Origin of the sequence: Mucilaginibacter sp. P25 (assembly GCF_050859465.1) — a bacterium.
Lineage (GTDB): Bacteria > Bacteroidota > Bacteroidia > Sphingobacteriales > Sphingobacteriaceae > Mucilaginibacter > Mucilaginibacter gossypii.
In genome coordinates this window covers 2527354-2585024 of sequence record NZ_CP193937.1, presented here as the reverse complement: position 1 = coordinate 2585024, position 57671 = coordinate 2527354, and the positions used below count along the sequence as shown (strand labels likewise).

Sequence of the window (57671 nt, the reverse complement as noted above, 5' to 3'; positions counted from 1 at the left end):
CGTGCAGCCGTTTAGGGCTTACCTGGATCTTGTTAATAGTTTCGCCATTTTCAACCGAAGTACCTATGTACCTGTAGTTATAATAAAACATGGCGTTATCAGCTACCGGCGATACCAGCGGGCGGTTGCTCAAGCCCCGCCAGGTTTCATAGTTCTGGTAAAAATTAACCGCCATATCCGATGCCCGGTTAAAGCTAAACGCCCGGTTACGGCCCGACACTTTTGACGACACCTGTTCCTCATGCACCTTATCGGGCCTTATAAAGCTATATTTTGACTCTGACTCAGAAAGGTAAACTATCCCGCGGCGATTTGAATCAAGGCCGGCTTCACTGGTAGCTTTTTGCACATCAAAACCCATAAAAGTTTTTGGGGCGGCCAATAGTTTTTGTAAGCCTTTGATGTAGATATCGCAGGTATAGGCTTTAACTTCGTTAAGATAGGTTTTCCGTTTTTTAATAGCCTTACGCATAATTGCATAAGCTGGATCTTCAGCCCCTGCATGCACAGTAACATCCTTAAGCTGGTAAGTTTCTGTTTGCAGGCTGATGTTGATAACCTGGTTAGCCGCAAGGTCAACAATTTTGCTTTGCTGGGCATAGCCAACTGCTTTATATTGAATTTCCCGCATGCCGGCATTTAAACGCAGCAAGTAAGTTCCTTCGCTGTTGGCAGATACTCCTATAGTAGTATTTTTTATAAAAACGGATGCAAAGGGGACGGGCTTACCTTCCTGGTTGGTTATTTTACCGCTAATGCTGAATTGCTGGGCATATGAAGAAAAATTGAATATTAAAAATAACGCAACTAAGGCTGGCTTCATTAAGCAGATGTTTATGCTAAGATGAAACTTATTAATTGATTGTTACAGCACTAAATTGTTAAATAATGTGAAAAGACACTCGGTTAGGATGCCTTTTTCTTTGATGTATCTTTGCTGCCAAGAGGCGGGTGTGGCTTATTTTTGATGTTCCAATCCTTAATATCAACCAGGCCTGGCTTTGTTTGATAATGCGATTTGCTTTTAGGGCACCTCACAATAAATTTACCTTTAACCTGTTCTATAACCGGCCTTTCGCCGCATTCCTTACAGAGTTCACAAAAGATATTTTCTTGTATAGGTATAAATTTTTCCATAGTAAATTACTCGAACATTAGTACGTTTAATTAATTATGGGGCCCTTTCGGTAATACAAATAACGTAATTTCTGAGCTCAAAAAATAAAATTCCTCACTAATAAACAAAAATAAACAACACAGGAATGCTTATTTTATCAGTGCAAGTAAATCTTCATCGCTGATAATAGGTATATTAAGTTTATTAGCTTTTTCTAACTTGGCAGGGCCCATATTTTCACCTGCGACCAGGTAATTAAGTTTAGCCGATATACTGCTCAATATCTTGCCACCGTTTTGTTCAATGATATCTTTCAGCTCATCACGCGAAAAGTTGCCAAATGTTCCCGATATAATAAAGTTCATTCCGGCAAGCTTTTCACTGGCCAGTACAACTTCTTTTTCTTCGGCAATAAATTGCAGGCCCTGCTCCCTTAGTTTTTGTATTTCCTGCCGATGGATTTCACCTGCAAAATATTCGATTATGCTTTGAGCTATCCGTTCGCCTATCTCTTCGGCAGCCGTAAGTTCTTCAACCGAAGCTTCCATTAATTTATCTATCGATTTAAAATGAAAAGCCAGCTTGCGGGCCACTGTTTCGCCTACATAACGGATGCCCAAACCAAACAGCACTTTTTCGAAAGGCATTTTTTTGGATGTTTCAATACCATCAAGCATATTATTGATCGATTTTTCGCCAAAACGGCCCAACTGTTTCAATTCGGCAGCATGGGTATGCAGCTCATAGATGTCGCTGATGTGGTTTATGAAGCCTCTGCTATATAAGGTTTCGATAGTTTCATCACCCAGCCCATCAATATTCATCGCTTTACGGCCAATGAAATGCTGCATCTTTCCAACAATCTGCGGCGGGCAGCCTTCATCATTGGGGCAATAAAACGCAGCTTCGCCTTCCTTGCGCTCAAGCGGAGTATCGCAGGCCGGACAGGTAACACGGTAAACAACAGGCACGGCGTCGGCCTTACGTTTTTCTGGGTTTACGCTAATGATCTTGGGGATAATTTCGCCGCCCTTTTCAACAAAAACTGTATCACCCTCATGCAGATCAAGTCGGATGATCTCATTGGCGTTGTGCAGCGTCGCGCGTTTTACCGTAGTACCTGCAAGCAGTACAGGCTTTAAATTGGCCACCGGGGTTACAGCACCGGTACGGCCTACCTGGTAAGTCACTTCAAGAAGCTCAGTCTCTACCCTTTCGGCCTTAAACTTGTAAGATATGGCCCAGCGCGGCGATTTGGCGGTAAAGCCAAGCTCCTGCTGCTGTGAGTAATTATTTACTTTAATAACAATGCCGTCAATATCATAGCTCAGGTTAAAACGTTCCTTATCCCATTTATTAATAAATTCCAAAACGCAATTAATATCCCCGCAAAGCTCACTATGCTCATTGGTATGGAAACCCCAGGTTTTAACAGCCTGCAGGCTTTCCCAATGGGTTTTAAATACAGTTTTTTCGGTATACAAAAAGTACAGGAAGCAATCAAGCGGGCGTTTGGCCACCTCTGCCGAATCCTGCATTTTTACTGTGCCTGAGGCAAAGTTACGGGGATTAGCATAAGGAACCTCCCCGCTTTCGATACGTTCATTATTCAACCTGTCAAAAGCTTTGCGGTGCATGAACACTTCACCGCGGATGTCAAAATAACCGGGGTAGCCTTCGCCGTGTAAACGTTTAGGTATGGTATGAATGGTTTTAATATTGGTGGTAACCTCGTCACCCTGTACACCATCGCCGCGGGTAACGGCCCGTACCAGTTTGCCGTCTTCATAAGTGAGGCTCATGCTCAAACCATCAAACTTAAGCTCACATACGTACTCAAAGTTATCACCAATGGCTTTGCGTATCCGCTGATCAAAATCAAATAGTTCCTGTTCATTATAGGTATTGCCCAACGATAACATCGGCCAGCGGTGCCTAACGGTTACAAATTCCTTGGTTATATCACCGCCTACTTTTTGTGTTGGCGAATCAGGGTCAGCAAACTCCGGGTATTCTTTTTCGAGTTTATTAAGCAACTCCAGTTTTTTATCAAAATCAAAATCAGAAATGGTTGGCATGGCCAGCACATAGTAGTTGTAATTGTGCTGTTTAAGTTCGGCGGTTAATACCTCTATTTGTTTTTTTGTTTCAGCTGATGACATAGGTACGAAGGTAATAATTTAGTTTATTTCATCCTTTTTACCGCGGTAAATACCAGCTTTAGGTAATAAAGTTTTTGTTGCCGGTAATAACAATAATTAGTATATGATATTTCATATAATACCTATAAAATAAATATGATAATTCTCTTTCATAAACGCGGCGCACATAGTAGATTTATCAAACAAAAACTACATCGAATGAAAACACTAAAAATCCTGATCCTGTCCGTATGGTTGATGCCTTTTTTGGCAACCGCGCAAACAAAACCACTAAAACATGCCCACAACCCTGCTGCAAACCATCACAAACTGCCGGTACGGGGTATTACTTATGATGACTTTAAAAGCTCGGTTGCTGATTTTGCCGACACCAGCAGTAAAAAAGCCCTTGCCGATTCGGCCTGGCTGCTATGGAAAACCGAGAAATGGGACGCCCTCGAAAAATTCTTTACCGCCAACAACCTTAACGGCGGCTGGCCTCCAAACCGTGGAGCGGTAAACCTGGTTATAATCACTCTAAAAAAGGGTGTGTTGATTGACCGCTATGGCGGTTATAGCGATTCTACCGGCACTTTTCAGGATAAAGGCACTTTTGTATCGCCAAAAGGTGTACCTTTCCCTATGCGTGCTTTGCCGGATAATACCCTTAGCAAACCATACAAAATTTATAAGGTTTTAAAAGCAATAGCCAAAGTTAGGCAAGGCAAGATTATTCCATGGTTTGGCAAACCAGGCTTGGGTATCCAGTATGAAGTACCAGCCACTGTTAACGACCTGAAAGCAGGCGGTTACATTGAAGAAGTAAAACAATAAAAAACGCGATATATTAAAATATGATCACAAAATATGAAGTAACAAAATCATTGTTGTTTGATGGAGACAGAAGCCGAGGTCATACATAAAACCTTTAAACTGCCTGCCGGTGATATAAAATTCGGTGATTTTGCCAATAACAATTTTGAAGATCTGCATAAGGTAATTACACCCGACGACTTTAAAACCATTGTAAAAACAGGCGGCTTTAATGCCGATTTTCTTAATTTATACAAGGGCAGCGAAAAGCTCAGGCTATATTATGCTAAAAAGGGGAACTCTATTGCTGTTTTTGCATATGGCGAGTTTCAGCCCACACGGTATAAGCTTTATTTTGAAGGCTTGTGGATGTTGTAATACCAGCTGTTTATACAACAAAAAAACCTGCTATAACTGGCAGGTTTTTTTGATTATTATCTTCTTTAATTAATGGTCAGTACTTGATGTTTCGCTGGTAACACTCATAGGGAATGTTAAACCGCCCGGAACCTGCGGGTTATCTTTTATTTCGACAGTACCGTCAATGTTTTGCTTTAATTTTGAACTGGAGATCCAGCCGGTAGCCTTGTCAACAACAACATCAGCCACCATAGTGCCTTTCATATTGTATTTCATGGGCATATTACTAACGGTTTTATAACCGGCAGTATTATCTGTTTCAAGTGTGGCATTTCCGTGTATCACGTAGCTCTGTGGAGTGATATCAACCAGTTGATAAACAGATATGACCTTCGCGCTCATAGCACCTTCCAGGTTATTTTTAATTGTCCATTTATCATTTTTTGCCACAACCGTTTCGGGCAGCACCGACATAGCCATTTCCAGGTTGCTTTTAAGCGCTCCTGATCCAAACGATTGGGTTAACTGCGTTTTCAACTGCTCTTTCTTTTCGGCCGGTACCTCCTTAAAGCCATCTATCATAGATGTGATCATATTCTCGGCGTTCTCTATCGACCTGATCCGGCCACTTCTGGTTAGCGTTGCGGTAAACGGTTTATTGGTTATGCCCGACATGATCCTGGCCATAATATTTGTGGTATCCTTATTATCAGAATCAAAGGCTACATTACCCGTGGGCAGCTGCATTTTCATACCCACTTTGGTATAATTAACCTCCATATAATAAAGAGAATCATTAACATTTAATACTTTGAATGACATTTTGCCGTCAATCGCCATATCGATATTATTAACCTGACCGTTTATAGTTTGCTTTACAACAGAGTGCGCCGTGGTAGACAAGTAATAACTATTGCCTTTAATTAGTTTTAAAGCCGGTTTTACCTTCTGCCCATAACCTGTTACCGCTCCTATAGCCAGTAAACTGGCCATCAAAATTTTCTTCATGATTGGTAATATGTAAGCGCTAAATATATTATAATATCTCTTACAAAAAACTCAAAATTCCTAACAATTAATTAAAAACAAATTCGTTAACTTTATACTGCGCTCGGCTCTTTAATTTTTCACACACCTAATTTAGCGGAAAGAGAGGTTTTTATGTTACAGCAGATAGCATTTATACCACAGCACCAGTTTCATGTGCTGATCAATTTTTCGGGAGAAGATGAACGTATTTTGGCAATTTTACCCAACGACGCAGGGAATTTCCGTGTGATTTACCAGGGTAAGACAATTGCCGAACTTAACCTGAATAAGGACGGCTGTACCTGCTATAAGGGTAAGCTAAAGAAAAACGTCATGGCCCAGCTCGAGCATCAGATAAAAAATCATTACGCGTAAGCTGTTAATAAAAAAGAATTTGATAGTTCATGGGAGATAAACCCATGGTTCATAGTCCATGAGTTTATACCCGTGGACTATCAATTAATTTCCGCTGTTTTTAGCCAGCATGGCTTCTCTGATAAATTTAACCGGTGCACTGCCGTAACTCAAGAACTTTTCGTTAAACTCTTTCAGTTTATATTTATCCCCCATTTTTTGTTTATAGGCATCCCTCAAATCTATAATTTCTTTATAGCCGGTATAATAACTTGTAAGCTGAACACTGGTTACGCTAACGCGTTTCCATTTGCCATCAGCTTCGGCCTGTTGTTGGAAAGCTTCGCGGGTTAATAGCTTAATTGCTTCATCTTTGGTCATACTGCCGCTGTGAACACTATAATCCAAAATGGTGTTACATACCGAACGCAGGTTCCATTTATACCACATCAGCATCATTTCCGGCTCGTTATTGCCAAAGCCGTTCTCCAGCATCATTTGCTCGGTGTATACGGCCCAGCCTTCGGCCATGGCACCGTTACCAAACACAGCTTTGATGATACTTGGGGCTTTATTGGAGTATACACCCTGAACATAGTGCCCGGGCACAGCTTCGTGAATGCTCAGGATCTGTAAAATATAATTATTGTATTCACGCAGGTAGCTTTCGGCCTTTTCCTTGCTCCAGCCTGCCAGGCTGCCTACGTTATAGTACGAATTACCATTTTTATCGTACGGGCCAGGGCCGCTCATAGATGCTCCTGCCACACCCGCCATATAACCAGGCTCTTTACGAATGATCAATGGTTTTGACGGATCGAGCGTTAACAGGTCTTTAGCTTTAACAAAGGCATTAAGCTTTGGTATGATTTGTTCAATTGATGACTGAAAATCTTCAGGCTTTACATGCTTTGATGATAGGGTATCTATCAGCTGGCTTATCATCAGCAGACTATCGGCAGGTGCAGCCTGTTTACCAAAGTATTTTGGCCAAAGCTGCTTGCTGATCTTAGTCATCTCACGGTGAATGTATTTTTTACGTTCAACGGCAGCATTGTAGATTTTCTCGGCAGTGTTGGTAGCTACAATTTCGTATTTAAACTTATCCTCATATAAATCCTTACCCAGCCTGAAACTTCTTGGGCGATCATTTTTAAGCGCTTTAAGCCAATCGGCATAGGCTTTAATGGCAACAACGCTCTGCGCAGCCCTGTCGGTCATTAGCTTTTGCTCAGCTTTGGGGATATTTGTTTTCTTAAGCGAATCGGCAAAGTCTTTTCCTATTACATCAAGCCCACCCAGATTTTGCTCAATAGCCAAACTGGTAAGTTCAGCTACCGGGTTTTTAATCTGCTTTTGGGCGTCTTTATAATACTGCGGAATAAACGACATACGCTGATAAAAATGACGCAGACGTTTAGGCAAAGGCTCATAGTGCTCGTTCAGGATGTAAGCGAACGTGCCGATAACGTTATATGACGATGGGTCCCACTCATATTGTTTTAACTGGCGCACCTGCCATTGCAGGTATTCAAGCTGATTTTGCAGAATCTTGTAATCTATTTTATTAGCTTCAGACAGGGTATTTACCTCAAAGCGACTCAATGAATCAACCTGGTATTTGGCAAAGGTCACCAGCTTATCGCGGCTTTGCTCATTTGGAAGCACCATCAGGCTGTCGTATTTATGATACCCTGCAGAGGTAGCCCAATCGGGGTTCAACTTCCAGAAGTTATCCAGAAACGTGTTCTCGTATTTAATAAAAGCTTCATCATCCTTCCCTAACAATGGGCCGGTGCCGCTGCCCCCATCTTTTTTACAGCCGATAAAGGCAACCATGAATAAAACAACGGCGAGTGCTAATTTTAAGAATATGTTTCTGACCACAACTGATGAGTTTTACAATGAAGCATAAACTTAAAACTTTTAAGCCAAATAAATCAAACCGGCGACGAGATTTGTTACTTTAACAAACATTTGGCCCCAGGCTCTCTAAAGGGGATGCGTAACTAACTATTATAATTTTGATTTACCTATGAATAACGAACACCAGGTTTTATTTGATGAGATCACTCATTTACTACGGGGCGGCAACGCACATGCTGATCTGAAAAAAGCGCTCGATGGTTTACCGCCCAATCTTCGTGGGGTTAAAGTTGATAAACTTCCTTATACTATATGGCAACTGGTTGAACATATCCGGATAGCCCAGTGGGATATGCTTGAATTTAGCAAAGACGGCAGCCACGAATCACCAAACTGGCCCGATGATTACTGGCCAAAAGAGCTTGCACCCAAAGATGATGCAGCATGGGATAATAGCCTTGAACAGATTGACAGTGATTTGGAAGAGCTAATAGAAATGGTGAAAAGCGAGGATATTTATAAAAAAATTCCGCATGGCGATGGGCAAACTATACTCCGGGAAGCGTTACAAGCAGCCGATCATAACGCTTACCACATTGCCGAGATCATCATGATCAGAAGGTTATTAGCGGCCTGGTAATTATTTTCATGTCATTGCAAGCGTAGCGCAATGACATGAATTTAGTGTTATTACCTTGTCGTCTTCAGCACAAAATTAGTTATAGCCGTTACAAACTCCGGTTTAAGCGGTAAATCAGGCTCATTATAAGTTGCCTTGTTCTTTTCCTTATCTGCCGGGGCTTCTTTCAGCACATGGTTCATGTTAGGGATAATATCAAGTATAGCATCCGACTTTGCTTTTTTCAGCTTTTCGGCGTCACCAACAGTTACCTGTAAATCGGTGGTTCCCTGGATGATCAATACCGGGGCTTTTACCTTCCTGATCTCGCGCTGAGGGTTATACCTGAACCACGACATCAGGTATTTTTGAATACTTGGCCTGGCTATAAAGTATAATGCAGGGTCGATATTATCGGTTGTTTTTCCCCGCTTCAGGCTATCCAGCATACGATTAAATCCATCTGATATAAAAGCAGGCTGCGATTTCATTTGCTCGGTAAGGATCTTATCGGCCGAATCGCCGGCACCGGCTACAGATATAAAGCCCTTTATCGGCTCATCAAGCGAAGCCATCATGCCAACTAACGAACCTTCGCTGTGTCCAAGAATAATTATACGTGAAAAACGCTCATCTGACAGAAAGCATGTTAAGCAAGGCGGCGGCATCTTCTACATAATCCTCAAACCTGATCTCGTTTTCCTTAATGGAAGTTGTGCTTTGCCCAACCAGGCGTTTATCGTAACGAAGTGATGCTATGCCTTTTTTCCCAGTTCATTAGCTATCATTTTATAAACATTGGCGTGAAGCCCCAATTTAGGACTGTTACCGTCCCTGTCGGTAGGGCCAGAGCCTGCAATGATCAATACCAACGGCACCTTTCCGTTAGCATCCTTAGGCATGGCCAATGTTCCGGATATTGAACCCAATAAAGTTTTAACAGTTACAGGCGACTCAACCAAAGAAGGATCGGTAGATATGCTTGTAGCCGCCGCCGTACTTGGCGCAGCAGTTGCAGCCGGCGCTTTGTACGGTGTCAATGACAGGCCTGTAAATTTATTATCGGCATTTAATGATATATTTAATAAAAAAACACTTTTCTGAAATGTAGCTTTATAATGCGCTATCGGGGTTTCATAGCTTTCAAAATCAGCCTGTAACAATGAGCCCAATTGTGTTTTTAACTGCACAGTTGTACTTTTGAAATCGGCTTGTGAAAGTGCCTTCTTCATTTCTGGCCCAAACAAGCTGTACACGCTATCCGGCTGGTTATTGTTATATAGTTGCTTAAACTTATTTAAAGCCACAGCATAGTTGGCCGGTGGCATTTGGGCAAACAATTTCCCTGCAAAACAGGTAATTAATATAAACAGATACAGTTTTTTCATGTTATAATGGTCAATATACAGTGCGATGATGTATTGAGGCCGAAAATAAAGAAAAAATCATGTTGTTTTGTTTATTTATGCCATTGCGCGCGTTTTGGCAAACAATATTTAGTTGTAATAATGTAAACCCTTTTACCCGGCATAATCCATACTAATGTTGCAACATTGTTTGATATTATATCGTTAAAATACCAATACAATACATATAGTTTTATATATATTGTATTATATTGCGATACATTTTATAATTTTTTAAACTATAGCAAACTTCTACATCTACTAATTAATGAGGGTTTTAACAGCAGGCTTTTTTTTGCATTCCTGACAGGAATGTATTGTAATTCGTTTGCTCAAACAAAACCTTCAACAATACAGGGTAAAGTTTTAATCGAAAATAACCAACCGGCCGATGCAGCCACCGCAGTATTGCTTGCTGCTGCCGATTCATCTGTATTAAAATCAAACATGGTAAATAAAAATGGCCAGTTTGAATTTCAGGGACTACAGCCTGATAGCTACCTCGTGCTTATCAGCAAAATAGGTTACGTAAAAGTTTATGCCGGCCCTTATAAAGTTACCGCAGGCCAAAAAATAACAGCCAACGATATTGTTTTAAAACTTTCGGATAACCAGCTAAAAGAAGTTAAGGTAGTTGCCCGAAAGCCATATATTGAGGTAAAACCCGGTAAAATTGTATTAAGTGTACAAAACAGCATCCTGGCCGAAGGAAATTCGGCCTTTGATATCTTGCGGCAATCGCCTGGGGTAAGGGTTAACAGCAACGAAACTTTAAGTATTAACGGCAGACAAGCAGCATTAATAACCATCGACGGTAAACCTACCAACCTTACCGGCGATGATCTTACCAGTTTGCTCCGCAGTATGCAAAGCAGCACTATTGACCAGGTTGAAATGATCAGTAGCCCGTCGGCCAAATACGATGCATCAGGCGGGGGCATCATCAACATCATTTTAAAAAGGGTAAAAACCTAGGCACCAACGGTACGGTTACTGCCATGGCGGGTTATGGAAAGTATTACAAAAGTACAGCAGGCATTGTTTTCAACAACCGCACCAGTAAACTCAATATTTTTGGAAATTACACTTACGATAATAATAAAGGCACACGCACTATTACAACCAACCGTAATATTACTTATAACGAAACCCTGAGTAATTACGATGTTGATTATAACAATATTCAAAAAACCACTAACCACAACTTTAAAATAGGGGCCGATTATACCATCAACCCAAAGCAAACTATAGGCTTTTTAGTAAGCGGAATTATCAGGAGTGATGATTTTACAAAGCACAACGACCTCTACATCAGCAATCAGCATCAGCTCGATTCAGTAATCAGGGCCCGTTCAAACCTCGACAGGGGCAGCAACTATTTAAACTACAATATCAATTATAACGCGGTGTTGGATAAAAGCGGCCGCAGTATCTCGGTAGATGGTAACTATTCAACCTACACCCGCCACTCTAATGAATTTATTACCAATAGCTTTTTTACCCCGGCGGGCAATACTTACCGCGATGATCTTGAGTTGGAAAACCTTTCGCCGTCAGATATTCACATCTGGACATCAAAAGTTGATTTTGTTAACCCATTAAATAAAACCTCACGATTGGAGACAGGCATTAAATATAACAACACCCGCAGCAATAATAATCTCATTTTTGGCCCCAAAATAAACAACATATATGAGGCCGACCCCAATTTCAGCAACAGGTTCCTTTACACCGAAGCAGTGAGCGCGGGGTATATCAATTATGTAAATAAAATAGGTAAGTGGGATATTACCGCAGGTGTACGTGCCGAAAACACTCATGCAACCGGCAAATCATGGGGATTAAATGAGCGGGTACCGATGATAAATACCAATAATTATTTTAACCTCTTTCCGCAGTTACAGATAAGCTATGAGGCCGATAAAAAAACATCATCGGTATTGGTTATAACCGTGGTATTCACAGACCGCTTTATGAAGATATCAATCCATTTTTGTACTATACCGACCTGTATGATTATCGTGCAGGCAACCCTCAGCTAAAGCCGGAATACACCAACACTATACAGATTTCCCATACTTATAATCAAACTTTTTCAACTGAGCTATATTATACGGTTACTAATAATGCTTATGATTTTCCAGTATATCAGCAAAATGATTCGACTAAGGTTAACATAACTCTCCGTAAAAACTTCGGGCAGATCTTTGTTTACGGGGCTTCATTCTATGCGCCTGTGCAATTTACCAGATGGTGGTCGGCCAGTTTTAATCTTGATGCTATTTATGTGCGTTACAAAGCGTACGCGCAAAACGGGGATTTTGACAGGGGTAAGCAGGACATTATTTTTGGCAGCACACAAAATTTCACCATCACCGGTACATTACTTGGTGAAATATCGGGCAGGTATGAAACCCCAACTATTTACGGCATCAATGAATTAAAAGCAAGCTATTCGGTAAACGCGGGTATCAGCAAGCAAATATTGGATAAGCGGGCCACTGTTAAATTAGCACTAAACGATGTATTTAATACCGACAGAGGGCGCAACCATGCCAGCTATCAAAACATTGATCTTTCGGAGGTAAACAAACGCGATACGCGCATTGTAAGGCTCAATTTTACCTATCGTTTTGGCAAAAGCACCATTAAATCGGCTAACAAACGCAATACGGGTAATGATGATGAGCGCCGCCGCACCGGAAATTAATAATGCGCATACCTAACCTTTAATTCAGGGTATTTGCCTTTTATATGGGTAACAAAGAAATGCCCAAGCGAATCGGAGTTAATAAACTTGTTATAGGCAGATAAAGGAAAACCAAAGTACTGCCACACACCGCCATTTTCCCGAAATTCGAGTTCAAGAATGCGGGCCTCAGGGTCATAGCCAACGCTGCTTAAAGCCGATGATTGTACTGTAAGTCGTTGCATTTATTATATATACTATATTAAATACAAAAAAGTTTTTAAAATATCAGCCCGCGTGACCGCTTATCATACTGGTTAAAATGATAAGCAGCACAAGTACAGTAATGGCTGTGTACAGGTAATCTTTTTCCATAACAAAGCCAATAGCCGAAAACACCACCCTGATAACCGGCGTAGCTATCAGCAAAATTATCCCGGCCTGAATAATGGCCCTGCCGCGTAAGGTAAATATCCCCTGTATAATACCACCCGGATTACTCACAAAATCGGGCACACCAACAAATTTGCTATAATCAACGTGGGTTTGTCCATGTCTGTACAGGTAAATAACCCCACCAATAAAAATAACGCTCATTGATACCAGCACTCCCGTGCGCAGTATCCAGCCTATTACGGCTTGCATATCGGTATCTTTGAATTTGTTCATTAGCTCAATTGTTCATTAGTTCATTGGTGGCTTAGTTCAAAAAGCATTCATTAAATCTGTCATTCTATACTTCAGAAAAGACCAATGAACGATTGAACTAATGAACCAGTGAACTATATAGTTCCTGTAATTCCTTTATATATCATTTGCGATGCCAAAAAAGTAACCACCACGGCAAAAACCACGCGTAGCCATCCCGATGAAGAGGTATGTACCAATATTTTTGATCCGCTTAAGGCACCTAATAAAACCCCTATAGCTACCGGCATCGAAAGCCCCGGATCAATGTACCCCCGTTGCAGGTAAACTACTGCACTTGCGGCTGCCGTAACCCCTATCATAAAGTTACTGGTAGTAGTTGATACCTTAAAAGGGATGCGCATAATGCCATCCATCGCCAAAACCTTCAGCGCTCCCGAACCTATGCCCAGCAAGCCTGATATTACGCCTGCAAAAAGCATCATGAAAAATCCACCGCCTACGTTCCTTACCGAATAGGTTACCTCCCCTGTTGGGCCGGGGAAACTGCCGTTTAATTTTAGCTTTTCGGCTAGTACACTTTTTTGCTGATGGATTTGCTGCGATTTTTTCCGTAACGACATTACTGCCGAAAGGATCAGGATCACTCCGAATAAAACTGCTATAAAATTAGTCGGGATATAAACCGCTATCAGTGCGCCAACCATGGCGCCAGCCGTTGTGGCAATCTCCAGAAACATCCCCAGCCTGATATTGGTGATTCCTTCTTTAACGTACGCTGCGGCAGAACCTGATGATGTAGCAATAACCGAGATCAGCGAAGCCCCGATGGCGTATTGAATATCCACCCCAAGTAAAATAGTGAGCAGCGGAATAATAACAACCCCGCCACCCAACCCGGTTAACGAGCCCAGCAAGCCCGCCAAATATGACCCAACAAGTATAATAAGTGTTAGTACTGTTACCGACATAGGGTAATTGATATTTACTGGCTAAAGTAAGGATTTTATCATTAGGTAAGGGAGCCGACAAATCATTGCTTATGTTAATGGTAGTTTTGTAATACAACTATTGAAAATATCCTGATGACAATGAAATGAATCCTCCCAATGAACTAATTTCTTAATTTCGCCCTATGGGTTACTCAAGTTTACAAGCCTGCATTACCGATCTCGAAAAAAATGGTCACTTGGTTCGTATCAAAGAACAGGTTGATCCCTATCTGCAAATGGCTGCAATACATTTACGTGTATTTGAAAATGAGGGGCCCGCTATATTATTTGAGAATGTAAAAGGCAGTAAATTCCCCGCAGTATCTAACCTGTTTGGTACACTCGACAGGTCGAAATTCATATTCAGGGACACGCTCGAAAAGATCAAGGTTCTGGTCGATATTAAAAACGATCCCATAAAGGCTATAAAAAATCCTTTTAAATATGCAGGTGTTGGCTTAACGGCGCTCTCGGCATTGCCTATGAAAAGCGGTGCAGGCGCGCCTATTAAATTTGGCAAATGCAACATCAGCGATATCCCGCAAATTGTAAACTGGCCTATGGATGGTGGCCCGTTTGTTACCATGCCCCAGGTATATACTGAGGATGCCGACAAACCGGGCATTATGAACGCCAACCTGGGCATGTACCGCATCCAGCTTGCCGGTAATGACTATGTACAAAACCAGGAGATTGGTTTACATTACCAGATACACCGGGGTATTGGTGTGCATCAAACCAAAGCCAATGCCAAAGGGCAACCCTTAAAAGTTAGCATTTTTGTAGGCGGACCGCCGGCACATCCGGTAGCTGCCGTAATGCCCCTGCCCGAAGGCTTATCAGAAATGACTTTTGCAGGCGCATTAGGGAACCGTCGCTTCCGATACTTTTATGATGCCGAAGGTTTCTGTATTTCGGCTGATGCTGATTTTGTGATCACTGGCACAGTTATGCCGCACGAAAATAAACCTGAAGGGCCCTTTGGCGATCATTTGGGCTATTACAGTTTGGTACATCCTTTCCCGCTGATGAAAGTACATAACGTTTATCACCGTAAAGATGCTGTATGGTCGTTTACTGTGGTTGGTCGCCCGCCGCAGGAGGATACCAGTTTTGGGGCACTAATCCACGAAATTACCGGTTCGGCTATTCCTAAAGAAATTCCGGGCTTGCATGCAGTTAATGCTGTTGATGCCGCCGGTGTGCATCCACTGCTCTTCGCTACCGGCAGCGAGCGCTATACCCCCTATCTTAAAGAGCGTAAGCCGCAGGAGATAGTTACTATCGCCAATCACATATTGGGCAAAGGCCAGCTAAGTCTTGCTAAATACCTATTCATTGCCGCGCAGGAAGATGACCCAAAACTTAATGTAAACGATATTGGTGGTTTCCTGAAGCATATTCTGCAAAGGATAGATCTTACCCGCGACCTGCATTTTTATACCAATACAACCATCGATACACTTGACTATAGCGGCGAAGGCTTAAACTCGGGTAGTAAATTAGCTGTTACCGTAGCCGGCGAAATCAAGCGTGAACTGTGGGCTGAGCTGCCCGATTGGTTTAGTCTCCCCCGCCCCATCAGCGCTTACAAAATGGCCATGCCTGGTGTGCTCATGGTTGAAGTGCCCAAACATGTAAATCACAAGGACATAGATAATATTATCAGCATTATAGAATACAGCCTGCAGGATGAAGACCTTACCGGCTTGCCCTTAATGGTACTTTGCGATGATGCCGGTTTCGCCGCACAAACCGTCAACAATTTCGTCTGGGTAACCTTTACCCGCAGCAACCCATCGCATGATATTTACGGTGTGGGCAGCTTTACCGAACACAAACACTGGGGTTGTAAAGGCCCACTGATTATTGATGCCAGGATAAAACCCCATCACGCCCCTGTGCTTGAACGGGTACCTGAGGTTGAAAAAACAGTGGACAAATTGGGCGAAAAAGGCGGATCGTTGTTTGGGGTTATTTGAGTCTGAACCGGGATTAAACAGATTCGGGGATTTATAGGATTTCCAATTCTGTTAATTCTTAAATCCTGCAAATTCTTATTCAGACAGCGTTAAGGATTGCAGCGGATACCGGCCATGTGGCTAAGGCCCGCGCAGTATGCGCGGAAAGCCTGGGCCGCAGGCAACGCCATTATTGATTTCGGATCTGGCATGTTCGATTTCGGATTTGAAAATATTATTGTCTTAAAAAGTCACAAGTGAGCCACGCACAATCAAGCGCGCAACACTTGCGCCAAAAGAAGAAAATACATATATCCTCGTTGCCGTGTCCCCACGGCAACTTTTGCCTTAGCCGAGTATTTAAAGAGAGGCTCCAATCTATTCAAATTAGATACTTCAATTACTCAAAATCTAACTTTAAACGCAACCAAGGCACTTTTTCAAAAAATAAACCTCTAATAAACTCTTAATCTACAATCACTAATCACTATATTAGCATCCTTTTAATTTTAATCATGGATATATTTTACGGAACAGGGGTAGCTATGGTAACCCCTTTTCATGCGGATGGTCAAATTGACTACAACGGGTTGAGAAACCTGATTGAACATTTGATTGATGGCGGGGTGGAATACCTGGTGTCGTTAGGTACAACCGGCGAAAGTGCCACATTGAGCGAGGCTGAACGAAAGCAGGTTTGGGCTTTCACAGCCGAAGTGGTAAATAAGCGCGTTGGCCTGGTGGCGGGTATTGGCGGTAATAATACTCATGAAGTTGTTGAGCAGATAAAATCGTTTGATACAGAAGGCTATGATGCTATACTTTCAGCAAGCCCGCATTATAACAAACCTACCCAGGAGGGCATTTATCAGCACTACAGGGCTATAGCACAAAATACTAAACTACCTATAATCCTGTATAACGTACCAAGCCGTACAGGCAGTACCATCAGCGCCGAAACAACTGTACGCCTGGCAAAGGAGTTTAAAAACATAATCGGCATCAAAGAAGCATCGGGCAATTTCGACCTGTTTAACCAGTTGATGCGCGACAAACCCGAGGATTTCCTGTTTATATCAGGCGATGATCCGGTTACTTTGTCCATGATGGCTTTAGGCGGGGTTGGTGCGATATCTGTTATTGGTAATGCTTTGCCGCGTCAATTATCTGACATGGTTAGGCTTTTGCTGAATAATGATTATAAAGGCGCGCACGAAGCACATTTTAACCTGATTGAGTTTACCCGATTAATGTTTGCCGAAGGCAGCCCTGCAGGTGTTAAAACTGCCCTAAAACAATTAGGCATCTGCGGCGATACAGTACGGCTACCATTGGTACAGGTAAGCGAAAAAACTGCAGATGCTATTGCCGTTGAGCTTAAAAAGCTGGCTCCGGTAGCAGTAAAAGCATAAAATACAAGAATCATCTACAAGCGTCATTGCTATGTACGAAGCAATCCCCTATTAGCAGGTATGCCCTGTAAAGTTTGCGATTGCTTCGTACCTAACAATGACGTTTTTTATATTCCCTGGAGGGCTTTTTTAGCCACATGTCGAAGCTTTCCATAAAATAAAAAACCCGGTCAATGGACCGGGTTTTTTATTGGAATAAGATGATAAAAATCTTACTAAGCCTCTTTATTCTTCGCCTCCTGAACTTCAAGGCGGATTGCCTGTGCCAGGTTTTTTAGATCCTGCATACCTTTACGTACACGTGTACCGGCAGCGCTGTTTCCTTTATTGTAGAATTTGTCGGCGTCGGCCTCTAAAGCTGCTACAAGCTCTTTTACTTCAGTAAATTTTTTCATTTAATTACTCCTTTTAAATTTTGAGGTTTATTGTTTTAATTAAAGCTAAGCTAAAATGTTTTTTGTTAATTAAAAACTTTTAAAGCCAAAAAATACGGCCTTGACAATGGTTTTTTTCCACATTTTTACCGTTTTTACTTTATTAGCTTTTGCTTATTTTTCATTAAAAAGTTCAAATCAAACTTATACTTTAAAATAAGTTTGATTAATAATCAAAATACAGAACATAAATTACTATAAATAATATTTACGGCAATCTATACACCCTAAACACAGTATTTAAATACTATTAAGTATTAATATATCCAGCGGGTTTAAAAAGTCTGCTGCAGTATATCAGGATAGTGCTGATGCACTTTTAGTATCAATTCGCCAAATAAAGTGTTAGCCCAGGCAAACCATTTGCGGGTAAAGTCCTTTGCATCGTCTTTATTAAAGGATTCGTGCATGAAACCGGTGCCTGCATGTGTGCTTTTCAGCCATTTGATACACTGTACAATCTCTGCTTTATCGGTTGATGTAATACCGCGCATAATGATTGCCATTGGCCAAATATAACCTATACCCACGTGCGGACCACCAATGCCTTCGGCAGCTGTGCCTTTAAAATAGTAAGGATTACTATCGCTCAACACAAACTTACGGGTGCTTTGGTACAGCGGGTCATCAACTTTTACAGAATCAAGATAAGGCAGGGCCAACAGACTCGGAACGTTCGAGTCATCCATGAAAAGTTGATTTCCATAACCATCAACTTCAAACGGAATAACCTGGCCAAATTGCGGGTGATTACCCACAGCGTATTGCTTAAGCGCTGCCTGAACCTCATTTGCTAATGCTTTGCAGGCATCAGCGGTGGCACTATCATGGCCTATAGTGCTGTACATTTCGGCCATCTGATTTAAGCTTGCTACCGCGAAATAGTTTGACGGGATCAGGAATGGATAAATGGTTGCATCATCCGACGGACGGAAGATGGAGCAGATCAAACCAACTGGTTTAACGGGATTCCCATAGCCTCTATTTGGTGCGGTATCACTTTGTGTTTCGGTTTTGCGCTGGAAAAAGTATGGGCCTTTACCATCCTTACGTTGCTGTTCTTTGAAAGTAGCCAGGATGATCTTACCTGCTTTTTGCCAGCTCTCGTCGAAAAAGCTACTGTCGCCACTTATTTTCCAATAATTGTAAGCCAGCCTTACAGGGTAGCAAAGTGAATCTATTTCCCATTTGCGCTCGTGCAATTCGGGTTTCATGGTAGTGCGATCGCTGTCCCATTCGCTGCCGGTTGGGCCCTCGTTAAAGGCATTTGCATACGGGTCAATGATCACGCACTTAGCCTGGCGGCTCAATACACCCTGGATTAATTTTTTTAATGCCGGGTCATTTTTAATGAGTGGTAGATACGGCCAAACCTGTGCCGATGAATCACGCATCCACATAGCGTTGATATCGCCCGTGATTACGAAGGTATCAGGCTTACCATCTTTTTCAGAATAGTTTACGGTAGTATCTAAAGTGTTTGGATAGCAGTTTTCAAAAAGCCAGGCAACTTCAGGGTCTTTGATGTCGGCCTTAACCTTTTTAATGATGGCTTCAACAGCCTTGCTGGTGAACTTACGGTCGGCCAGTTTTGGGCGCTGGCTTTCAAAGGCAGGAGCCACAGCCGAAGCAAATACAGGAGTTACACCTAAACCGATACCGGCAGCTGCAACGCTGTTAATTTTTATAAAATGTCGTCTGGTTAATTTCATGGTTTTGATATGGTAGGCGTAAAAATAGAAAAGGGTTTTTGTTAAACAAAAAAGCTTGCTAAAATAATTTAGAAACGTTTTATCAAGGATTTTTAAGGGGTGGTAATCTTCAACGTAGAGATGCATCACATACGTCTGCCCAAGGGGCAAAAGCTCCTCCCCATTTATTCACCATAGCGGCATTTCAAACGGGAGATGCATGTGATGCCTCTACATCAAATGCAAAAAAACAAAAAAAGCCCCGGATCTCTCCGAGGCTTCTAAGTATTATCAAATGCGTTTAAGCAATTTCCAGTTTATTCTCTTTGTAATAACCGGCCTTTAATTTTTCACCGATAGCGCTGTACGCATCAAGAGTACGTTGTACATCCTCCAAACTATGAGCCGCTGTTGGGATCAGCCTTAGTACAATTAAGCCTTTAGGGATAACCGGGTACACTACTATTGAGCAAAAGATACCATAATTCTCGCGCAAGTCTCGGGTTAAGGCTGTGGCCTCAAAAAGATCACCCTTTAGAAATACCGGGGTAACCATAGTGTTTGAAGCACCCAGATCAAAGCCACGCTCTTTTAAACCTGCTTGCAAGGTATTTGCAATCAACCATAATTTCTCGCGAAGTTCTGGTTGAGTCTTTAACATTTCAAAGCGTTTTTTCAAACCTAATACCATAGGCATTGGCAACGCCTTGGCAAAAGTTTGCGAACGCATGTTGTAGCGCAGGTAGTGGATAATATCCTGATCGGCAGCTACAAAAGCGCCAATACCCGCCATTGATTTGGCAAAGGTGGCAAAGTACACATCCACCTCGTCCATACAATCCTGCTCTTCATGTGTACCCGCACCGGTTTTACCCATGGTACCAAAACCGTGTGCGTCATCAACCAGTAAACGGAAGTTAAATTTCTTTTTAAGGTCGGCAACTGCTTTAAGTTTGCCTTGCGCACCCGACATACCAAAAACACCTTCGGTAATTAACAGGATACCGCCGCCGGTTTGTTCGGTTAGGCGAGTTGCACGTTCAAGCTGTTTTTCGCAGCTTTCAATATCGTTGTGCTGGTAAACAAAGCGTTTACCCATATGTAAACGTACACCATCAATAATACAGGCGTGCGATTCGGCATCGTAAACAATAACGTCATTCCGGTCAACCAGCGCATCAATTATAGATACCATTCCCTGGTAACCGTAATTTAGCAAAAAGGCCGATTGCTTGCCAACAAAGGCAGCCAGGTTGTTCTCCAGCTCTTCGTGATGAATTGAGTTCCCCGACATCATTCTTGCGCCCATAGGGTAAGCCATACCGTAATCAGCAGCAGCTTGCGCGTCGGCCTGCCTTACTTCGGGATGATTAGCCAAGCCAAGGTAGTTATTCAGGCTCCAAACTAAATGCTCTTTTCCCTTAAACTCCATGTGCGGGCCTATCTCACCTTCCAGCTTAGGAAAAGAAAAATAACCATGCGACCACTTTTGATGCTGACCTATCGGCCCACCCAAGCTTTTTGTTATTTTATCAAATAAATCCAAAATGAATTGTTTTTATAAATTTAGTTGCAAATATAGCCGTTAAAACACCTTTAAACAATAGCTATAACTTTTTAGAATAGCTTATAACCAACGGAAGAGAAACAAGAAACCAAGAGGTAAGAATCAAGAGAAGAAATATTCTTTGGCCTAAATATAAAACGGCTGTCATTTCGACGAACAGAGTGATGGCCTGTGTGATCAGGTGAGGAGAAATCTTATACGCCCTGCAATTACTACATACCACGCGCCACTGCATAGCATACAAGATTTCTCTTTCGCCCCAACGCCCTCTGCCCCCCTTGCTCTATCGAAATGACATTTTTTATTTACTATAATAACAAAAAGGGAGATCAACGCTCAGATTTAATTCTTTTGTTGATCTCCCATTCAATTATTGTGGTTTTTATTCTTTCTTGCCTCTTGACTCTAAAAATCCTGACTCTTAGTCCGCGTTTCCGTGCAGGTATGAATTGTTATTCCTTATCTCTACGTTACCTTCGCTATCCTGCATCAGGGAAAAACGTGAGATCTGGCTTTCGTCAGATGCAGGCGTATCCTGCAATGCTATCTCTTTACGTTTGTAAGCAGGTACATTTTCCAATTCCTGGATATTACCTGTACGCAGTTTCATGCTCAGGTCTTTCAGTCTCATAATGCGCTCGCGCGATTTTTTTAACTGCTCTTCTATCGATTCGTTGGTTTTGTTATCATCAGCCCCAACAGGTTGCGGTGCAGGAGTTGGCTCTGGTTCAGGCTCGGGCATACGTGGCTGTTCCCTTACAGGCTGCTCGTAGCTAACCGGTTCACTCATTTTAAAAGTAAACCCGGCAGTATCTGGCTCGTTATCAACCTCTGGCTCTTCATTCATTAGGCTATGCCTTACAACAGCAGGTTCTTCCTGGCGACTGCCGGCAAACATATCAAACAACCCAGCTTGCTTTGCATCTTCTTTAGGTGCTTTAGCATAAGGCTCGGCAGGAGCATCAACCTTAACTGGTTTAATAAATTCGTTAACCGGCCTTGCCTGCTGAGGCTCTTCAGGAACCAGCATAGAAACTATTTTCTTGTTGCTATTTTCCTTTTCGCGCTCATCTTTGGTTTGGAAACCGGTAGCAATGATAGTTACTGATAATTGCTCGCCCAGGTTTTCGTCGATACAGTTACCCCAGATGAGGTCGGCAGCTAAGCCGGCTTCTTCCTGGATATAATCAGTAATTACGCTGATCTCATCCATGGTAACCTCTTTAAGGCCCGAGCTGATGTTCAGCAAAATATATCTTGCGCCTTCAATTTCATTATCTTTCAACAACGGCGATGCCAACGCGCCTTCAACGGCTTTAAGAGCACGGTTTTCCCCATCGGCGCTAAAGCTGCCCATGATTGATACACCGCTATCCTTCATTACCGTGCGCACATCCTTAAAGTCCACGTTTATATAACCCGGCAAGGTAATGATCTCTGCAATGCCTTTAGCAGCCGTAGTCAATATATTATCAGCCTGTGCAAATGCAGAGCTCATGGTAAGGTTACCAAAGATCTGACGAAGCCTGTCGTTCGAGATCACCAGGAACGAATCGACATACTTGCGCAGTTCTTCCAAACCTGCATCGGCCTGCATTTTACGGCGTTTACCTTCAAAAGAGAAAGGTGTGGTTATGATACCCACCGTTAATATATCCATTTCGCGCGCAGCCTTGGCAATGATAGGGCTTGCGCCTGTACCTGTGCCACCGCCCATACCAGCTGTGATAAACAGCATTTTGGTATTAACGCCCAACATTTGTTTAATATCGTCGATATTTTCAATAGCCGAATTTTTACCAACTTCGGGTATTGAGCCTGCACCCATGCCCTCGGTTAAACTGGCACCCAATTGCACCTTGTTAGGTATAGGGCTCAGCTCCAATGCCTGGGCATCAGTGTTGCATATTATAAAATCAACACCGGTAATTCCTTGCCTGTACATATGGTTTACCGCGTTACCACCACCACCGCCAACACCAATTACCTTGATGATTGACGATTTTTCTTTTAACATTTCAAAATGCATAATCTTCGTTTTCAGCTATATGTAATTCAACCCAACATTAGATTTTACCATCGTAATAATAACACTTTTTCAACAAGGTTTATCCACATTTGTGAGCAATGTGAATAAGTTTAACCCTTGTGAATAAATATTATTTCAGAAAGTCCTCATCCTTAATGTCATCCTTAATAAATGTTATACTTTTTTCAGCAGCCTGTCTAACAAACCACCTTCTTTACTTTTTGTATCAAATTTTGGCTTAGCCGTTTTTACCTCAGCAGGGATTGCTTCATTCATGTATTCCATTTTCTGGATACCTTTTATTAACAAACCAATACCAGTAGCAAAAGTTGGGCTTTGCAATTCTTCGTATGTACCTTTTGGCAGCACTTCGTTTTTGGCCAGATGCTCGGTAGGGTAACCTACGCGGCAATCCAAACCGGTTACAAACTCAACCAGTTGACGCAAGTGTTTCAACTGTGCACCGCCGCCTGTTATCACGATACCAGCAATCAGCTTTTTCTCGTAGCCTGATGATTTGATTTCGTAGTAAACATGCTCCACGATCTCTTCCATACGGGCTTGAATTACATAAGCCAGGTTTTTCACCGAAATTTCTTTTGGCTCACGGCCACGCAAACCCGGTACACATACAATCTCATTTTCCTTGTTCTCATCGGCCAGGGCAGATCCAAACCTTACTTTCAGTTGCTCGGCAATGTTGCGCATTACTGAACAGCCTTCGCGGATATCCTCAGTTACACTATTGCCGCCGAAAGGGATAACAGCTGTATGGCGAATGATACCTTCATGGAAAATAGCTACGTCGGTAGTACCGCCACCGATATCAACCAAAACCACGCCGGCTTCTTTTTCCTCTTCGCTCAAAACAGATTCTGAAGATGCCAGCGGCTCAAGGATCAGTTCCTGGCTCTCCAAGCTGGCCTTGTTAACACATTTTACAATGTTTTTAATGGCCGTAACCTGACCAGATATGATATGGAAGTTAGCCTCAAGCCGAACGCCAGCCATACCTATCGGATCTTTAATACCGGGCTCATTATCCACAGTAAACTCCTGCGGTAATACGTGGATGATCTCCTCGCCAGGAGGCATCACCAGGTTATACATATCCTCTATCAGCTTATCAATATCCTTACGACCGATCTCTGATTGCAGATCGCGACGGGTTATTAAACCACGGTGCTGTAAACTTTTAATGTGCTGACCGGCAATACCCACGTTCACTACCCTGATTTCTACATTTGATTGCGAGCCCGCCACCTCCACCGCCTGATGAATGCCTTGTACTGTTTTATCTATATTTGAAACCACGCCGCGCGTCACACCCGCAGATTCGGCCTTGCCAATCCCTAAAACCTCAATCTTCCCATTCTTGCTCCTGCGCCCAACAATGGCACATATCTTGGTAGTCCCGATATCCAATCCTACTACAATTGGCGAACTTTTTCCTGAGTTGAGCTTTTGTCCATATTACAATTTAATTTGAGATGTATCCCTTTTCGTCCTAAGCGAATCCTGTTTGGCAGTTTTAGCTGCCTTAATTGAATCTGCTTTTATATTTTCATTTTTTATACCAATAACCTGGTTGGTATATTTTACATTGATCACTTTATAAGTATCCCAGCCCACCTTTGGCAGCACCTGCTTGTAAAAAGCCTGCAGGTTGTTCAACTTTACGTTAAGCGAATCCGCGTTGCCGATCAGTATCCTTTGGTTACCTACCCTCGGAATCAGCTCAATCTCACGCTCGTTGTTTACATACATCTGCGCTATCTGTGCATCCCAAAGCGAATCCTTACGGATATAATCAGCCGTTTTAAACAAATCTTTAGCCAGGCGCGTATGTAACGAATCAACCCGGTTGGTAAACAGCTCTTCGATAAAACCATTAGCTACCAATACCCTCGCGGTAAAGTTTGATGATAACGGAATCTTTAAGCCGTTTTGATCTACATAAAAATCCATATCATAATGGTTCATGATCCGCAATATCGGTTGGCGCTGGCTTACCTCAACCCTCAATACACCGTCCATTTCAGTATAAACTTTGGCAAACTCAATAAACGGGTTCGCTTTCAATTTATCCTCCAGTTCCTGGATGTTAATGTTCTCGATAGGCCTGCCTACCAATGAGTGACTGGTAACTTCAATAATATGATCAACCTCCTGCTTGTCAATAAAATATTGCCCGCCGGGGATGCTCACGTTTACCGCGGTACACTTTACACCCGCTTTTTTTGCTTCAATAAAACTCATGAGCACCACAAGGCCACCCAGGCTTATTACCCAGGCACAACCTATTAACAGGCGCTTCCAAATGAGTTTTTTATTCATTACTTAATACTTGTTTTAATGGTTGTACCAGCGTGTCAATATCACCGGCACCTACCGTTAACAATAGTTCGGGCTTTTCGGCAGCTATAGCGGCCACCGCGGCCTCTTTACTTAATATCCTCTTGTTTTGCAATTGCATGCGGTTAAGCAGCATTTGCGAGTTAACACCTTCTATCGGCAATTCGCGCGCCGGATAAATTTCCAGCAATATCAGCTCGTCTACCATATCCAGCACCTCGGCAAAACCATCGGCAAAATCGCGGGTGCGGGTAAATAAATGAGGCTGAAATATGGCCGTTAATTTCTTAGCCGGGTATAATCTTTTTATTGATGATATACAAGCCCTCAATTCTTCGGGATGATGCGCATAATCATCAATGTAGATATGCTCTGGCGTTTTAACTATGTATTCAAACCTGCGTTTAACCCCTCTGAAAGATGCTAATGCTGCTTTAATGTTTTCCGGTGATATATCCAGTTTCAGTACCGCTTCAATGGCAGCTACGGCGTTCTCCACATTGTGGGTGCCGGCTATGCCCATTTTTATATCCGTGATATTTACCGCGGCGCTGTTATAATCAAAGTAAAAATCACCGTCAATTATCCTCACGTTTGAAGCATGTGCATCAGCAGTTTCATCTTCGAAAGCATAGGTATAACCACCATCCAATGGCAAACCATTTTTGTGCACCAGCGTACCACCCGGTTTTATCTGCGAAGCGAACAGCTTAAACGATTCGGTTAGATGCGCGTGATCACCATAGATATCCAAATGATCCGCATCCATTGAGGTGATGATAGCCACATCCGGATATAGGGTAAGGAACGAGCGATCATACTCATCGGCCTCAACCACCATTACGTTGTTTTTGCCATACAGCACATTGGTTTGGTAATTTGATGAAATACCACCCAAAAATGCAGAGCAATCATTACCCGATGCTTTAAGCAAGTGCGCTACCATGGTTGAGGTGGTAGTTTTGCCATGTGTACCGGCCACAGCAATAGTAAATGAGCTCTTGCTAATCAAGCCTAAAACCTGCGAGCGCTTGAACAACTCAAAGCCCTGATTTTTAAAATAGTTTAATATGTGCGAATCCTTTGGTACAGCAGGCGTATAAATAATAAGCGTATCGCTGCATGGTTTCTGGAAACTCATGGGAATGTAATCCGCATGATCTTCAAAAACAACCTGGATCCCCTCATTGTGCAACTGGTTGGTTAAATCAGTCGACGTTTTATCATATCCGCAAACAATACAACCCAAATGATGGAAATAGCGTGCCAGGCCGCTCATACCGATGCCGCCTATGCCTATGAGATAAACTCTTTTTATGTCGTGCAGTTCCATTTTTAAATTTGTTTAAAAAAGGCCCTCCTCCCTTTGGAAGAGGAGGACCATAATTTTAATTGTTACTTATTATTTGGATAAGTTCCTTTGCTATAACTTCATCGGCATTTGGCATGGCCATTTTACCAATGTTATTGCTCAATTTCTTTTGCAGATCGCGGTCTTCCAATAATTCAAGCGCCCTGTCAACCAGTTTTGCTTCAGCATCACGGTCGGCCACAAAAACAGCTGCGTTTTCATGCACCAGGGCCAAAGCGTTTTTAGTTTGATGATCTTCGGCCACATTTGGCGAAGGCACAAGGATCACCGGTTTTTTAATGGCACACAGCTCGGCAATAGTACCTGCACCCGCCCTTGATATGATAATATCAGCAGCGGCATAAGCCAAATCCATCCGGGTTAAAAACTCCCTGATCTGCAAATCGGGGTGATAACTTTCGCCCAGCTTTTCGATGATACTTTTATAGTAAAACTTTCCGGTTTGCCATATCACCTGTACATCAGCAGCCAGCAGTTTATCAATACCGTTCATGATACTGTTGTTCAGCGTACGTGCCCCAAGGCTACCGCCGGTTATCAGTATCGTTTTTTTAAAGGCCGAAAGATGGTACAACTCCAAAGCCTGCATGTGCTTGCCGGCAATGTTTACCGCATCCTTACGGATAGGATTACCGGTTTTGATGATCTTATCGGCAGGAAAAAACTTCTCCATACCATCAAAGGCCACGCAGATTTTCTTGGCATGCTTGCCTAACCATTTATTGGTAATACCTGCATACGAGTTTTGTTCCTGTATGAGGTACGGTATCCCTTTTAACGATGCGGCATACAGCAATGGGCCTGAAGCATAGCCGCCAACACCTACTGCAGCGTCTGGCTTGAAATCTTTTATGATCTTGATAGCCTTCCGTACGCTATTGGCGAGCTTAACAGGGAACATCAGGTTTTTAACTATCGAACCACGCTGAATCCCCTGGATGTCCAACCCGATGATCTTATAACCCGCCGCCGGAACCTTATCCATTTCCATGCGGCCGTTAGCGCCCACAAACAGGATTTCGGTATTGGGATCAATATTTTTTAAAGCATTGGCAATAGAGATAGCCGGGAAGATATGTCCTCCTGTTCCGCCACCGCTTATGATGATACGAGCCCCCCGCCCCCTGAAGGGGGTGCTTTTGAGTTGCGTCTTTCATATTGCTTTTATCTTTCATTTGTTAGTTACTCTTTTTCAGTCACCTCTATTCCTCCCCCTTTAGGGGGTCGGGGGTGCCTATGCCGTCCTGATCTCTCCCACTATGATCTTATTCGGCCCGGCATTATCCTCTTTGATAGTCTTATCTTTTTTAGGCTCTTCAATATCCTTACTTACCGATAGTATAATACCGAAGGCAATGCTTGTAAACAATATCGAGGTACCACCCATACTTACCAACGGCAGCGGCACACCGGTTACCGGCCCTAAGCCTACAGCTACAGCCATATTGGCAAAAGCCTGTATAGTTAAACTAAAACTTAAACCACACGCCAGCAATGCCCCAAAGGCTTTTGGCGCTTTAGTTATGATCTTGATACATCGATACAACAGGAATACATAGATCCCTACTACTATCACTCCGCCTACCAAACCATACTCCTCAACTATAATGGCGTAGATCTCATCAGAGTATGACTCGGGCAGGTAATTCCTTTCGGTGCTGTTCCCGGGACCTTTGCCAAATAAACCACCTGTTGCGATGGCAATTTTTGCGTGATCGCTTTGGAAAGATTTATCGGCCTTTGCCAGTTCGGGGTGCATAAACACCTTCATACGGGATACGTAAGTATGCCTCCTCGGCCCTAAGAATATTACGCCCAGCAACAATATAAAACCTGCAGCACAGGTAATAGCTATTTGCCTGATACTGATCCGGCCGATGATCAACAACAATATGCTAACCCCAAACAGCATTAAAGCTGTTGAAAGGTTGGCTAATGCAATCAGGATAAATACCACACAAACCGAACCCATGATAGGCAAAAAGGATTCTTTAACATTCTTAATGTTTTCCTGCTTGCGCGATAATGTACGGGCCAGGTAAGTAATCAATGCCAGCTTGGCCAAATCCGAAGTCTGAAAGCTCAACCCTGTTCCCGGGATAGCTATCCAGCGGCTTGCGTTATTAATATGACTACCAAAAACCAATGTATACAGCAACAGCGGAATGGTAACGATCATCATTACCTTAGAGATACCGGCATAATAGCGGTAATCAAGCTTGTGCGAAAAATACATCAGCGCAATCCCTCCTACTATCATTAACACGTGTTTCATGAGGATGATCTCGACTCCCTTACCCTGCTTAAATGCCAGCGTACCTACCGAGCTGTATACCGCCAACAAGGATATAACAGAAAGCAGTATGACTATAAGCCATATCCAGCGATCTCCTTTTGTATTGTTTAATATCCTATGCATTCCGAACCTTGATTTTTAGGATTTTGGGATTAACCTGATCCTATATTTTGTTTTACTTACTAATTTGCAATCTGCACATCCGAAATCTGCACATTTACAATTCCTTCACAGCATCCTTAAACTGCCTGCCGCGGTCTTCGTAGTTTTTAAACAGATCGAAGCTTGCGCAGGCCGGTGATAATAGCACCGTATCGCCTTTAGTTGCCAGGTGATAAGCTACGGTTGCCGCTTCCTGGGCTGATGACGTGTTTACTATAATTTCAACCATATCATCAAAGGCTTCGTGGATGCGTTTGTTATCCTTGCCTAAACACACAATAGCTTTTACTTTTTGCTTAACCAAATCATTAAGCATACTGTAATCATTTCCTTTGTCAACACCACCTAAAATCAACACTACATCGCTGGTCATACTTTCCAGGGCGTACCATGTTGAGTTAACATTGGTAGCTTTTGAATCGTTGATGAAGCGAATGCCCGATATATTGGCAACAAACTCCAGGCGGTGCTCAATGCTTTTAAAGTTGCCCATGCTCTCCCTCATCGTTTCGTTGCGTAGCTCCAACACTTTTGCTACAATACCCGATGCCATGGAGTTGTAAATGTTGTGTTTGCCTTGCAGGGCCAGATCTTGAATTGACATTGTAAAATGTTCTTGTGTTGTGTTAATGACAATATTGTCGTTGTTATCCAGGTATGCGCCCGGTTCAAATTTTTGCTGTATGGAAAACGGCAACAGCTGTGCCCCAAACGTTCGCTCTTTCATTCCCTTTATTGTTTCCGGGTCATCGGCACAATAAATAAAATAATCTGCTGCAGTCTGGTTCTGCGTTATCCTGAATTTGGATGCCGCATAATTTTCCAGTTTATAATCATACCTGTCCAAATGATCAGGTGTGATGTTTAGTAGTACCGCTATGTCAACTTTAAACCTGAACATATCGTCAAGCATAAAACTGCTTAGCTCCAGCACATACCAGTCAAACTTTTCGGTAGCAACCTGGTAGGCAAAGCTTTTGCCGATGTTGCCCGCCAACCCAACATTCATTCCCGCATCTTTTAAAATGTGGTAGGTTAAGCTGGTGGTGGTCGTTTTACCGTTTGAACCTGTTATACCAATGATCTTTGCATCAGTGTACCTCCCGGCAAACTCAATCTCCGATATTACAGGTGTCCCATTTTCATGCAGTTTTTTAATGATCGGGGCCTTATCCGGAATACCGGGGCTTTTGATCACTTCTACCGCATTCAGGATCAGTTCATCTGTATGCTGTTTCTCTTCAAAAGGAATATTCCAATCTTCGAGTTGCTTTTTATAGTTATCGGCAATGCCGCCAAAATCCGACACAAAAACATCAAAGCCCTGTTGCTGCGCCAAGTAGGCTGCACCGGCACCGCTCTCTCCCGCACCAAGGATTACTATCCTCACTTTAGGAGTTGACTGCGTTGATATGTTATTGTCCTGCCTCATTTCTTTTTTCTTTTGGGATTACACCGATTTTTGGTGATTCCACTGATTTCTTTTCTTTCCTAACCTCTTTCTTGTCTCCTGACTCTTGACTTCTTGCTTCTTTTCTTAACGAAGTTTCAGCGTTATCACCGTCACTATCGCCAGTATGATACAGATGATCCAGAAGCGTGTGACAATCTTAGCTTCATGGAAACCCTTTTTCTGATAATGATGATGCAGGGGGGCCATTAAAAACACACGCCTACCTTCGCCAAATTTCTTTTTGGTGTATTTAAACCATGACACCTGGATAATCACCGAAAAATTCTCTACCAGGAAAATACCACACAGCAATGGCAGCATCAGTTCCTTACGGATCATGATGGCAAACACCGCTATGATACCACCTATAGCCAAACTACCAGTATCACCCATAAACACCTGTGCCGGGTACGAGTTGTACCATAAAAAGCCTACGCAAGCCCCGACAAAGGCACCGGCGAAAATTACCAGCTCACCCGAATTAGGAATGTACATGATGTTCAGGTAATCGGCAATAACCGTGTTACCCGATACATAGGCCAGTATAGCCAGCGTAATACCTATAATGGCAGATGTGCCCGTCGCCAGACCATCAATCCCGTCGGTAATATTGGCACCGTTTGATATGAACGTAATGATGATGATCACAAAAAACAGGAACACCACCAACGCATATTGCTCATAACCTTTACCCAAAAACTTCAGCACTTTGCCGTAATCAAACTCATTGTTTTTGTAGAATGGCATTGTTGTTTTGGTAGAGTGTACGTCCTGAGTGTAAACAGGAGTATTGCGCTTCATGTGAAACTCAACAGGAGCATCGTCTTTCACCGGAAGCACAACTTCCTGGCGGATGATGATATTACTGTTGAAATACATTGTCCAGCCAACAATAAGTGATAAACCCACCTGACCAATGATCTTAAACCTGCCCGCTAAGCCCTCTTTGTTCTTTTTAAATACTTTAATGTAATCATCCAGAAAACCGATAGCACCCAGCCAAACGGTAGTAATGATCATCAGGATCACATACACATTCTCCAGCTTGGCAAACAGCAGTGTTGGTATTAAAATACCCAGCAAAATAATGATACCACCCATAGTTGGCGTACCTGATTTTTGCATCTGGCCTTCCAAACCCAAATTCCTTACGGTTTCGCCCACCTGTTTAAAGCGTAGATAATCTATTAGCCGCCTGCCATAAACAGTAGTGATCAGCAATGAAGTAATTACAGCCATCGCCATCCTGAACGTGATGTATTGAAATACACCTACCCCGGGGATACTGTAATTTTTGCTTAAATAGTTAAACAGGTAATACAACATTGCTTTTTCAATTTGCAGATGTGCAGATTTCAGATGTGCAGATGATTGACATGCTCATCTTAGTTCTTGCAGATTTGCGTTTTTAATTCCTTTTACTCTCTATCAATTAGTTGATGGTTATACTAAGTCCTGGAATTGCCTTTCCAGTTCTTCCATATCATCGAAGTGGTTTTTCACCCCGTTTATTTCCTGGTATTTTTCGTGCCCTTTGCCCGCTACCAGGATAATATCACCGGGGTTAGCCAGCATACAGGCTGTTTTAATGGCCTCATGCCTGTCGATAATGCTTACCGTATGGCGCTTAAATGCCGGGTCGACACCTTCTTCCATTTCCTTGATGATCTGCGCCGGATCTTCGGTACGCGGATTATCGGATGTCAGGATCACCTTATCGCTCCACTCACATGCAGTTTTGGCCATGATGGGGCGTTTAGTTTTGTCCCTGTCACCACCGCAGCCAATTACAGTGATCACCTTTTCATTACCCTTGCGGATATCATGAATGGTACTCAATACGTTTTGTACAGCATCAGGTGTATGAGCATAATCAACAATACCTACAACTTTATTTGGCGCTGTGATATATTCAAAGCGGCCTTCGGCACCTGTAAGTTTGCTCAGGCTTGTAAGCACTTTCGCTTTATCCTGCTCAAGCAGCATCGCGGTAGCGTAAACACCTAACAGGTTGTAAGCATTGAATGTGCCCACCATTTTAAACCATACTTCCTCGCCGTCAATTTGCAGTAATAAGCCACTGAACTGATTTTCGAGGATTCGGGCTTTATAATCGGCCATGGTTTTAAGGCCATAGCTTTTTTATGTGCTGCTGTATTTTGCAGCATTACATTACCATTTTTATCATCGCTGTTGGTAAGTGCAAATGCATCTTTAGGTAAACCATCAAAAAATTCCTTTTTGGCATTCAAATACCTCAGGAAGGTTTTATGGTAATCCAAATGATCATGCGTTAAGTTGGTAAACACACCTCCCGCAAAAACCAAACTCTCGATACGCTTTTGCGAAATAGCATGTGAACTAACCTCCATAAAGCAATAGTCACAGCCGCTGTCTACCATTTCGGCAAGCAAACTGTTCAACTCAACCGGATCAGGCGTGGTATGAGTTGATGGGATCACTTTACCATTGATCTGATTTTCGACAGTTGAAAGCAGGCCACATTTATATCCCAGATCGCGGAACAGTTGATATAACAATGTTGCGATAGTTGTTTTACCATTAGTACCCGTTACCCCAACCAGTTTCAATTTGGCGGATGGATTATCATAAAAGTTAGCAGCTACAATACCAAGTGCCACCGCCGAATCGGCCACCATCAAAAAGTCAACTTCGCCGGTAGTATGGGCAGGCAGGTCTTCGCAAACCACTGCTACAGCACCTTTTTTATTGCCTGGTCAATATAATCGTGCCCGTCAACAACGGTGCCTTTTACAGCAACAAACATTGCTCCGGGTATCACTGCCCTCGAATCAAAAGCTATCGCCGTGATCTCCACATCAGCACTTCCCTGCAACTCAGTGAAGGCCAGTCCATCAATTACATCGCTTAAATACCTCATTGCAGTTCTATTAAAATTCGTGATCCTTTTGGTATTGCACTTCCTCCGGTAACCGATTGATTGGTTACTATACCGCTTCCGCGTACAGTAACCTTATAGCCGGCGTTACCCATTACATATAACGCATCGCTAAGCCCCATGCCTGTTACCGCAGGCACGGTCCCGTTTTTATATTTTACCTCTTCAAACGGGATACCATTGCTTGTATCAACAGTGCTGTTAGCCGAAGCATACAACGGTTTAACACCCAATTTTGAATAAACCTTTTTCAGGGCCTTCATATTTCCCTGTTTTACCTGCGGCATTACTGTATTGCCTACATAATGGGCCTGCGAGGTTTGGTTAATGTCCAGATCGTTAGCATAAACCCTGTCGGCTACCTCCCTGAATACAGGACCGGCAACCTTTGCAGCCAGGTAATCGCCTTGGGTTGGGTTATTGATCACCACAATCATCGAATATTTAGGATGATCGGCCGGGAAATAACCGCAAAAAGAGGCCTGGTATTTTTTATCCTTATAACCTTTTGTTCCGTTAGCCACCTGTGCTGTACCGGTTTTACCCGCCACACTGTAAAGCTTATTTTTAATAACGTTTTTACCGGTTCCGTTCATTACAACTCCTTCAAGCATTCCGCGTACTTTACCTAAAGTTGCTTCAGAACATACCTGCTCGGTAATTACCCTTGCCTGAAACTGCTCGATAGGGTTACCCAATCTTCTGATCTCGCGGACCAACAGTGGAGCTATCATTTTACCATTGTTGGCAACTGAATTATAATAAGCCAGCATTTGCAGCGGTGTAATATTCATTTCATAACCGTAAGCCATCTCCGGTAAGCTGTAATTTTTGTTCCAGCTGCGGTTTGACGGATTTTTAATTACCGGCCTGCCTTCACCCTGAATTTGCAAACCAAGCTTTTCGTTCAGGTGGTAGCTGTACAATTTATTAATGTACTCCCAAGGGTTATTGTGGTAAAACCTATCAACCAATTTCGCAGCCGCCACATTTGATGACTCTTCAAAAGCACGCTTTACCGACATTTCATAATTGTCATGCTCGGTATCAGTAATTGTCGGCCCTTTCGGGAATTTATATTTACCACCCTCAGCATTAACTATGGTGCTGGTATCAATCTTATGCTGATCGAGCATAGTCATGTACGATGCCAGTTTAAAGGTTGATCCCGGATCGATAGCGTTACTGATAGCATAGTTCATTTGCTCTTTGTAATCGCCGTCTTTAGTACGGGTGTAGTTAGCAATAGCCCTGATCTCGCCGGTAGATACCTCCATAAGCACAACGCAGCCATGATCAGCCGCACTTTTAACCAGTTGTTTTTTCAATGCATCCTGCGCCACATCCTGAAAGTTTACGTTGATGGTTGAAATAATATCAGCACCATCTTTGGGTGCAATTTCATCATCATCGTCAACAGGCATCCAGATACCACCCGGAATGCGCTGCATTAAACGCCTGCCGCTTTCGCCGTTTATATAAGCCGAATAAGCACCTTCCAAACCCACCGGGTTCTTTACGTTTTCGTTTTTATAACCGATAGTACGTGCAGCCAGTGATTGAAATGGCAGGATCCTCCTGTTTTTTTGAATAACAATTAACCCTCCTTTATATTTACCCATGTTAAACACAGGGAACTGCCGGATCTTTTTCAAGTCCTGGTAAGATACCTTACGCCTGATCAACACATAACGGGAGCTATCCCTGCGTGCTTCACGCAATACGCGTGAGTATTCTCTTGCCGATCTGTCACCAAACATACCCGATAGCTTTGCAGCTAACAGGTCGATATTGTTATTAAACGCCGTATCCGAGGCAATACCACCAGCCAGCATATCCATATGCAACTCATATTCAGGCACCGAAGTAGCCAGTAAACTTCCATCCACAGAAAAAATATTGCCCCTTGCCGCCTCAACAGTTTGATATTGTGCCGAAAGATCGGCAGCCATAGCCTTCCACTTATCACCCTGCACGTATTGCAGGCGGCAAAGCTGAACCACAACAGCAATGGCCAAAAGCAAAACAAGACCAAAGGCTAAATAAACCCTGGCCAGTATGTTAGTCCTAATTCCCATCTGCAACCTCCTTCACTGTTATTTTTCCCGGCGGATCTACGGATTGACTTAAGCCTAAAGTATCTGCACGCTTGGCCACTTCGGTAAGCGTACTTTTAAAAGCCATATCGGCCTTTGTCGATTTATAATCCCAGCCCAGTTCCTTAACCTCTTTGGTAAGCGCATCAATTTCACGCACCGATTTTTCGGCATAATGCATATTTCCTATATACACCATCCCCAAAAAGGCTAAAAACAAAATAAAGGGCAAAGCATTGGTGGCCTTCTCGGTTGTAAGAAAGCCTTTGGTAAAAAGTTGCGTAAAAAAGTTATCAGGTAGCTCCCTCGCAGGCCTCTCCTCAATTACCTCTTCAACTTCTTCCTCCTCCTGAATTTCTGTACGTAAACGATTGGTCATTTTTTTACAGCTATCCTTAATTTAGCGCTCCGTGCCCTGTTATTATTGGTTATCTCATCTGCCGATGCTGTTATAGCTCCACGACTTACAGCATCAAGCGGTTTATTATCATTCCCATAAAGGTCCTTCTCCACCTCGCCGCTGAACTTGCCTTTGGCTATGAAGTTTTTTACCAGCCTGTCTTCAAGCGAGTGGTATGACATTACTACCAGTCTGCCCCCAACGCCCAAAACCTCAGCCGACTGCATTAAAAAATCTTTTAACGCCTCTAACTCCTGGTTAACCTCTATCCTTAACGCCTGGAACACTTGTGCCAGGTATTTATTTTCCTTTCCTTTCGGAATGCGGTTACTGATCACATTTTTCAGATCAGCAATAGTAACTATCGGCATATTCAACCTTGCAGTAGCAATAGTTTCGGCCAATGATTTTGCATTTTGAATTTCTCCGTAAATGCCAAAAATCCGATGCAGGTCGGCAACCGAATAATTATTTATCACATCCTTCGCAGTCAGCTCGCCCAACTGGTTCATACGCATATCCAACTCGGCATCAAACCGGATGGAAAATCCGCGGTCGGCCTCATCAAACTGGTGCGATGACACACCCAAATCGGCCAGAATACCATTTACGGGAATAGCCCCATGTAAACGACAAAAGTTTTTGAGATACCTGAAATTCTGATCTACAAAAACAAAACGTTCATCATCAATAATATTCCGCTGCGCATCGGCATCCTGATCAAAAGCAATCAACCTGCCTTTTGGCCCCAAATGCTTCAAAATCTCGCGCGAATGCCCGCCACCTCCAAAAGTCACATCCACATAAGTACCGTCCGGATCAATATTCAGCCCATCAATACACTCCTTCAGCATTACCGGCACATGGTACTCACTCATTCCTGCTCCTTACTTTTATTACCCATCACCTTTTTTGCCAACGCACCAAAACTTTTTGGCTCATCATCCATCAGTTTACGGTGAGCTTCGGCATCCCAAACCTCTATTTTATTCAACTGGCAAGCCAGCACTACATCACCTTTTATACCCGCATATTCCAACAGGAATTTCGGCAACAATACCCTGCCGGCAGCATCAGGCATAAGCTCGGTGGCCCCACGGGTAAAATATCGTATAAAGGCTATATTATCCTCTTCATATTCATTAAGTTTGCTCAGTTCTTCAAGTCGTTTATCCCATTCCTTTTTAGTATATATGACAAGGTATTTTTCAAACCCGCGATTGATCACCAGGCCTTCAGATTCCAGTTCAGGAAGCTTTTTTTAAGGCCAGCCGGTATCATCATCCTAAATTTAGGATCAAGCTTACACTCAAATTCACCGGTTAGAAACGACATTGTATGACTTGGGCAATTTTGTAACGTAAAAGTAAATACTTTTACCACTTTCTACCACTTTCCCCCACTAAAAGTTTTCAACAATTTTTAGGTGGCTCTGTTTTAAATTTTTTAAAGATTATTCAAAACCCCATCACCAACAAAAACTGCTAATAAACAGCCAGTTACAACACATCTCCGCTATAAATTCTGAACCACTAAAAGTGGGAGAAAAAACGATTTATTGCCGAATCATCGCTTTGATAAACTACAATTGCTTAACCAATAGCAGGGTACTAATATTTTGTATATTAAGCCGTTGAACTTAACAAAAACATGTACACCTATAAATATAAAGACCTGGCTTTAGCGTTATACGAAGCCCTCATCTCCGACCCTTTTTACATAGAATTGTTGCGGGAGATCTCCGGAGGCGAGCCCGAAAAGCGGGAAATACTAATGAGATATATGGATTATTCCATGACAGAAGGCGAAAAGTACGGTCAATTAACCCTTGCCGGTGATCCACCCTACGGCGCAGCCATCTGGAGTCGCCCCTTAGAACCAGCTATAGATAACGAAAAGAGCTTAACAAAGAAAGATTTTATAAAAACATACATGGGCGAACCGGCACTAAAAGCCTATTCAACTATAGTTTCTTTCATGAGCGAGCAACTTGACACGTTGCTGCAGGACGCCTGGTATCTATCAATTGCAGGCATCAAACCAACTCGCCAGGGGCAAGGATTGGGGGCTAATCTTCTGATGAAAGTACTTAACGAAACAGATAAAAACGGGATATCAACCTATCTTGAAACGTTCACTCCGCGCAACATCAGGTTTTATAAACGGATGGGATATAAAATAACAAAGGAAGTAAGCGAGCCGGTTACAGGCCGCCCTTACTGGATCATGGTCAGGGAACCTTTAAGGCAAGTAAGACATAAAAGTCTCATCAGGGGTCTCTACGAGAGGCCCTGATGAGAAAAAGATAATCTTTTTCATTTTAGACAGCCTCTGCCGGAACAACCGTTTTACCTCTGCCACGAACCGGTTTCTTGTTCTTTTTACCGGTGCGGTTAAGCCACATCATTACCCCTGTTACCGGGAATATGAGCGAAACCAACGTAATAAGAAAAGCTAAAACCTGGGTAGGCCAGCCATAAATGGAACCGGTATGGATTGGTTTAATTACCCCCTGATACGCTGGCCAAGGCTTTTATCAGCATATAAAGCAGAGCCGGCAAGCTTGCCGCTGTATTGATCTATATAATAAGTATCGGTAGCCAATTCAACAGAACCTTTTTTGAGCACATTAAAAGTATAAACCGCTGCTGTATCGCGCGGATAACGGATGGTATAATTTTCGACATCGGTTATTTTATCACCCAATGCGACAACAGCCGCGTCAGGTGAAATGGCGGTAACGCCGGGTTGATGAACGGAAAGCGGAGCTTTGATATCCTCTTTGGCAACAACTTTTGAACCTGTAAGGAAAAACAAGGTACTATTTGCCCATTTAAATGTCATTACCAAACCCGAGGCAGAAATGACGATCAAAAATATTGATGTATAAAAACCGGTAACAATATGCAGGTCATGTGTAAGACGTTTGCCGCTGCCGCTCCATTTTATTTTAAGGCACTGCTTCATGATGACCTTGGTTTTGGGCCACCAAAGTACCACACCTGTAATCAGTATTATCAGGAAAAACAGGGTTGAAATACTGATCACCCAATCGCCGATACTATTCTTCCCGCCTAACAAAAAACGGTGAAACATTTCTACCGAGTACAGGAACGTTTGCCTGCGGTTAAACTGGTCGACCAATTGCCCGGTATAAGGATTCACAAAAGCTGTAAGATTCGAGCGCTCAGCATCTTTTGCTTTGGCCCCTTTTTTTCATGGTTTTCTGTATGCTTTTGTGCTTTTGGGGTGCCGGCAGGTTTCCGATCTTTTTTTCGGGCACAATAAGCCCAACCTCTACCGCACGCCCAGGATCATCATAAATCATAACCGTTGCCAGCTTTGATTTAGGGATTTGCTTTAATACCCCTGCTGTCAACTCAGATATTGGCAGCCTTTTTTCAAGTGGTTTTACGAAGTACCGCTGAGGATGAAGCGCTTGCTGAATTTCTTTTTCAAAAACCAGCATTGTACCTGTTAAGCATGAACAGAAAATAATCACCCCGGCTGCCAGGCTTAAATAAAGGTGTATGGTGCGGAAAAATGCTTTCATCGGTTGTAATAAGCATAAAAACCGGGTATGGAAACATACCCGGTTAGTTTAATCAATTAAAATTTATAACTCAATGTGGTCAGGAACTGCCTTGGCGGTATGGGGTTTATGCTATAGTTTTCGTGCACATTGTAATTAAGCACATTACCAATGTTAGAGATCTTACCAATGATGGACATCTTTTTATAGGTATAACCTACCGAAGCATCAATCGTTGTAAAGCCTGGCACATTAACCAACCTTGATATAGTTTGGGTTTGACCAACTGTATTGGCATTACCCGCAACACGATCGCCCAGGTAATAAACAGACGCACCTACTTTGAATCCCTTTAAATCGCCATTGTAAAAGGTATAAAATATGCTGGTGTTAGCCGTATGCTTTGGTGTATTCAACAATGGCTGGCCTGCTATATTGCTGCCAATTGCAGTTCCTGTTTTAGTGTATTTGGCGTTGGTATAGCTGTAGCCTGCCAATACATCCAATCCTTTTACCGGGTGACCGGCAATATCAAGTTCCACACCATCGCTTCTTGTTTCGCCGCCCAGCACTTTGATATTGGTATTGATGTTTGGCGTAACACCGTCGGCCTGAAATGGTGCTGTTTGGGCCAGGTTATTATTTTTAATGCGATAAGCGGTTACGTTTACCGACAGGTTACCGTTCAGGAAATCATTTTTAACACCGACTTCATACTGGTCAACAATAGAAGGATCAAGCGGGCTGCCGTTAATATCGGACCCCGTATTCGTGATGAAAGAATTGGAATAGCTTGCAAACAAGGCAGTATTGGCTATTGGCTTATAAACTACACCCACACGAGGTGAAAACGCTTTATCTTCTTTCCCGGCTGCCTGGGTTGCGGTAGCAAGTGTATTATAATTGCTAACCGATGTTGGTGATACATATTGATATGACCAGCGGATCCCGGCAAGTACTTTAACTTTTTCAGACAAACTAATAAGGTCATTAGCATAAGCGCCAAATCGATTGGTAGGCGTCAAGATGCTATAAAACGGGGTCATCTGCGGTTTATCAGTACGGAGCGTGTATTTATCCAGGTCGAAAATATTGATCTTATCATAAATAGCATTTTGCGCGGCGCCGTTTTGGTCAAGATAGCTTGATACTTTATTTACGGTAGCAACGTAGGTATAGGCATTATTACGATACCAATCTGCATCAACGCCGGCCAAAATATTATGCTTAATGACGCCGGTATTAAATTGGCCTGTAATATTAAATTGCCCTGTGTAATAATCTTCAAGCGTCCTGGCTCTGTTCAGGGTACGGCCCCAGTCGCCATTGGCATCTGGTAATACACGCTCGGTAGTTTGGTATGAGCGGTTAAAATGTTGGTATGAAAAACCGCCGCTTAACTTCCAAAGGCTATTGAGCTGATGATTGATAGTTGCTGTGGCTGTAGTTTGTTTGGTATTACCTGTTGACCATGACGCACCCAAATACCGGTTACGAGGAACGTTGGCAATAACGTTATTGATTTGCCCGGTTCCGAAATCGGGGGTAAAATCATAGTTAAGATAATCACCTTCAACAATTAAGGTTGTTTTATCACTTATTTTATATAGGAACGACGGGTTAATATACTCCCTTTCTGATTTTACATTATCGCGGTAACTTTTAGCATTTTCATAGGTACCATTTACGCGATAAGCTAATTTGGAAGATATAGGGCCGTAAACATCAAACGACGGGCGGTAAAGATCATAGCTGCCATAGGTCATTGATACCTGGCCACCCTGCGTAAATAAAGGCTTTTTAGTTACCATATTCAGGATGCCTCCGGGCGCAACGTTTCCGTATAACAACGCGGCACTGCCTTTCAATATTTCAACACGTTCCAGTGAACTGATCTCCGGCACAACGCCCGAGTTAACCCTGAATCCGTTTTTAAAAATGTTATTGCTTCCAAAATTATAACCACGGGCGCCAAATGTTTCCTGGGTATTGCCACGGCCGCTATAAAGGTACACGCCGTTCACATTTTTGATAACATCACTTAAACGTAATGATTGTTGCTGATCAAGCACATCGCGGCCTATTACAGTAACGCTTTGTGGCAGGTCCATTGGCGATACGTTCATTTTGCCGATGGTTAACTTTTTACGGTTGATGGTTTTGGTTGAAGAAACTACAACCTCGTCTAACTGGGCCGAGCTTTCATTAAGCTTAAAGGATACAACCGTTGTTTTATTTGCGGAAACTGTCACGGTTTGCTCTTCGGTTTTTGTACCAACGTATGAAGTAACCAGGGTGTAGGTACCCGGTTTAACATTATGAAAAGCAAATGATCCGTTATCGGTAGTGGTAGTACTTTTGTTTAACCCTTTAATGGCAACATTTACAAAAGACGCCGGTTTATCATCGCTGGTTTTAACAACACCGGTTATTTTACCATTGTTGCCTTCATCATCAGCTTTCAGGATTAATGTATTTGCAAACAGGAATAAAATTAAAAATGGGATGGTGCGCAGGTAATAGTATAGGTTGCTTGTCATTCTATTTAGATTAAGTCTAATTAAGCGCAAAAGTATAAAAAGACTTTTTATCTGCAAGCTTTATTTATAATTAGTTTAAATAAGCGCAAGCGTAAAGGCCGCAATTTCCACTTGCAGTCTTTTATCGTAGGAAAAAAATGTATTAGTTAAACACTATAGTACCCGGACCAGATACTTTAGCTATATGGCAATTACATCCACCCGAAATTTTAAACAGCGCGGTTTGAGTGCCACCTGTTTGGATATTGGTTACAGTAAGCTCCACATCATCGCCTTCGGTCGAGAACTCATTTTTATTATTATCTGTAGCGATGGTGTACAAATGCGGGCCTACAGTTGTTGAAGGAGGGCCCGGGTTTCCTTTAGCTATTATGGTTTGTTTGGTACGTAAGTTTACAACCTTTACATCTTTTCCAAATGCCATTTGACCATCCTTATCAACAAAATTCACATATAGCGATGCGAAATTCAGCGTGCAGGCCTGGCTTGGACAGCCGGTTTGCTGATTATGTTTTTTACAGCCCAATAATACTGAAGCTATCATAAAAAGGATGATGTATTTATACATGGTTATAGGTTTAATTACTAACCGTTACGACATCATGATATAAAATGCGACAGCCCCATGTAAATACATGAGGCTGCCGTGCTTAGATTGCATGTATTTTATTCAACAACCCTAACCTTTAAATAACTTGGATTAGCTTTTGAGGTATAAACCTTATGTGTGGCTTTTTTAAAGTCGGTATCTTTAGCTTTCATGATATCCTGAAACTGCTGTGTATTTCTGTCGATAAGCGGGAACCATGTGCTTTGTACCTGAACCATCATACGGTGCCCTTTTTTGAAGGTGTGCAGCACATCCTGCAGTTCAAAATTAACCGGGGTTACTTTACCAGGCACAAAAGACTCTGGCTTATCAAAACCATTACGAAATTTACCCCGCATAGCCTCGCTGCGTATCATTTGCTGATAACCGCTCAGGTATACGTCTTTACCTGCCCATTTGGTGTTTTTGGTAGAATCAGGATAAACATCAATCACTTTAACCACCCAATCGGCATCGGTGCCGGTAGTTGATACTTTAAGATTGGCCCAGATATTACCGGCAATAGTTACATCATTATCTAAAATATCAGTTTCATAAGTAAGCACGTCCGGGCGTTGCGATGCAAAACGCTGATCAGCGGTCATGTATTCGCGTTTCATGTCCATATCAATGCTGTTGATAAACGGCACCGGCTTATTCGGGTCAGATATAAATTCGTCATGGCTATCGGCTACGCCTGTTGGAGCGGTAAATGATAGTTTTCCGCCCGGTAGCAGGTACAGGTTTTTTCTGCCGATTCTTTCGGAGGCCAGGTATTATAGGTTTTCCACTCGTTAACACCGGTTTCGAAGGTAGATACCGGCTTCAGGTCGAAATCAGCAGTACCCTTTAAATAATGACTAAAAAACGCAAACTCAATTTTTTCGCGATAAAACGGGCCTGTAGAACCGCCGAAGCCAACATCACCTAAATGATCTCCTTCACCACGTGCCCAACCGCCGTGTACCCATGGCCCCATGGCAAAGTAAACCGGGGTTTTAGGATTTTCTTTTACCAGGGTTTTATAGGTATTGATAGCCCCGTATAAATCTTCAGCATCGTACCAGCCACCGGTTACCAGTACCGCTGTTTTTATATCATGCAGATGATAAAGCACATTACGATCCTTCCAATGCTGGTCATAATTAGGGTGATCAAGCATTTCGTTCCATAAACGGATAGTATCCTTATAGTATTTAGTGTTTGAGTTTTTTACCGAACCCATCTTCAGGAAAAAATTATACCCATCCTCTGTGCCGGCATCAAATCTTCCACCGCGGCGCTGGGTTGGTTTATCATCCTGCCTGTTGGTAAAGCCTGGGTAAAAACCAAAGTTGGCAACCAGCATGAACGCGCCATTATGAAAAGCATCATCGCGGTACAAGTCGGCAATTGGCGCCTGCGGCGATGCAGCTACCAGGGCCGGGTGACGGCTTAACAAGGCTGTTGTGGTATAAAAGCCCGGATAGGAAATGCCCCATACCCCAACCTTGCCATTGTTATTGGGGATGTTTTTCAGTAACCAGTCGATAGTATCGTAAGTATCCGTGCCTTCATCAACATCTTTATTGGTTTTATGATTTTCCTTTTCGGGGGTCATTTCTTCGTAAATACCTTCACTCATCCAACGGCCACGTACATCCTGGTAAACAAAGATGTACCCGTCGTGAGCGAATAATGAGGATGGACCAAGGCTGCCTTTATACAGTTCCGTACCATAGGGCGCCACGCTATAAGGGGTCCTGTCCATCATGAAAGGATATTTTTTTGACTGGTCCTTAGGTACATATACCGAGGTAAACAGCTTTTTACCATCCCTCATTGGGATCTGGTATTCATATTTCTGGTAATTGGCTTTAATATAATCAGCATCGGGCGCTTTGGGCTGCGCATACAGGCCTGATGCCGAAAGCAAAAGGCAGAAAATGAAAAGTAAATTTTTCTTCATAAAATTTTTGTCAGTCAATCAAATGTAACCGAATAAAATAAAAAGGGCAACTAACGATATGGCTATTTACAAAAAGCCTCTTTTTTGTTACAGAACAAAGGTTTTTATTATAATTAAAATCAAGCACAATAAGCACCTTTATTAACCATAATAATATTTTTATAAAATAATAATTAAAACCTGTAGGCAATTATACTCGTTTAATGGTCTATTACTTTGAACCAAATAATACCGGAGTGAGGACCTAAGCGCCCGGCAACCTAAAATATTTAAACAGTTTTTTAAGAGATAGTGACTATCCCCTGGCTATGCCATGGGCCGGCTTTACGCAAACCAGTTATGCTAAAACAATTTATCTTTTTATAAACAATTTAACAAACACACCAATTATGAGAACAAACCTTAATCTGCCACTTACAAAAACACTAACCGCCTTATTCGGCGCAGTTGTACTGCTCACATCCGCCTGTAAAAAGGAAAAAGCTGCACTGCCTACCGATACCGGCAACACTCCGTCAAAGTTAAGCACCAACGCCATAGGCGTGGCCGGGCCTAAGGGTGTTTGCTATGTGGAGGTAAATAATAATGATATCCGCAATGTGGGTAACTACACCCTATCAACCGGGGAGCAGCTTTTTGATATTGCTATTATATTTGCGGCCAACATCAACTATGACACCGGCGCGCAAAAAGCAGTGTTGTACTTTAACCCGCAGGTAACCAACGTACTCAACAATAAAGCTACTTACATTCAAAGCCTGCAGGCTAAAGGTATTAAGGTATTGTTATCTATTTTGGGCAATCACCAGGGCGCGGGGATCTCTAATTTTCCTTCTCAGGCTGCCGCAAATGATTTTGCTCAGCAATTAAGCAACGCCGTTACCACTTACGGACTGGATGGTATTGACTTTGACGATGAATATGCCGATTATGGCACCAATGGTACCGGCCAGCCAAATGACAGCTCATTTGTTTACCTCGTTACTGCCCTGCGTAACCTGATGCCTACCAAAATAATTTCATTTTATTTTTATGGCCCGGCAGCGTCACGGCTGAGTTACAATGGAGTAACGGTAGGCTCAAAAGTTAACTATAGCTGGAACGCTATTTATGGCACTTATTCTGTTCCAAACGTTCCGGGACTCACCGCCGCCAACCTTGGCCCGGCCGCTATTGATATTCAAAGCACCAGTTCATCAACCGCTGCGTCGCTGGCAACCCAAACCGTAAATAATAATTATGGTATTTATCTGTATTACAATTTGCCTAATAGCGACGTTCATACTTACCTTTCGAGTGTATCAAACGCGTTATACGGCAAATCTACAGTATATACGGGAACCAGTACTACGGGGGTAACTTTTTACCAGGACATCAATTACGGAGGCACAGTTACCAGCGCCATACCTAAGGGCACTTATACCCTGGCACAACTGCAGGCTTATGGCTTTGTAGATAACTGGGCTTCATCGGTAAAAATCCCAACCGGCTGGACAGTGACCATGTATGCAAACGATAACTCTACGGGCACATCATGGACACGGACATCGAACACATCTAATTTTACCACCCTATCACCAAATGCAAACGACGTGGTGACTTCGGTTAAAATTCAATAAAACAAACGGGGCGGGATATTTTGATGTCCCGCCCGCTCTTATTCATTCTTCATTAAAAAATAATCACCTAAAGCATCACTGCCTTCTTCCATAATTTCCCAACCCAATGCTTGATAAAACTGAAACGCCGCTTCATTTTTAACAAGACACTTTAACCTAAGCGGAGAGGGATAATTTTGAGCAGCCAAAGCCAACAGGGCTTTTCCGATACCTTTTCCTCTGTATGCAACGTGCACATATAAATGATGAACAAAAGCATCAGGAGGCCATACAGCCATAAACCCAACTGTCTCATTATCGCAGGTTGCTACCCATATATCCTCATCGTGCGTATGAGCATCAAAATCATTTAATGTAAACAAATTGCTGTCCATCCAATGAAATGCCTGTATGCGACAAAGCAGGTAGATTTCCCTAAGCTTATCACGATCTGCTTTATTAATTGGATGGATAAGTACGTTAGTTGATTTCAATGCAGTTACGATACGATTCATTAATCGTTTGACTTTGCGGTTGCAAACAGTTCCTTTAAATTATCATTTTCGAAAACAATCGAAGCAAAATTATATATTGTTTTTCCGCAATTCATCTGCCGCGTAATTTGCCGCCCTTGCAGTTAGGGCCATGAAAGTTAAAGATGGGTTTTGAGTACCGGTAGATGTCATACAAGCACCATCGGTTACAAATACATTGGGGCATGCATGCAATTGGTTCCATTTATTTAGCAATGAGTTTTTAGGATCGGTTCCCATCCTCACTCCTCCCACCTCGTGGATATCTAAACCAGGCGCCTGCTTGCTATCGTTAGGGACGATGTTTTTACATCCCGCCTTATTAAGCATCTCGGCACCCTGCTGCAAAAAATCGTTCAGGGATTTTACATCGTTATCATCATAATCTACAGAAACGGATAATAATGGTATTCCCCATTCATCTGTTCGGTCTTTACTCAGGCTCACCTTGTTTTCGGCCTTGGGGATGGTTTCGCCCTGCATCATCATATATACATTCCAGTTGCCCGGTTCAGAGATATTTTCCTTATAGTTAGCCCCAATCTGATCGCCATCAACAGCATGCCCCCAATTGCTCCTTGTAGCACTATAAAACGTCATATACCCTCTTAAAAAGTCGGTTTCTTGTTTATAAACGTTTCTAAAATTTGGCATCATCACCGCAGCCGGTCTTCGGCCATAGTAATAGGTATCCAGGTAGCCATCAATGGTTGCCGTTAACGATCCGCGATAATTATGAAATGCAATATACCTGCCAAGCAAATCATTATCGTTTCCTAAACCGTTTGGAAACCTGCCTGATTTTGAATTGAGTAAAATAAGGTTAGAGTTTAACGTAGCTGCGTTTACAAAAATAATGCGGGCATAATATTCGGTAACCGATTTATTGTGTGCATCTATTACCCTAACGCCTGTCGCCTTCCCTTTTTGTTCGTCGTAAATAATTGAATGTACTACGGCATCGGGCCGGAGGGTAAGATTCCCCGTTTTGGCCGCCCACGGCAAGGTTGATGAATTAGAGCTAAAGTACCCCCCAAACGGACAGCCGCGTTCACATAAGCTCCTGGCCTGGCATTGCCCCCGGCCCTGTTGTAAATGAATTGGTTGAGGTTGGGTTAAATGTGCGCACCTGCCGATAACAACATGCCTGTCCTTATAAGCATCCATGATACCTTTTTGAATGTGTTTTTCAACTACATTCATTTCCCATGGCGGTAAAAACTCGCCATCCGGCAGCGTTTCCAATCCATCCTTGTTACCGGCTATGCCAGCAAATAACTCTACATGACTATACCATGGTGCAATATCGTTGTAACTTATAGGCCATGCTGTAGCAAAGCCATCTCTTGCCGGGCCTTCAAAATCAAAACTGCTCCAGCGCTGGGTTTGCCTGGCCCATAACAACGACTTACCTCCCACCTGGTACCCGCGGATCCAATCGAACGGCTTTTCCTGAACATACGGGTGTTCTTTATCTTTAACAAAAAAATGAGTTGTAGCCTCGCTAAATGCGTAACATTTTTCGGCAATCGGATTTTCGCTTTTTATACTATTAGGTAAATGTCCCCGATGGGGAAATCCCAAGGATTTTTAGTTGCGGTTGGATAATCTTTTAAATGAGTAACATTCCGGCCACGTTCCAGCACCAACGTTTTCAGCCCTTTTTCGCACAGCTCTTTGGCAGCCCATCCGCCGCTGATGCCCGATCCAATCACAATGGCGTCAAACGTGTGTTGAGCCTCTCCTCCGGAATTAATGTTAATCATATTTAATAATTGGCTTAAATGCAAAAATCGATTTGAAGTTAAGATAATTATCAGGGAATAAATTGATCGGCAATGGCTTTAAACAAAAAAAGCTCCGTCACCGGGGCTTTTCTTGTTTGTTTTAGTTCTTATTAGTCGTTGATTGCTTTTACACCTGGCAATTCTTTACCTTCCATGTATTCAAGCAAGGCGCCACCACCGGTTGATACGTAGCTTACTTCGTCGGTCATGCCAAATTTGGCTACCGCAGCGGCAGAATCACCACCACCTATAAGCGAGAAGGCACCGTTTTCAGTAGCTTTGGCCACAGCTTCAGCAATGGCTTTGGTTCCGCCTAAAAATTTCTCCATTTCAAAAACCCCCATCGGTCCGTTCCATAAAATGGTTTTTGATTCTTCAACTACCTTGCTAAATAAAGCAACCGTTTCCGGGCCGATATCAAGCCCCATCCAGTTATCTTTTATTTCGCCGGTTTTGGCAACATCCGTGTTAGCATCATTTGAAAATGCATCGGCAATGATGTTATCTAAAGGCAATAACAGGTTTACACCTTTTTCTTTAGCTTTTTGCCTTAGGCTGATTGCCAGATCAAGCTTGTCCATCTCAACCAGTGAGGTACCAATGTTACCACCATCAGCTTTAGCAAATGTATAAGCCATACCACCACCAATAATCAGGTTATCTACTTTTTCCAGCAGTTTTTCGATAAGCTCAATTTTATCCGATACTTTTGAACCGCCCATAATAGCTGTGAAAGGCTTTGGTGCGTTGTTCAGGATTTTTTCGGCGTTGTTTAATTCGGCTGCCATCAGGTAACCAAAATATTTGGCATCAGGAAAAAACTGAGCGATGATAGCAGTTGAAGCATGCGCGCGATGAGCGGTACCAAAAGCATCGTTCACGTATACATCACCTAATTTCGAAAGCTTTTCTGCAAAGGCAACTTCACCTTTTTCCTCTTCTTTATAAAAACGCAGGTTCTCTAATAATAAAACCTCGCCGTTACCAAGCGCTTTTGCTTTTTCAACAGCTTGCTCACCAATGCAATCATCAGCAAACTGAACCTGCTGACCAAGCAGATCAGACAAATGAGATACGATATGTTTTAATGAATATTTTTCTGTAGGACCATCTTTCGGTCTGCCAAGGTGCGACATCAGGATAACTTTGCCGCCATCTTTCAATATTTTTTTATGGTTGGCAAAGCTGCCGTCATGCGGTTATCGTCGGTAATATTGTAATTCTCGTCAAGAGGCACGTTAAAATCAACCCTGATGAGGGCTTTTTTACCTGCAAAACTAATTTGATCTACTGTTTTCATATCTATTAAAGGGTCATTTGTTATGAACGGGCGCAAATTGAGCATTTTAATTCAAAATACTTAACGAAAAACGAAAAAAGCTGTTTCAATCCGCCAAAATTTCATCTTATTTTAACATACATTACATGGTGGGGACCAATGCCCGGAACCTCAAATTCAGGCGAAACTATTTCGAAACCAAGGCCGCTGTAAAAGCGCACCGCTTTTATACGGGCGTTGCACCACAGGTAATCTGCCATTTGACCGCGCAGGTAAACTAGGGCAAAGTTAACTAACTGGTTGCCGAAACCTTGGCCCCGGTATTTCTCGGTTGTTGCCATGCCCCGTAGCCGGTATCCGATACCGCTAAATTCGCCATAGTTTTGCGGGTGAAACGAAGCTATACAGGCCAGTTCATCATCAACAAAATAACCAAGGTGAAAATTCCCTTCATTATTATCTGACGGAAAACGACATTCATCCGGGCTGAGCCTGCCTTCGCGCAGCACTTCATTACGCACATTCAGCAACTCATCAACTTTTATAAACCTGATCATGCTGCAAAATTGGAAAAATTCCCGGAATGGGGAATTTTAATCCCATCAAATTAATAACCACAAGTTAATGTTTCGTTCTGTTACAAGCCAATCCCAACTATCAATTAAATACGTTTTCGTATTACTCACTATTAAACAAATAAGGAGTAAGGCACAGTTGTTGCCAAAAGAGAAGAAAATACTGAATACACAATGAAAAAATATTTTACCTGCATACTTATCGCAACTGCACTTTTAGGCTGTAAAAAAACAGATATTGTTTCTGAAGTAATTAAAGGATCAACCGGAACAAACACGGGCACCAATACAGATATAAGCACCGGCACAACAACAGCTTCAATAAAGCTTGACATTGCCGACCAGGTTGTAAACACGAAAGTGAGTAATGACACGCTTTATTTAAATTATACCGAAACTGCCAATTTGGTATTAAACCCTGATGATTATCAAAAATCATCTGCGGTACATTTTAAAGAAGACTTTTCAAAATCAAACCTCGCTAATTTCAATTTTACCGCCGTCAATAAGGATAATCAAACAGCAACAAATTATCTTGATGATAACCTGAACAACGTTGCCATTAAATCAGCCTCTACATTAACTATCGATGGCAAACAGTACACTAAACTGGTATTGGAACGAGCTATAGTATTTTCAAAGGCATATAAACAGCATGATCTTGCTGTTGAAGCTCAGAATGATATTTTAAAGCAAACAAAAGATGTGATTAGCTTTGCCACATATTATTATACTAACGGCAAAAATTCAGATACCATATCAACAACAGCAACTGTAGTATATAGAAAATAATTGGTACAGCCGGCTTAGGCCGGCTGTTTTTTAAGTTCGGCTATTCGTACTACCAAATCGGCCAGCCGGCTGCTGTATCCCATTTCATTATCATACCAGCCAACAACTTTTACAAGGCCACCCACTATTGATGTTAGTTGGGCGTCAAAAATGCAGCTGTGCGGATTATCCAATATGTCGGTTGATACAATAGGGTCTTCCGTATATTCCAGTACATTTTTCATTGGCCCGTTTGCAGCTTGTTTAAATGCTTCGTTAATTTGAACTATGGTTGGTTGCTTTTTGAGACTGCAGGTAAAATCAGTTAATGAACCGTTAAGTACCGGTACACGAATTCCTGCTCCGCCCAAACGGCCGTCCAAATGAGGGAATATAGCTGTTATTGCTTTAGCAGCACCCGTAGTGGTGGGTATAATAGAAGCCGATGCGGCCCTTGCCCGCCTAAGATCTTTATGAGGTGCATCATGCAGGTTTTGATCGCCGGTCATGGAGTGAACGGTGGTTATGTAACCATCAATGATGCCCCAGTTTTCATCTAATATTTTTACCATAGCGGCAACATTATTAGTTGTACATGATGCGTTTGACAGCACAGGAGATTGCAGGTCAACCTCCCGGTCGTTTACGCCAAGCACTACAGTTGGTACATTTTTATCGGTTGATGGTGCAGATATGATAACCTGCCGTGCCCCGGCGGTTAAATGCGCCTCAGCACCGCCCCTGGAAGTGAATTTACCTGTAGATTCTACTACGACATCAATATCCAGAGCCTTCCAGGGCAGGTTAAAAGGATCGCGTTCGGCAAATACCCGTATACGCTTACCGTTAATAACTAGACTGTTATCATCAAAACTCACCGTACCCTTAAACCCCCGATGAACAGAGTCATACTTAAATAAATGCGCGAGGGTTTGCGTGTCGGTAAGATCATTTATAGCTACCACCTCTATATCGGGATGCAATAAAATATTCCTTAAAAATACGCGACCAATCCGTCCAAACCCGTTTATAGCTATCTTCATGGTGTGCTGATAAATAAAGCATCAAAGTTAATGAAGATGAATGGTTAATTTGTTTATTTACGGTATTACTACTTGCAGGTTACAATTGGTTATTAGTCGCTAAAATTCCGGACTACCAGGGCTTCGCCTTTTTTTGAACGGATAAAATAAGTGATCATCCCGTTAAAAGATATCGACAATAAAAATATAAAGGCAATAAGCCAGGAGTTATTTAAATTATTAAACACCAGTACCATTACTATCGAAACAAGGTTCAGGCATCCTAAAACAAAAGTAGTTTGCAGATGCGTTAAACCCATTTTTAACATACGGTGGTGGATATGGTTGCGGTCTGCATCGAAAGGGGATTTTTTGTTTAAGATCCGGATAGTAAAAACCCTGAGCGTATCAAAAACAGGACCTATAAGTACCGCTACAATTAAAGCCGGAGCAGTATATATAAAAGGCAATTTAACAGTCGAAACCTTGCTCAATTCAATAAATCGAATGGCCATTACTGCAGATACCAGGCCAATAAGGAGGGCACCGGTATCGCCCATAAATATTTTGGCGGGGGTTATGTTAAAACGCAAAAAACCAGCCACCGCTCCAACTATAGCAAGCGAAATTGCCGCAAGCTCATATTCGTTCATATAAATAAAAAGTGCCGCAAAAGTGCTATTAGCAATAATACCCGTGGTTGCAGCCAGGCCATCTATACCATCAATAAGATTAAAAGAATTGATGATGAGCATAATAACCAGTATTGACAACATTACGCTGGGTATATATGGCAAGGCCGTAATATTAAAAACGCCATACATACTGCTGATCCTGATATCTCCGGGGATAACAAGTATGGCAGCAACCACAAACTGGATCATGAACTTAGTGCTTGAATTAACCCCCGAAAGATCATCCTTTAACCCCATGGCAAACAAAATTATACATGCGGTAAGCAGGTAACTAACGGGCAACGACTTATCGATAAACAGCAAAACTGTAATAGTAAAGCTTACAAAAATAGCAACGCCTCCCAAGCGGGGAATACCATGATCATGCTGTTTTCTGAAATGTCCAACATCGTCATATAAATGGCGGGCACGTGCAACATGTAATATTGAAGGGATACACAATAATGTTATAAGGGTTGAAAATACAACTATTAGCACATTATAAACAAAATGATAAGAGCGTAGAAATTCAAGCATATGCTATAAATATGTTAGTGACCGGCTTATTCATTTATAAGTACTTGTACGAAGTGCAATGCAAAAAGTTAACTAAAAATTAAAGAAATTGAAAAATCTTTCTTACGGGTTTCAGCACAATTGCCAAAACGGGTAAAAACACATTATTTTTACGCATTGCTTTCAAATCAAATGACCACGCCTTAAACCTGTTCATTAAATTGCTGTTGCTTATACCCCCTACCTGCATTTTAACCATAACTTTGTTAAGATAAAAGCTCCTTACCTGCCACTTATGCAGAAACCTCGCCATTAATTCATAATCGCCTGCAGAACCGTATTCAAGGCTGTAAAAACCGTATTTATCAAACAAGATGCGCTTACAGTAAAAGGTAGGATGTGGGGGCATAAAACCACGGTTAAAGGAATTTTTTCCACATTTGTGACTTTTCCATTTACGGGTGATTTTACCTACAGAATTTATATAATCAAGGTTTCCGTAAACGATCCCGGCTGCGCTGTCTGAAAAAGCCTGCGCTACTGCTGATATAACTTCCTGATTAGCAAAAAAATCGTCGGCGTTAAGCGTACCAACTATTTCGCCTGTTGCTAAACGGATCCCCTTATTGACTGCATCATAAATGCCCTGGTCAGGCTCAGATATCAAAACTTTGATGTGCGATTTATATTGGTTAATTATTTGCAGGGAACTATCTGTTGAGCCGCCATCAATTATAATATACTCAATGTTGTTGTAATTCTGGCCGATAACAGATTCGATACATCTTTTAATAGTATCCTGAGCATTGTAAACAACAGTAATAACCGAGATCTTCAACCTTGCAACTTTGGGAAAAACACAACGTATTAATACCCCGAAATTATGTAATTTTGACTTTGAAGCCTAATTATCTTAAATATAACTTGGAACTTTATAGCTGAATATGCGCAACTATACATCTATCTGCCTGATAATTGGGATACTTTTTTTGTTAACCTCCTGCTCAAGCAAACAATATCAATATCTTTTTGACCAAAAGTATAATGTTACTGATACCGCATCAAAAGGAAGCGATGCAGCAGTAGGCCCATACCATATTAAAGCACAGGATATACTGCAGATCAGGAACCTGCAAAGCATAAAGTATATAGTTGACGAAGCGCCTGCTACCAATGCAGGGGGCAGCGGAGGTGGCGGTACTGCCGGGCAAACGTTTCAGGTTGAAGACGACGGCACTGTTGCGCTGCCTGTTATCGGCCATGTAAAAGTTGCTGGTCTTACCAGGCCGGAAGCAGCAAAACAAATTGAGGAGCTTTACCGTACAAACCTGCTGAAAGACCCCATAATTGAGTTGAAGATCGTTAACCTTAAGGTAACCATACTTGGCGAAATAAAGGGGCAGGGGAACTATACGTTAACAAAAGACAGGACAACTTTGGTTGAAATGATTGGAGAAGCAGGAGGCCTGACAGATAAGGCTAATGAAGCAAATGTAAAAATAATAAGAGGCGATCAAAAAAACCCGCAGGTTACTGAAATTAACCTTCGGGATATCCAATCAATAAATGATCCCCGTGCTATTCTTCAAAGCGGAGATGTTATTTATATAGCACAAAACAAACGTGCCGTTCGCAATGATAAATTGCAAAACCTTTCGGTAATAACGCAGCCGGTTTTACTGCTGCTTAATACCGCCTTGATTATTTTTACGCTTTCTCATCGGTAAATGGAAGAGTTAGAAAAAGTACAAAGAAAGCTGCCCAACCAGGAAATTGACTATTTTAAGATCGGCAAAATACTCCTCAGCCGCTGGTACTGGATATTGGCATCCGTCGTTATTACATCAGCTATTTCATACACTTATTTATGGTATACACCCAAAACATATGCCACCGGGGGAACACTTAAGGTAGAAGAAAAAAATCAGAAATTTCTGACATTATCAGTGTAATGACCACGCCCGAACGCGGCCCGTCAAAAATTCAAAGTATAACTTCGGTATTAACCAGCCGTACCCTCATCCTAACAGCAATAAAAGACCTCGACTATCGTATCAGCTTTTATATCTCGGGCAGGGTACGTACCTCCGAAACCTATCCGCAAAAACCTCTCGGTATTACTCTGGTAAAGTTTGATAGCCTTAATTTTTTCCATAGCCTGATAACTTTTAAGCCGGTCAGTGCTCAAAACTTCAATCTTACCTATAGCATAAACGGTAAGGAGATCCAAAACAACTACAAATACGGCGATATTGTAACCATTGGCAATACCAGTTTCCGAATTAAATACCCGGGGTCAATTCCATCCAAAACAATTTATTTATTTAAGTTCAATATCCCCGAAGATTTTATCGGCCGGGTACAGGGTAATTTATATGCTGGCGAAACAGCAAAAAACTCAAATATAATTGCCATCCAGCAAACAGATTCCAATCCGCAGTTTGCAGCAGATATACTTAATGCGATTATGAACAATTATGTGATTTTTGACCGAAACCAAAAGGCGCAGTCAGCTTCACAAATGATCGATTTTATTGACAGTCAGCTGGATTATCTGTCAACTGAAGTAAAAGGCTCTGAAAACTCGATAGAAAAATACAGGAAAAAATCCAAGATCCTTGACGTTACATCCGCATCAACTACTTCAGTAACCAAGGCAACCGAGCTTGAATCAAACAAATCGTTATTAAAAATACAATTAATAGCGCTCGACCAGCTTAGCAGCGAAATAGCCAAGGAAAAAAACAATGTAACCTTAAACTTTAATGTCGGCAGCGCTAATCTACCGTCGTTAGAAGTTATGGTAAGCCGCCTGGACAACCTGATTACAGAACGGGCAAGTTTATTAACTACCTATAATGCCGATTCGCAGCCTATTCAAAACATTAACCAAAGCATTATCCAAATTAAAACCACCGCTTTAAACAATATAAAACAGATCCGGGCTGGCATCGAAAAAAATATTCAATATGTTGATAATCAACTTGGCCAAGTTAACTCAACTATAGCGGCATTGCCTGCCGCCCAGCGTGATATGGTGAGCCTGCAGCGTGATTTTGATATTAATGATAAGGTATACTCTTTTCTGTCCGAAAAAAACTGGAAGCGCAGATCAGCCGTGCCGGGATTTTGCCTGGTGCAACTATTATTGAGCTGGCTCAACCAAACTATAATCCAGTTTCGCCCAATGAACATAATATCCACCGTACTGCTACTATATTAGGCTTGGCTATAGGCCTGGGGCTTATCATTCTCATCAGGATATTAAACCCCTATATTTATGATAAGGAAACCATTGAAAGTCTAACCAGCATACCTATCCTGGGCGTTATCCGAAAATTCCCGTATGCCCTTGACGAAAGCAGCGAACAAATCCTTGCTATCAGCAAACCCAAATCAATTTTTGCAGAATCGGTCCGTTCTGTACGTACTAATCTTAGTTTCCTTTCGTCAGAAAAAGCAAGCAAAGTTATTTGTATAACCTCGGAAGTAGCCGGCGAAGGCAAATCATTTGTTGCCGTAAATTTGTCAAGCACGCTTTCACTTATTGATAAAAAAGTAATATTAATAGGAGCCGATTTACGTCGTTCAAGGCTACATAAAACTTTTCATGTGGCCAATGATATTGGCTTGACCAATTACCTTGCACACCAAACTGAAATTGACGATATCATTCATCACTCTGAACAGGAAAACCTCGATTTTATAGTGTCGGGGCCCGTACCGCCTAACCCATCAGAGCTACTACACAGCAAAAGGATGAACGCTTTAATTGAAACACTTAAAACAATGTATGATATAGTGATGATTGATACCGCTCCCATCGGACTGGTATCAGATGCTATACCGCTTATCAGGATAAGTGACATCAATGTTTTTGTGATCCGGTCTGGCAAATCAAAATATTATGCCGCAACTGTGCCACAGCGCATAGCGCAGGAATATCACCTCGATAATACCGTGATAATTTTAAATGCATTCGAAGAAGATTTGCTGCATTCAAGATATTACACTACCAAATTTACCGGCGAAAATGCAGGCACACGATATTACTATTATTCAGATTACAGCGGCTACGAAGGTTCGGGCTATTATCTTGATGATGAAAAGAAAAAATGGTGGAAT

50 protein-coding genes and 4 pseudogenes (2 of these 54 only partly in view) are annotated in these 57671 nt (G+C 42.3%); 15 read left to right on the top strand and 39 right to left on the bottom strand.

All coding sequences use genetic code 11. The features are described from left to right. The 3 genes from ACRQ5D_RS13485 to ligA all read right to left on the bottom strand — a co-directional run. Window positions 1–823 carry the 5' end (the start) of a DUF5686 and carboxypeptidase regulatory-like domain-containing protein gene (locus ACRQ5D_RS13485; RefSeq protein WP_091173781.1) on the bottom strand. The gene continues 1628 nt to the left of window position 1, outside the view, so 823 of the gene's 2451 nt are visible here — the first part of the coding sequence; the start codon lies at window positions 821–823; its stop codon lies beyond the left edge, outside the window. Between the two features lie 83 nt (window positions 824–906). After that, the gene (locus ACRQ5D_RS13480; RefSeq protein WP_091173785.1) at window positions 907–1137 is read right to left on the bottom strand and encodes a hypothetical protein; all 231 of its coding nucleotides are present in this window, start codon (window positions 1135–1137) and stop codon (window positions 907–909) included. Window positions 1138–1266: 129 nt separating this feature from the next. Then, window positions 1267–3279: an NAD-dependent DNA ligase LigA gene (gene ligA, locus ACRQ5D_RS13475; protein WP_091173788.1), complete on the bottom strand. Its 2013-nt coding sequence runs from the start codon at window positions 3277–3279 to the stop codon at window positions 1267–1269. Window positions 3280–3477: 198 nt separating this feature from the next. Here ligA and ACRQ5D_RS13470 point away from each other — a divergent pair, with 198 nt between their 5' ends. Continuing rightward, a complete protein-coding gene (locus ACRQ5D_RS13470; RefSeq protein WP_176844555.1) occupies window positions 3478–4092 on the top strand; it encodes a TNT domain-containing protein in 615 nt (204 codons plus the stop codon). A gap of 57 nt (window positions 4093–4149) precedes the next feature. Next, complete coding sequence (locus ACRQ5D_RS13465; RefSeq protein WP_432329209.1) at window positions 4150–4449, top strand: hypothetical protein; 300 nt, start codon at window positions 4150–4152, stop codon at window positions 4447–4449. A 69-nt stretch (window positions 4450–4518) separates the two neighbouring features. On the opposite strand, the gene ACRQ5D_RS13460 is transcribed toward ACRQ5D_RS13465, so the two are convergent. Next, window positions 4519–5439 (bottom strand): DUF6263 family protein, encoded by a 921-nt coding sequence (locus ACRQ5D_RS13460; protein ID WP_091173798.1) that lies wholly within the window; start codon window positions 5437–5439, stop codon window positions 4519–4521. Between the two features lie 153 nt (window positions 5440–5592). On the opposite strand from ACRQ5D_RS13460, the gene ACRQ5D_RS13455 reads away from it, so the two are divergent. After that, window positions 5593–5835 (top strand): hypothetical protein, encoded by a 243-nt coding sequence (locus ACRQ5D_RS13455; protein WP_091173800.1) that lies wholly within the window; start codon window positions 5593–5595, stop codon window positions 5833–5835. A gap of 84 nt (window positions 5836–5919) precedes the next feature. On the opposite strand, the gene ACRQ5D_RS13450 is transcribed toward ACRQ5D_RS13455, so the two are convergent. Then, entirely contained in the window at window positions 5920–7701 is a 1782-nt protein-coding gene (locus ACRQ5D_RS13450) for a DUF885 domain-containing protein (protein ID WP_256337526.1), read from the bottom strand. Window positions 7702–7849: 148 nt separating this feature from the next. Between ACRQ5D_RS13450 and ACRQ5D_RS13445 the strand changes: the two genes are divergently transcribed. Further along, complete coding sequence (locus tag ACRQ5D_RS13445) at window positions 7850–8320, top strand: DinB family protein (RefSeq protein WP_091173807.1); 471 nt, start codon at window positions 7850–7852, stop codon at window positions 8318–8320. A gap of 50 nt (window positions 8321–8370) precedes the next feature. On the opposite strand, the gene ACRQ5D_RS13440 is transcribed toward ACRQ5D_RS13445, so the two are convergent. Further along, the gene (locus ACRQ5D_RS13440) at window positions 8371–8877 is read right to left on the bottom strand and encodes a hypothetical protein (RefSeq protein WP_432329206.1); all 507 of its coding nucleotides are present in this window, start codon (window positions 8875–8877) and stop codon (window positions 8371–8373) included. A gap of 177 nt (window positions 8878–9054) precedes the next feature. Then, complete coding sequence (locus tag ACRQ5D_RS13435) at window positions 9055–9687, bottom strand: DUF3887 domain-containing protein (protein WP_431199800.1); 633 nt, start codon at window positions 9685–9687, stop codon at window positions 9055–9057. Window positions 9688–10017: 330 nt separating this feature from the next. Here ACRQ5D_RS13435 and ACRQ5D_RS13430 point away from each other — a divergent pair, with 330 nt between their 5' ends. Further along, a complete protein-coding gene (locus tag ACRQ5D_RS13430; RefSeq protein WP_431199799.1) occupies window positions 10018–10680 on the top strand; it encodes a carboxypeptidase regulatory-like domain-containing protein in 663 nt (220 codons plus the stop codon). Between the two features lie 23 nt (window positions 10681–10703). Then, window positions 10704–12415, top strand: a pseudogene (locus tag ACRQ5D_RS13425) (outer membrane beta-barrel family protein). Here ACRQ5D_RS13425 and ACRQ5D_RS13420 read toward each other — a convergent pair. From ACRQ5D_RS13420 to ACRQ5D_RS13410, 3 genes are all read right to left on the bottom strand, one after another. After that, window positions 12412–12639: a KTSC domain-containing protein gene (locus tag ACRQ5D_RS13420; protein ID WP_091173819.1), complete on the bottom strand. Its 228-nt coding sequence runs from the start codon at window positions 12637–12639 to the stop codon at window positions 12412–12414. The pseudogene ACRQ5D_RS13425 and the gene ACRQ5D_RS13420 sit on opposite strands and share 4 nt — an antisense overlap. A gap of 43 nt (window positions 12640–12682) precedes the next feature. After that, window positions 12683–13063 (bottom strand): DUF1634 domain-containing protein, encoded by a 381-nt coding sequence (locus ACRQ5D_RS13415; RefSeq protein WP_091173822.1) that lies wholly within the window; start codon window positions 13061–13063, stop codon window positions 12683–12685. A 113-nt stretch (window positions 13064–13176) separates the two neighbouring features. Then, on the bottom strand, window positions 13177–14013 hold the full coding sequence (locus tag ACRQ5D_RS13410; RefSeq protein ID WP_091173826.1) for a sulfite exporter TauE/SafE family protein: 837 nt from the start codon (window positions 14011–14013) through the stop codon (window positions 13177–13179). A 164-nt stretch (window positions 14014–14177) separates the two neighbouring features. Here ACRQ5D_RS13410 and ACRQ5D_RS13405 point away from each other — a divergent pair, with 164 nt between their 5' ends. Continuing rightward, the gene (locus tag ACRQ5D_RS13405; protein WP_091173830.1) at window positions 14178–16016 is read left to right on the top strand and encodes a UbiD family decarboxylase; all 1839 of its coding nucleotides are present in this window, start codon (window positions 14178–14180) and stop codon (window positions 16014–16016) included. Between the two features lie 494 nt (window positions 16017–16510). Further along, window positions 16511–17407 carry a 4-hydroxy-tetrahydrodipicolinate synthase gene (dapA, locus tag ACRQ5D_RS13400; RefSeq protein WP_091173833.1) on the top strand — a complete coding sequence of 299 codons (897 nt, stop codon included), beginning with the start codon at window positions 16511–16513 and terminating at the stop codon, window positions 17405–17407. 215 nt (window positions 17408–17622) lie between these two features. Here dapA and ACRQ5D_RS13395 read toward each other — a convergent pair whose 3' ends face one another. The 16 genes and pseudogenes from ACRQ5D_RS13395 to ACRQ5D_RS13320 form a co-directional block, all read right to left on the bottom strand. Next, window positions 17623–17802, bottom strand: a complete 180-nt coding sequence (locus tag ACRQ5D_RS13395; protein ID WP_090529881.1) for a histone H1 — start codon at window positions 17800–17802, stop codon at window positions 17623–17625. Window positions 17803–18116: 314 nt separating this feature from the next. Continuing rightward, on the bottom strand, window positions 18117–19553 hold the full coding sequence (locus tag ACRQ5D_RS13390; RefSeq protein WP_091174094.1) for a glycoside hydrolase family 125 protein: 1437 nt from the start codon (window positions 19551–19553) through the stop codon (window positions 18117–18119). 280 nt (window positions 19554–19833) lie between these two features. Further along, window positions 19834–21078 carry an aminotransferase class I/II-fold pyridoxal phosphate-dependent enzyme gene (locus ACRQ5D_RS13385; protein ID WP_090529883.1) on the bottom strand — a complete coding sequence of 415 codons (1245 nt, stop codon included), beginning with the start codon at window positions 21076–21078 and terminating at the stop codon, window positions 19834–19836. Between the two features lie 442 nt (window positions 21079–21520). Next, the gene (gene ftsZ, locus ACRQ5D_RS13380) at window positions 21521–23128 is read right to left on the bottom strand and encodes a cell division protein FtsZ (protein WP_090529886.1); all 1608 of its coding nucleotides are present in this window, start codon (window positions 23126–23128) and stop codon (window positions 21521–21523) included. A gap of 174 nt (window positions 23129–23302) precedes the next feature. After that, a complete protein-coding gene (gene ftsA / locus ACRQ5D_RS13375) occupies window positions 23303–24553 on the bottom strand; it encodes a cell division protein FtsA (RefSeq protein ID WP_432329202.1) in 1251 nt (416 codons plus the stop codon). 48 nt (window positions 24554–24601) lie between these two features. Beyond that, complete coding sequence (locus ACRQ5D_RS13370; RefSeq protein WP_176844556.1) at window positions 24602–25465, bottom strand: cell division protein FtsQ/DivIB; 864 nt, start codon at window positions 25463–25465, stop codon at window positions 24602–24604. Beyond that, entirely contained in the window at window positions 25458–26816 is a 1359-nt protein-coding gene (gene murC / locus ACRQ5D_RS13365) for a UDP-N-acetylmuramate--L-alanine ligase (RefSeq protein WP_091173844.1), read from the bottom strand. Before murC ends, ACRQ5D_RS13370 begins: the two co-directional genes overlap by 8 nt. A 55-nt stretch (window positions 26817–26871) precedes the next feature. After that, window positions 26872–27963, bottom strand: a complete 1092-nt coding sequence (murG, locus tag ACRQ5D_RS13360) for an undecaprenyldiphospho-muramoylpentapeptide beta-N-acetylglucosaminyltransferase (RefSeq protein WP_431200783.1) — start codon at window positions 27961–27963, stop codon at window positions 26872–26874. Window positions 27964–28089: 126 nt separating this feature from the next. Next, the gene (locus ACRQ5D_RS13355) at window positions 28090–29274 is read right to left on the bottom strand and encodes an FtsW/RodA/SpoVE family cell cycle protein (protein WP_091173848.1); all 1185 of its coding nucleotides are present in this window, start codon (window positions 29272–29274) and stop codon (window positions 28090–28092) included. Between the two features lie 94 nt (window positions 29275–29368). Continuing rightward, window positions 29369–30745, bottom strand: coding sequence for a UDP-N-acetylmuramoyl-L-alanine--D-glutamate ligase (murD, locus tag ACRQ5D_RS13350; protein ID WP_091173851.1), 1377 nt, complete (start codon window positions 30743–30745; stop codon window positions 29369–29371). 105 nt (window positions 30746–30850) lie between these two features. Continuing rightward, complete coding sequence (gene mraY / locus ACRQ5D_RS13345) at window positions 30851–32092, bottom strand: phospho-N-acetylmuramoyl-pentapeptide-transferase (RefSeq protein ID WP_090531268.1); 1242 nt, start codon at window positions 32090–32092, stop codon at window positions 30851–30853. Between the two features lie 117 nt (window positions 32093–32209). Next, window positions 32210–33668, bottom strand: a pseudogene (locus ACRQ5D_RS13340) (UDP-N-acetylmuramoyl-L-alanyl-D-glutamate--2,6-diaminopimelate ligase). After that, on the bottom strand, window positions 33665–35764 hold the full coding sequence (locus tag ACRQ5D_RS13335) for a penicillin-binding protein (RefSeq protein WP_091173859.1): 2100 nt from the start codon (window positions 35762–35764) through the stop codon (window positions 33665–33667). Before ACRQ5D_RS13335 ends, ACRQ5D_RS13340 begins: the two are co-directional and overlap by 4 nt. After that, window positions 35754–36161 carry an FtsL-like putative cell division protein gene (locus ACRQ5D_RS13330; protein ID WP_091173863.1) on the bottom strand — a complete coding sequence of 136 codons (408 nt, stop codon included), beginning with the start codon at window positions 36159–36161 and terminating at the stop codon, window positions 35754–35756. Before ACRQ5D_RS13330 ends, ACRQ5D_RS13335 begins: the two co-directional genes overlap by 11 nt. Continuing rightward, window positions 36158–37060, bottom strand: coding sequence for a 16S rRNA (cytosine(1402)-N(4))-methyltransferase RsmH (gene rsmH / locus ACRQ5D_RS13325; protein WP_090529906.1), 903 nt, complete (start codon window positions 37058–37060; stop codon window positions 36158–36160). The genes ACRQ5D_RS13330 and rsmH overlap by 4 nt, the downstream gene beginning before the upstream one ends. Beyond that, complete coding sequence (locus ACRQ5D_RS13320; RefSeq protein WP_431199795.1) at window positions 37057–37410, bottom strand: division/cell wall cluster transcriptional repressor MraZ; 354 nt, start codon at window positions 37408–37410, stop codon at window positions 37057–37059. The genes rsmH and ACRQ5D_RS13320 overlap by 4 nt, the downstream gene beginning before the upstream one ends. 422 nt (window positions 37411–37832) lie before the next feature. Between ACRQ5D_RS13320 and ACRQ5D_RS13315 the strand changes: the two genes are divergently transcribed. Further along, window positions 37833–38477 carry a GNAT family N-acetyltransferase gene (locus ACRQ5D_RS13315; RefSeq protein WP_091173870.1) on the top strand — a complete coding sequence of 215 codons (645 nt, stop codon included), beginning with the start codon at window positions 37833–37835 and terminating at the stop codon, window positions 38475–38477. 210 nt (window positions 38478–38687) lie between these two features. On the opposite strand, the gene ACRQ5D_RS13310 is transcribed toward ACRQ5D_RS13315, so the two are convergent. The 6 genes from ACRQ5D_RS13310 to ACRQ5D_RS13285 all read right to left on the bottom strand — a co-directional run bounded on the left by ACRQ5D_RS13310 (window position 38688) and on the right by ACRQ5D_RS13285 (window position 44791). Continuing rightward, window positions 38688–39347, bottom strand: coding sequence for a PepSY-associated TM helix domain-containing protein (locus tag ACRQ5D_RS13310; protein WP_431199794.1), 660 nt, complete (start codon window positions 39345–39347; stop codon window positions 38688–38690). 22 nt (window positions 39348–39369) lie between these two features. Then, complete coding sequence (locus ACRQ5D_RS13305) at window positions 39370–39735, bottom strand: PepSY domain-containing protein (RefSeq protein WP_431199793.1); 366 nt, start codon at window positions 39733–39735, stop codon at window positions 39370–39372. 56 nt (window positions 39736–39791) lie between these two features. Next, on the bottom strand, window positions 39792–42254 hold the full coding sequence (locus ACRQ5D_RS13300) for a TonB-dependent receptor (protein ID WP_091173880.1): 2463 nt from the start codon (window positions 42252–42254) through the stop codon (window positions 39792–39794). Window positions 42255–42396: 142 nt separating this feature from the next. Continuing rightward, on the bottom strand, window positions 42397–42822 hold the full coding sequence (locus tag ACRQ5D_RS13295) for a hypothetical protein (protein ID WP_091173884.1): 426 nt from the start codon (window positions 42820–42822) through the stop codon (window positions 42397–42399). Between the two features lie 98 nt (window positions 42823–42920). Continuing rightward, window positions 42921–43514 (bottom strand): CocE/NonD family hydrolase, encoded by a 594-nt coding sequence (locus ACRQ5D_RS13290; protein ID WP_432329764.1) that lies wholly within the window; start codon window positions 43512–43514, stop codon window positions 42921–42923. 20 nt (window positions 43515–43534) lie between these two features. Further along, window positions 43535–44791 carry a CocE/NonD family hydrolase gene (locus ACRQ5D_RS13285; protein ID WP_432329197.1) on the bottom strand — a complete coding sequence of 419 codons (1257 nt, stop codon included), beginning with the start codon at window positions 44789–44791 and terminating at the stop codon, window positions 43535–43537. A gap of 389 nt (window positions 44792–45180) precedes the next feature. Between ACRQ5D_RS13285 and ACRQ5D_RS13280 the strand changes: the two genes are divergently transcribed. Beyond that, the gene (locus tag ACRQ5D_RS13280) at window positions 45181–46410 is read left to right on the top strand and encodes an endo-beta-N-acetylglucosaminidase H (protein ID WP_091174101.1); all 1230 of its coding nucleotides are present in this window, start codon (window positions 45181–45183) and stop codon (window positions 46408–46410) included. Between the two features lie 38 nt (window positions 46411–46448). Here ACRQ5D_RS13280 and ACRQ5D_RS13275 read toward each other — a convergent pair whose 3' ends face one another. The 4 genes and pseudogenes from ACRQ5D_RS13275 to ACRQ5D_RS13260 all read right to left on the bottom strand — a co-directional run bounded on the left by ACRQ5D_RS13275 (window position 46449) and on the right by ACRQ5D_RS13260 (window position 50545). Next, on the bottom strand, window positions 46449–46883 hold the full coding sequence (locus ACRQ5D_RS13275; RefSeq protein WP_432329195.1) for a GNAT family N-acetyltransferase: 435 nt from the start codon (window positions 46881–46883) through the stop codon (window positions 46449–46451). A 90-nt stretch (window positions 46884–46973) separates the two neighbouring features. Continuing rightward, window positions 46974–48688 (bottom strand): annotated as a pseudogene (locus ACRQ5D_RS13270) (GMC oxidoreductase). A gap of 131 nt (window positions 48689–48819) precedes the next feature. Beyond that, a pseudogene (locus ACRQ5D_RS13265) lies at window positions 48820–50009 on the bottom strand (phosphoglycerate kinase). A 101-nt stretch (window positions 50010–50110) separates the two neighbouring features. Continuing rightward, window positions 50111–50545, bottom strand: coding sequence for a GNAT family N-acetyltransferase (locus ACRQ5D_RS13260; RefSeq protein WP_432329193.1), 435 nt, complete (start codon window positions 50543–50545; stop codon window positions 50111–50113). A 192-nt stretch (window positions 50546–50737) separates the two neighbouring features. On the opposite strand from ACRQ5D_RS13260, the gene ACRQ5D_RS13255 reads away from it, so the two are divergent. Further along, on the top strand, window positions 50738–51355 hold the full coding sequence (locus ACRQ5D_RS13255) for a hypothetical protein (RefSeq protein ID WP_091173901.1): 618 nt from the start codon (window positions 50738–50740) through the stop codon (window positions 51353–51355). Between the two features lie 14 nt (window positions 51356–51369). On the opposite strand, the gene gap is transcribed toward ACRQ5D_RS13255, so the two are convergent. The 3 genes from gap to ACRQ5D_RS13240 all read right to left on the bottom strand — a co-directional run bounded on the left by gap (window position 51370) and on the right by ACRQ5D_RS13240 (window position 54384). Then, the gene (gap, locus tag ACRQ5D_RS13250; RefSeq protein WP_091173903.1) at window positions 51370–52377 is read right to left on the bottom strand and encodes a type I glyceraldehyde-3-phosphate dehydrogenase; all 1008 of its coding nucleotides are present in this window, start codon (window positions 52375–52377) and stop codon (window positions 51370–51372) included. Window positions 52378–52469: 92 nt separating this feature from the next. Further along, window positions 52470–53567, bottom strand: coding sequence for an MraY family glycosyltransferase (locus tag ACRQ5D_RS13245; protein WP_091173907.1), 1098 nt, complete (start codon window positions 53565–53567; stop codon window positions 52470–52472). A 79-nt stretch (window positions 53568–53646) separates the two neighbouring features. Further along, on the bottom strand, window positions 53647–54384 hold the full coding sequence (locus tag ACRQ5D_RS13240) for a glycosyltransferase family 2 protein (protein ID WP_223266186.1): 738 nt from the start codon (window positions 54382–54384) through the stop codon (window positions 53647–53649). A gap of 106 nt (window positions 54385–54490) precedes the next feature. On the opposite strand from ACRQ5D_RS13240, the gene ACRQ5D_RS13235 reads away from it, so the two are divergent. The 4 genes in view from ACRQ5D_RS13235 to ACRQ5D_RS13220 are tightly spaced (each overlapping or abutting the next) and all read left to right on the top strand, a layout consistent with a single transcriptional unit that may run on beyond the window. Further along, window positions 54491–55273: a polysaccharide biosynthesis/export family protein gene (locus ACRQ5D_RS13235; protein WP_091173912.1), complete on the top strand. Its 783-nt coding sequence runs from the start codon at window positions 54491–54493 to the stop codon at window positions 55271–55273. Beyond that, on the top strand, window positions 55274–55498 hold the full coding sequence (locus ACRQ5D_RS13230) for a Wzz/FepE/Etk N-terminal domain-containing protein (protein ID WP_431199791.1): 225 nt from the start codon (window positions 55274–55276) through the stop codon (window positions 55496–55498). Further along, window positions 55498–56769, top strand: coding sequence for a GumC family protein (locus ACRQ5D_RS13225; RefSeq protein WP_431199790.1), 1272 nt, complete (start codon window positions 55498–55500; stop codon window positions 56767–56769). The genes ACRQ5D_RS13230 and ACRQ5D_RS13225 overlap by 1 nt, the downstream gene beginning before the upstream one ends. Next, on the top strand, window positions 56676–57671 hold the 5' portion of the coding sequence (locus ACRQ5D_RS13220; RefSeq protein ID WP_431199789.1) for a CpsD/CapB family tyrosine-protein kinase. It continues 21 nt past the right edge of the window; 996 of the gene's 1017 nt are visible here — the first part of the coding sequence; its start codon is at window positions 56676–56678; its stop codon lies beyond the right edge, outside the window. The genes ACRQ5D_RS13225 and ACRQ5D_RS13220 overlap by 94 nt, the downstream gene beginning before the upstream one ends.

What these genes read in the sequence shown, in the direction of transcription:
- ACRQ5D_RS13235 (WP_091173912.1), top strand. Translation starts at nt 54,491, where the DNA reads ATGCGCAACTATACATCTATCTGCCTGATAATTGGGATACTTTTTTTG.
- ACRQ5D_RS13230 (WP_431199791.1), top strand. Translation starts at nt 55,274, where the DNA reads ATGGAAGAGTTAGAAAAAGTACAAAGAAAGCTGCCCAACCAGGAAATT.
- ACRQ5D_RS13470 (WP_176844555.1), top strand. Translation starts at nt 3,478, where the DNA reads ATGAAAACACTAAAAATCCTGATCCTGTCCGTATGGTTGATGCCTTTT.
- ACRQ5D_RS13285 (WP_432329197.1), bottom strand. Translation starts at nt 44,791, where the DNA reads ATGAAGAAAAATTTACTTTTCATTTTCTGCCTTTTGCTTTCGGCATCA.
- dapA (WP_091173833.1), top strand. Translation starts at nt 16,511, where the DNA reads ATGGATATATTTTACGGAACAGGGGTAGCTATGGTAACCCCTTTTCAT.
- ACRQ5D_RS13295 (WP_091173884.1), bottom strand. Translation starts at nt 42,822, where the DNA reads ATGTATAAATACATCATCCTTTTTATGATAGCTTCAGTATTATTGGGC.
- ligA (WP_091173788.1), bottom strand. Translation starts at nt 3,279, where the DNA reads ATGTCATCAGCTGAAACAAAAAAACAAATAGAGGTATTAACCGCCGAA.
- ACRQ5D_RS13390 (WP_091174094.1), bottom strand. Translation starts at nt 19,553, where the DNA reads ATGAAATTAACCAGACGACATTTTATAAAAATTAACAGCGTTGCAGCT.
- ACRQ5D_RS13315 (WP_091173870.1), top strand. Translation starts at nt 37,833, where the DNA reads ATGTACACCTATAAATATAAAGACCTGGCTTTAGCGTTATACGAAGCC.
- ACRQ5D_RS13415 (WP_091173822.1), bottom strand. Translation starts at nt 13,063, where the DNA reads ATGAACAAATTCAAAGATACCGATATGCAAGCCGTAATAGGCTGGATA.
- ACRQ5D_RS13330 (WP_091173863.1), bottom strand. Translation starts at nt 36,161, where the DNA reads ATGACCAATCGTTTACGTACAGAAATTCAGGAGGAGGAAGAAGTTGAA.
- ACRQ5D_RS13305 (WP_431199793.1), bottom strand. Translation starts at nt 39,735, where the DNA reads ATGAAAGCATTTTTCCGCACCATACACCTTTATTTAAGCCTGGCAGCC.
- ACRQ5D_RS13245 (WP_091173907.1), bottom strand. Translation starts at nt 53,567, where the DNA reads ATGCTTGAATTTCTACGCTCTTATCATTTTGTTTATAATGTGCTAATA.
- murD (WP_091173851.1), bottom strand. Translation starts at nt 30,745, where the DNA reads ATGAGGCAGGACAATAACATATCAACGCAGTCAACTCCTAAAGTGAGG.
- gap (WP_091173903.1), bottom strand. Translation starts at nt 52,377, where the DNA reads ATGAAGATAGCTATAAACGGGTTTGGACGGATTGGTCGCGTATTTTTA.
- ACRQ5D_RS13410 (WP_091173826.1), bottom strand. Translation starts at nt 14,013, where the DNA reads ATGTCGGTAACAGTACTAACACTTATTATACTTGTTGGGTCATATTTG.
- ftsZ (WP_090529886.1), bottom strand. Translation starts at nt 23,128, where the DNA reads ATGCATTTTGAAATGTTAAAAGAAAAATCGTCAATCATCAAGGTAATT.
- ACRQ5D_RS13260 (WP_432329193.1), bottom strand. Translation starts at nt 50,545, where the DNA reads ATGATCAGGTTTATAAAAGTTGATGAGTTGCTGAATGTGCGTAATGAA.
- ACRQ5D_RS13395 (WP_090529881.1), bottom strand. Translation starts at nt 17,802, where the DNA reads ATGAAAAAATTTACTGAAGTAAAAGAGCTTGTAGCAGCTTTAGAGGCC.
- ACRQ5D_RS13430 (WP_431199799.1), top strand. Translation starts at nt 10,018, where the DNA reads ATGTATTGTAATTCGTTTGCTCAAACAAAACCTTCAACAATACAGGGT.
- ACRQ5D_RS13455 (WP_091173800.1), top strand. Translation starts at nt 5,593, where the DNA reads ATGTTACAGCAGATAGCATTTATACCACAGCACCAGTTTCATGTGCTG.
- ACRQ5D_RS13280 (WP_091174101.1), top strand. Translation starts at nt 45,181, where the DNA reads ATGAGAACAAACCTTAATCTGCCACTTACAAAAACACTAACCGCCTTA.
- rsmH (WP_090529906.1), bottom strand. Translation starts at nt 37,060, where the DNA reads ATGAGTGAGTACCATGTGCCGGTAATGCTGAAGGAGTGTATTGATGGG.
- ACRQ5D_RS13225 (WP_431199790.1), top strand. Translation starts at nt 55,498, where the DNA reads ATGACCACGCCCGAACGCGGCCCGTCAAAAATTCAAAGTATAACTTCG.
- murC (WP_091173844.1), bottom strand. Translation starts at nt 26,816, where the DNA reads ATGGAACTGCACGACATAAAAAGAGTTTATCTCATAGGCATAGGCGGC.
- ACRQ5D_RS13440 (WP_432329206.1), bottom strand. Translation starts at nt 8,877, where the DNA reads ATGATGGCTTCGCTTGATGAGCCGATAAAGGGCTTTATATCTGTAGCC.
- ACRQ5D_RS13460 (WP_091173798.1), bottom strand. Translation starts at nt 5,439, where the DNA reads ATGAAGAAAATTTTGATGGCCAGTTTACTGGCTATAGGAGCGGTAACA.
- ACRQ5D_RS13435 (WP_431199800.1), bottom strand. Translation starts at nt 9,687, where the DNA reads ATGAAAAAACTGTATCTGTTTATATTAATTACCTGTTTTGCAGGGAAA.
- ACRQ5D_RS13300 (WP_091173880.1), bottom strand. Translation starts at nt 42,254, where the DNA reads ATGACAAGCAACCTATACTATTACCTGCGCACCATCCCATTTTTAATT.
- ACRQ5D_RS13335 (WP_091173859.1), bottom strand. Translation starts at nt 35,764, where the DNA reads ATGGGAATTAGGACTAACATACTGGCCAGGGTTTATTTAGCCTTTGGT.
- mraY (WP_090531268.1), bottom strand. Translation starts at nt 32,092, where the DNA reads ATGTTGTATTACCTGTTTAACTATTTAAGCAAAAATTACAGTATCCCC.
- ACRQ5D_RS13405 (WP_091173830.1), top strand. Translation starts at nt 14,178, where the DNA reads ATGGGTTACTCAAGTTTACAAGCCTGCATTACCGATCTCGAAAAAAAT.
- ACRQ5D_RS13480 (WP_091173785.1), bottom strand. Translation starts at nt 1,137, where the DNA reads ATGGAAAAATTTATACCTATACAAGAAAATATCTTTTGTGAACTCTGT.
- ACRQ5D_RS13255 (WP_091173901.1), top strand. Translation starts at nt 50,738, where the DNA reads ATGAAAAAATATTTTACCTGCATACTTATCGCAACTGCACTTTTAGGC.
- ACRQ5D_RS13445 (WP_091173807.1), top strand. Translation starts at nt 7,850, where the DNA reads ATGAATAACGAACACCAGGTTTTATTTGATGAGATCACTCATTTACTA.
- ACRQ5D_RS13420 (WP_091173819.1), bottom strand. Translation starts at nt 12,639, where the DNA reads ATGCAACGACTTACAGTACAATCATCGGCTTTAAGCAGCGTTGGCTAT.
- ACRQ5D_RS13370 (WP_176844556.1), bottom strand. Translation starts at nt 25,465, where the DNA reads ATGAATAAAAAACTCATTTGGAAGCGCCTGTTAATAGGTTGTGCCTGG.
- ACRQ5D_RS13355 (WP_091173848.1), bottom strand. Translation starts at nt 29,274, where the DNA reads ATGCATAGGATATTAAACAATACAAAAGGAGATCGCTGGATATGGCTT.